The following is a 55,646-nucleotide window of genomic DNA, read 5'->3' on the forward strand; positions in this document are numbered from 1 at the left end:
CGCCAACAACGACCCCTGCTCCACACCCGCCTCCAGCAACAACCGATCAGCCGCACACCGCAGCCATGGCTCCTCGCGGACACCATGTTCGAATCCGGCGACAACTGATGAGTCGACTTGTGCTGATCGGCGGGACCGCCGGTACCGGGAAGTCGACCGCCGCGCGAGCCGTGGCTGGTCGGCTGGGTGCTGCATGGTTGCAGCTCGACACTCTGTGGATCGCGACGCGCGACGCCGCCCCTGCGGGCAGCGACGAACGGCTCCGGCTCGACATCGACAGCCGGATCCGGTCCCGGACTGATCCACTGGACGAACTGGTCCAGCACCACATCGCCGCGTCCGCGGCCGTCTGTGCCGCCCTCCCCCATGCGCTGGCGTTCGAGCTGCAGACCCATCCGGTGGTCGTGGCCGCGATCGGTCGCGGCCTCAGTGTCCGACCTCCTCGTCCGGGCCGACGAGGCGATCGCGCACTTCGGCTGGCTCGGCGGATTCTTCGGGATGGACGTCACAGCCTCCAGCGACCAGACCCGCCGACTGCTCGGCTGGGCGCCGACCGGCCCCACTCTGCTCGAAGACCTGGACGCGGGCGCCTACTTTCGCGGCTGACCGGCCTCGACGTCCGCGGCATCGGCGGCGGTCGGTGCGGGCGGAGCGGCGACGGCAGTCCGGGACAGCTTTCGCCACAGCCAGCTTGAGGGCAGGTGCTGGTCGAAGAGCACGTAGGCGGCGGTCGAGTCGACCACCAGGGTGCTCTCCAGCTCACGCCGCTCCGAGCTCTGGCCGGCGAACAGCAGCTCGTCCTCAGGCGCCAGCACCGTGTCGCCGTCGGGAAGCAGGTGCGCCTCCCCCTTCCGCAGCAACAGCAGCGGCACCGCCTTCAGGCGTCGCTCCCGGTCCTCCGGACTCCGCAGCAGGTCCCCCAGCCCGACAGCGCCACCGCTGAGCCAGTCGCCCAGCGCCGGCGCCTGCTTGGCGTCGAGCTGCACCCTCCACAAGGCGGGCAGCTCGCGGCCGCAACTGTGCCGTAGTCGTCCGATCAGCTCCGCGGCCCAGGCGTCGCCGCGGGCCGGCATCTCCTGCAGGAAGCGCCACAGCAACGGCGTGCTGACCAGGGCGTACACCTCGTGCGCCACCACCTCGGTCGGTACCAGCAGAGCGTCCACCGCCATCGCCTTGAACAGCGCGGCGCTGGTCGGCCGGTTCTGCCGCGCGGCGAGGAACAGGTCCGGGTTCATCCGGCGGGCGGTGGCCAGCATCGAGATGTTGGTGGTGTCGTTATCGGTACCCGCCACCAGACCGGCCGCGCTGCCGAGGTCAGCCTTGGCCAGCGTGTCGGGATCGGAGGCGTCACCGACGATCACGCCCGGCTCCGGCTCGCCGGCGACGTCGCGCCGGGCGTCCGCGGACTCGATGATGGTGACCTTCAGCCCCGCCGCCCGCAGGTCCGAGGTGACCTCGCGGCCGAAGCGGCCGTACCCGCAGATCACCCAGCGGCCGTCGGTCGGCGGGTCGCCGCGCTCGGGCAGCTCAGCGCCTGGACCCGCCTCGAGCCAGGTGAGCAGCTGGTAGGAGGCCGGCGCATGCAGCGCGAGCCCGAGGTGCTCCCCGAACCGGTCGAACGGGTTGACCACCCGCGGCGTACCGAACGCGTGCATCCGCTCCGCGACCGGGGCTGAGACGGTCCTCGACACCACCGGCAGGTCCGGTCGCAGCAGCGCCGCCGCCATCGTCACCGCGAGGTTGGTTTCGTCGTCGTTGGTGAGCGCCAGCACGCCGGCGCAGAACGGGTGGTCGAGGCCAGCGGCGCTCAGGTGGTGCGGGTTGGCGGCGTCGGCGACCAGGCCGGGGATGTCGGCGTGGAAGGAGCCCAGCTCGAGGGCATCGATCCGGTCCGACGACTCGTCGATCACCACGAGCTGCTGGCCCAGGCTGTCGAAGTCCTCGGCCAGCAGCTCACCGGCCCGCCCGTAGCCGGCCAACAGCAGGAACGGCTCACGCAGTCGCCTGACCTTGCGGGTGAACCGCTGCAGCGCGAGTGCCTGCCGGAACGACCGGTCCTGGATCAGGGTGAGCAGCGAACCGATCGCGTAGGCCCAGCCAATCACCGACAGGTAGATCGTGAACGTCACCCAGAGCCGCTGCTCGGCCGTGAACGGCCACGGCAGCTCCCCGAAACCGATGGTCGTCGCGGTGTAGCTCATGAAGTAGAAGGCGTCGAAGAGGCTGACCCGGGCGACCCGGCCGTCCGGATCGATCCCCGGGATCACGCTGAGCCCGACGACGCTGATGGAGAAGATGACGATCAAGATGATCAGCGGCGCCCGCATCCGACGCATCACCAAGAAGATCGTCGAGGACGCCTGACCTGAGGTCTCGAGGTGGATCCGCTTCGCGACCGGCGGCTGCGGCTCCCGTCGGCCGAACAGCTGGGTGACCAGCACCAGCAGCGTGCTCACGGGCGCCCCTCCTAACCGCGGTGAAAGGTGACGGTCTCGATCACCAGCAGCACGACCGAGACCAGGTTGGCCAGCAGCGCTCCGCCCGAGAGCGAAACCACGCTGGCCGTCGAGACCGCCGTGACGCCGGCCGAGGAGATCTCCTCCGACCAGACGAAGACGACGCTCGCCACAATGAGCTGGAGGTCGGCGACCAGGCTGGTGGCCAGGTGGACAGCACCGATCTGGGTCCGGTCCCCAAACTTCAGCACGGTCGCGATCAGGCTCACCGCGAGGGCCGCGAACAGCTCGTAGATGTTGTGCAGGTCGTGGTTCGCGATGTCACCGAGGAAGAACCCGAAGTTGAGGGTGGCGGCGAGCAGCACGAAAAAGCCGAAGATGACCTTCTCGAGATTCATGTCTCCCCTTCCGGAGCCGTGGCCGGAGCTGAGCCCGCCCCTACCGGCCGCCGACGGCTCGGCGTGGTCTGACTGTCTCACGGCCGTCGAGGTGCATCGGGACCCGCTCAGGTCAGGTGGAGCTGCAGGTGCCGGACCGCCGCGCCGACACCGTCCTCGGCACGGATGCGGACGCCGAGGTCAGCGGCACGCCGGCGTAGGGCGGGGTCCTCGACCTCCCGCAGCGCGGCGGCGAGTCTTGGTGCCGTCAGCGCCTTGCGGGGGATGGGCGTAGGACCGGTCCCGAGAGCCGCGACCCGGGACCCCCAGAACGGCTGGTCCACGGCAAAGGGCACGACGACGGCCGGGACGCCCGCCCGGAACGTGGCGCCCGTGTTCCCAGCGCAACCGTGGTGCACCACCGCGGCCACCTGCGGATAGAGCCATTCGTGCGGCACCTCCTCGACTGTGATCAGGTCGTCAGCGGCTGAGCCGGCCAGACCACCCCAACCTGAGAGCAGGACCGCGCGGACGCCGGCTCGGCGTACGGCGTCGACCACCAGCGCGGTGAGCGCCTCCGGATCGCGGCTGGCCATGCTGCCGAAGCCGATGGCGACCGGAGCCGGACCAGCGGCGATGAAGTCGAGGAGATCGTTCGGTGGCACCCAGTCCGCCCGCTGCGGCAGCGTCCAGTAGCCAGTGACCTTTCGGCCGGCGCACCACTCCGTCGGCTGCGGAACGACAAGCGGGCTGAAGCCGTAGAGCGCCGGCAGGTCGCGCGGCTCCCGACGCGGCCGGCGAGGAAGGCCGAGGTGCGCCCGCACCTGGCGCCGTGGTTCGCCGAACATCACGTGGAGGGCGGCGTTGGTGGCTCGGTGGCTGGCTCGCCGACCGACAGCACCGGCCCAGCTGGGCAGCCGTGCGGTGAGCACACCGGGAAAGGCTGCGGTCGGCGGTCCCAGCGGTTGGAGGTGTGCGTCCAGCCAGCGGATCCCGAGGTGCTCGGCCACGGGGCGGCCCGTGATGGAACCGCCGACCCCGCCGATGAGCAGGTCCGCGTCCGCTGCGGCAGCCTCGACGGCATCGGTTGTCGGGCCGAGACTGCGCCCAGCTGTTCCCGCATCAGACGGTTACGGTCCCGTCGGCTCTTCTCGGCCAGGCCAACGGCCTGCCGGGTGCCGGCTTCGGTGTCACCCGGGACGGTGCGTGCCGGACGCCACGTCCGGCGACCAGGTCCGCGAAGTCGTCGGTGGTGACCATGGTGACGTCGTGACCGGCGTGGGCGAGACCCTCCGCCACGGCGACGTAGGGCTGGACGCCACCTCGGGTGTCGAAGGCGAGAACGCAGACACGCACCGTGTGTCCTCTCGTGAGCGTGAGCAGGCAGGTCAGGCGGCGAAGGACGGTGCCATGACGGCCAGCGCCTCCTCGAGGTGCGGGCGGACCGGGCCGGCGTGGTCGGTCGCGACCCAGCGGTTGAGCGCGACCCGGACCGCTGTGATGCCGCATCCGACCATCAGCGCACCGCGCAGCTGAGCGTCGAGGTCGTCGCCGAGACGGGTGGTGACAGCGGTCGACAGCCGGGCCTCGAATCGGGCGAAGACGGCGAGCTGCCGACCGGCCAGGGCGGCGTTCGCGTGCTGGAGCTGGAGATAGCGAGGGACGTCGGCGCCCTCCTCAGCCGCCACGTCGGCGTCGTCGAGGAAGACCCTGCTGAGGTCGGACCAGGTCTCGGCGGCAGCACCGCCGACGAACGCGGTCAGCTCCTCCTCGGTGACGGTGAACAGCTGCAGCAGGGCGGCGTCCTCCTTGGTGTCGAAGTAGTTGAAGAAGGTCCGGGTCGAGACGCCGGCGCGCTCGGCGATCTGGTCGACCGACACCGAGGCGAGACCGTGCTCGAGTCCTAGGTCCAGCACGGCCCGACGCAGAGCACGCCGTGTCAACCGTTTACGCCGTTCACGGCCGTGCTCGCGTGCTGCTGGCGCTGTCGGATTCACCAGCACGACGATTGCATTGCCTGCAAGTTGCGTCAAGTGCAAATCTGCCCTGCTCGGCGCCGAGCGCGCCCTCAGGTTCATCTCTGCCATTTACCCCCAGGGGGTATGCTCTCGACATCGAAGTCGCCCCTGAGGAGGGACGTTGATGGACGCGAGCACCAGCCCGCACGGCTACATCCACCGCAAGGACGACTACCTCGTCCGGCTGCGTCGGATCGAGGGACAGGCGCGGGGACTGCAACGGATGGTCGAGGAAGAGCAGTACTGCATCGACATCCTGACCCAGGTCGCGGCGATGACGAAGGCGCTGCAGTCGGTCTCGCTCGGCCTGCTCGATGAGCACCTGAGCCACTGCGTCGCCGACGCGGTCGCGGCCGGCGGCGACGAGGCCGACGCCAAGCTCAAGGAAGCATCGGCCGCCATCGCCCGGCTCGTCCGCTCCTGACCCGCTGACCCTCCCAGACCGACACCACCTCCAGACCCACCGAAGGGGCACCACGATGACCACCACCACCACGTACACCGTCACCGGGATGACCTGCGCCCACTGTGTCCGCGCGGTCACCGAGGAGGTCAGTCGGATTCCCGGCGTGGTCGACGTCCGGGTCGACCTGGTCACCGGCCTGGTCGCCGTCGCCAGCGACCAGGCCCTGGCGTTGCCCGTCGTCCGGGCGGCCGTCGACGAGGCCGGCTACGAGCTCCGGTGAGCTCCCCGGGTAGCGGCCAGGTCGAGCTCGCGATCGGCGGGATGACCTGCGCCTCGTGTGCCGCCCGGATCGAGAAGCGGCTCAACCGGCTCGGCGGGGTCACGGCGACGGTCAACTACGCCACCGAGAAGGCGCGCGTCGACTTCCCGGCGACGGTCAGCGCTGAGGACCTCGTCGCCGCCGTCGAGCAGGCCGGCTACACCGCCGCACTGCCGCCGCCCTCGCCGGTCGATGACGCCGTTACGACGGCCGAGCCGACCGAGGACCCGCTCCGGCTGCTCCAGCAGCGGTTGCTGATCTGCGCTGTGCTGACCGTCCCGGTGCTGGCGACCGCCATGGTGCCCGCTCTCCAGTTCCCGAACTGGCAATGGCTATCACTGATGCTCGCTGCGCCGGTCGTGGTGTGGGGCGCGTGGCCGTTCCACCGCGCGGCCTGGACCAACCTGCGGCACGGCGCCACCACGATGGACACCCTGATCAGCCTGGGGACGCTGGCCGCGTTCGGCTGGTCGCTGTACGCCCTGTTCTTCGGCACCGCCGGCATGACCGGGATGCGGCACCCCTTCGCCTGGACGCTGACCCGCGGCGACGGTGCGGGCAACATCTATCTCGAGGCCGCGACCGGCGTGACCACCTTCCTGCTCGCCGGCCGGTACGTCGAGGCGCGCTCCAAACGTCGCGCCGGGGCTGCTCTTCGAGCGCTGCTCGAGCTCGGCGCCCGCGAGGTGTCCGTGCTCGAGGCCGGCCGCGAACGCCGGATCCCCACGGCCCAGCTGCAGGTCGGGATGTCCTTCGTCGTCCGTCCCGGGGAGCAGGTCGCCACCGACGGGGTCGTGACCGACGGCTCCTCGGCGGTGGACGCAGCGCTGTTGACCGGGGAGTCGGTGCCGGTCGAGGTCGGCCCGGGGGACGCGGTCGTGGGGGCGTGCGTCAACGTCGGCGGCCGGCTCGTGGTGCGAGCCACCCGGGTCGGCGCGGACACCCAGCTGGCCCAGATGTCGCGGCTCGTGGCGGACGCTCAGAACGGCAAGGCCCAGGTCCAACGGCTCGCCGACCGCATCTCGGGGATCTTCGTCCCGGTGGTCCTCGTCCTCGCCGCGCTGACCCTGGTCGGTTGGCTGGTCGCGGGTGGCGGCCCCGCGGCGGCGGTCACCGCAGCCGTCGCGGTGTTGATCATCGCCTGCCCGTGCGCGCTCGGGCTGGCCACGCCGACGGCGCTGATGGTCGGGACCGGCCGGGGCGCCCAGCTCGGCATCGTGATCAAGGGCCCGGAGGTGCTCGAGTCCACCCAGCGGGTCGACACGATCGTGCTCGACAAGACCGGCACGGTCACGACCGGCCAGATGACCCTGCTCGACGTCGTCGCCACGGCCGGTGAGGACCCCGACCAGGTCGTCCGGCTGGCCGGCGCCGTCGAGGACGCCTCGGAGCACCCGGTCGGGCGGGCCGTCGCTCGCGGAGCCCGGGAACGCGTCGGCGAGCTGCCGGTCGTGCAGGAGTTCGCCAACCTGGCCGGCCGCGGCGTCCGGGGCCGCGTCGAGGGGTACGCCGTGCAGGTCGGCCGTCGCGACCTCCGTGGCCAGCACGGCACGGCCCTGCCCGCCGACCTCGAGCAGGCGATGACCGCCGCCGAGGACCAGGGCCGGACGGCAGTCGCGGTCAGCTGGGACGGCGAAGTCCGCGGGGTGCTGGTGGTCGCGGACGCCGTCCGCCCGACCTCAGCCGAGGCGGTCGCGCAGCTGCGGCGGCTCGGGCTCACCCCGATCCTGCTCACCGGCGACCACGCGGCGTCGGCCCGAGCCGTGGCCGCGCAGGTCGGTATCGCGGCCGACCAGGTGATCGCCGAGGTGAGGCCGCAGGACAAGGTGGCGGTGGTCGCCCGGCTGCAGCGTGACGGTCATGTCGTGGCCATGGTCGGCGACGGGGTCAACGACGCCGCCGCGCTCGCCCAGGCCGACCTCGGCCTCGCCGTGGGCACCGGGACGGACGTCGCGATCGAGGCCAGCGACCTCACCCTGGTCCGCGGCGACCTCCGCACCGCCGCCGACGCCATCCGGCTCGCCCGCCGGACCCTCGGCACCATCAAGGGCAACCTGTTCTGGGCCTTTGCCTACAACCTCGCCGCGCTCCCCCTCGCCGCCGCCGGGCTGCTCAACCCGATGCTCGCCGGAGCCGCGATGGCCCTGTCCTCGGTCTTCGTGGTCACCAACAGCCTGCGGCTGCGCCGGTTCCAGCCGTGGACGAGGCCGCGCTGAGCCGAACGCCTAGCTGATGCCTGGCTGTTCAGGCTCCGGAATTGCCCGTCTAGCGCGCGGGCGGAGCTTCCGCCGCGACGGTGGTGTTCGGCACGCCAGATCGAGGCCGGGCCGCGGAGGCGGACTCGGCGTTCGCGATCTTCGTCACTGCAGACGAGACGAAGCGACCGGTCCTGGCGCTTCGCGTCACCAAAGCCTTCGCTGCCTGCTTCTGAGCCGACTTCACGTACACAGTCTTAGTCTTCACGGTCCGCCACCTCACCTTCGTCGCGATCTGCAGCCAATAGTAGGGCTGATGCTGACCCGGGGGTGAGCCCCGTCGGGTCATTGACGTCCGCCACAACTTCCGCGGCCTGACCGGCCGCCTCGATCGCGTCGATCTCCTCCTGAGGCTCGCGGATGACGCTGGCCAGCGCAGCATCGACGAAGACCTGGTCCCCGGCGTCGAGCAGGTCGGACTCGCCGAGGGCCGTCAGCTGAGCAACTCCGAGCTCGCTCTTGTCCTCATCCTTCGAGACCGCAAGCTCGGCCGCCCACCGCAGGTTGCGCATGAGCTCCTCGCGTTTCGCTCGGCTTCCGAGTTCCTTGGCTGTCCGGCGCGTAAGCCACTGGCTGAGCAGGACCCCTCCGAGCGCCGACAGCGGCGTTCCGAACGCCACCAGGCACACGGCCCAGAGCGGAAGCTCGGTCATCAGCGACCCGACCGCATGAACGGTCGAGACGACCTTGCCCATGCGTCAACCGATGGGAGCGCGTCGGAGCGATCACCGACTGACCGACGAGTGTCCGGTCCGATCCTGACGCAGCTCGCTCCTGTGCCCAACCTCATGAGTTCATGCTGTCCGACACCTCTGACACTTTGAGGACGACGTTTGCGGAGGGACAGCCTCAAAGCGCCTGTCACGATCAGGCCGCGCGGTCCTGGGCGTGCAGGTGCACCAGCGTCCCGACGCTCGCAATGAGCTCGGCGACCCGCGGACTGTCGGAGAAGAAGTAGTCGGCCATCTTGTTGTGGCTGCCCTGGTTGTCGGCCACGGCCGTCTGAACGGCGTCGTCGAGGTCCGGGCTCTCCAGGAACTGCTTCGTGGAGTTGGCCGCTGCCTGGGTCACGAGCTGCTCGTTCTCGAGCAGCGTGCGCAGCAGCGCCTCGAGGAACGACTCCTTCTGACCGGTCGTGAAGTCCTCGTCGCCGAACAGGTCGTTCAACCGTTCGATGACCTCGGCGAACGCCACCATCTTGGGGTCCTTCTTCGCCCCGCTTCCGGCCTGGGTCGCTCCCGACAGCCCGGTCCGCTCGCCCAGACCGATGTCGTGCCGCCCGATGTCGACCTGCTTGACCCCGACCAGGGCCACCTCGGAAAGGTCGATCTCGGCGCTGAAGTTGTCGGCGCGGATGAGCCGCTCCAGCAGCCGCAGAAAAATCGAGCGCTTTTCCAGGTCGACGTCGCCGTAGTCGACGATCTGGCTCATGAAGTCGTAGAGCCGGACGAAGGTGGAGACGTCGTGACGGAACAGGTCGAGCTCGTCGATCGCGGCTTGGTCCCCGTGCCCCGCGTTCGCCGACAGTGCCCCCTGGTAGCGGGTCTTGAAGCGCTGCTTGGCCGGGGACAGAGCAGCCGCCAGCGCGTTGTTGCCGAGCCCCTTGATGGTCGCGTCGGCGGCCTGATCGACTTCGGCGTCGGTGAAGATTCCGAGCTGGTCCAGCTTGGCGGACACGTCGTGGACCAGGTTCGGGTCCGTGGCGGTCTCGAGGAACGCGTCGGTGTAGTAGGGCTCGAAGGACCCGCGAATCTCCTCCGGGTCGTTGACGAAGTCCAGTACCAGCGGCTGGCCCTTCTTTTCTCCGTCCGGGGTCCGATAGGTCCGGTTGAGGCGCGAGAGGGTTTGGACGGCCGTGACGCCGGAGAGCCGCTTGTCCACGTACATCGCGCACAGCAGCGGCTGGTCAAACCCGGTCTGGAACTGGTTGGCGACGAGCATGACCTTGTAGTCATCGGTCGCGAACGCCGCGCGTAGGTCGCGCGCGCCCAGGTCAGGGTTCATCGACCCTTCGGTGAACGGGTCCGGCCCGGTGTCGAGGTCGTCAACAGAACCCGAGAAAGCGACCAGCGTCCCCAGCCCCGGGTACCCCCGCTTGGTGATGTAGGCGTCGATGGCAAGCTTGTAGCGCACGGCCGCCTTGCGGGAATCCGTCACCACCATGGCTTTGGCGTGACCGCCCAGCACCCCCTCGACGTTCGAGCGGAAGTGCTCGACGATGATCTGCACCTTTTGGCCGATGTTGGTCGGGTGCAGCTTGACCCACCGCATCAGCCCCTTCACTGCTGCGGACTCGTCCACCAGCACGCCGTCGTCCTTGGGCTCCTGGCCCAGTGAGCCGAAGCCGAACAGCGGCTCGACGTGCTTGGACACCGGGTCCTTCGGCAGCCGGGTCTTTTTGTACTGCTCGACCGCCTCGGACACCGACTGCGTGAAGTCGGTCTTCAGCTCGAGAGTCGCCACTGGCAATCCGTTGACGAAGAGCACCAGGTCGACCGAGCGCGAATTCGCCGTCGATTAGTACACCTGCCGCATCACACGCACCCGCACCGCGTCGTACCGCTCCAGCGTGGTCGGGTTGAGCCCGCTCTCAGGCTTGAACTGGCACATGTCGAAGCGGGCCGCCACTTGCTTGAAGCCCCCGCGGAGCAGGTTGAGGGTGCCGCCCCCGGAGTCGGTCGAGGTGTCGAGCACCTTCACGATCCGAACTGCTGGCGTACCCTCGCGGCCAGGACGTTCGGGTTGGCGTTCACGGCCGCCAGCGCACGCACCTCGTCGCGACGGTCGGCCAGCATGCAGTCGAGGCGGCGCAGAATCGTCATCGGCAGGATGACCGACCCGTACCGGTGCGGCTTGTAGACGCCGCGCAGCTGGTCGGCGATGCCCCAGACGAATGTGCTCAAACTGCTCACGCTGGTGGTCCCTGTGCTCTCTTCGAAGGTGACGTGGGGTCTCATCTTGCCTCGCGACACCCGGAACAAGGGTCTGAACGCCTACAACCCGTCACCACGGCGTGCCGGCCCGCCGTGCACGTCCCGAGGTTTAGGGGCGCAGCCATCCAGCGCCTGGCCTGACTTTAGGGTGGTCCCAGGCTGGATATAGCGCGAGCGCAACCGACGAGGTGAGAAGTGATGGCGGCAGACTCAGAGACGGGCGCGGACGCCGGCGCGGCTCAGGGCCTCGACCGGGCAGCGATCATCCAGGCCGCCTTGGACTTCCTCGACGACAACGGCGCGGAAGCTCTATCGATCCGCGCGCTCGCGCAGCACCTGGACGTGAGCACGATCGACCTCTACCGCTACGTCAGCGGCCGGGAGGACCTGCTTGAAGCCGTGGTGGCGGTGCTGCTCGAGGGCGTCCGCGATGACCTCGACATCGAGCTCGCGAGCACCTGGCAGGGCTACCTGCAGACCCTGGCCCACGCGGTCCGACGGATCGCTGTGGAGCACGCGGCCGCGTTCCCGCTGGTCGCGACCCGGCATCCGGCGGCTCCGTGGTTACGGCCCCCACTGCGCAGCCTGGACCTGGTCGAGGACTTCCTGCAGACGCTCGGTCGGCACGGGTTCAGCGACCAGCAGACGGTCGCCACCTACCGTGCGTTCAGCGGCTTCCTGCTCGGTCAGCTCCTGCTCGAGTCGGCGACCCGCGGAGCGAAGACCTCTCCCGTCGAGCTGCCGTTGGACGAGGGGGACGCCCAGCTGCCCAACCGGGACGGCCAGCTCGACCTGAGCGCCTTGCCCGCCACGGCGCGGCTGCGGCCGCTGCTCAGCGAGGACCACAGCGACGCCGAGTTCGAGATCTCGTTGGAGGTCCTGCTCGATCGGCTGGAGCTCGACCTCACGCAGTGAGGCGGCGACAACCCAGACGCTCGCCGAGGTGATGCTCCCCGGTCGCGCGGCTCAGCGATGCGGTACCGAGATGTGACGACCGGCCAGGGACAGCAGCGCGACCTGGACGTACTCCCCCGACCGCGGCTGGTCGACCATCACCACTGTCCACCCCCACCTGGCGTCCAGGTCGACCCGGTCGACCTGGAACAGGACGAGCTGGTGGGCGGTCATCGCCTGGACCGCAGCGACAGGCACGGGACCGAGGACCGCGGAGGTGTTTCCGATCTCGTAGTCGATGACCGCGGCCGTCGTCCCCTCCGTCCCGCGGAAGGACAGCTGGCCCGTACCCGTGGGGCCCAGCAGCTGCAGGCACTGCCGGTGACTGAGCGGCCGAAGCTCGGCGTCGGGGCCGGAGACACGCCACCACACCGGCGTGCTGGGTGGTCGGTCGTTACTCGGCGAGGTGAGGGGTGAGGCAACCGCAGACAGCATGATGGACCCGTCGGCCAGCGAACCAGGAAGATCAGTGACAACGGTCGTGCGGCTCGGGCGGCATCGACGGATCACCAGCGGCTGCGTGGTTACAGCAAGGGATACGTTAGCGGGTCGGGGGTGGCGGTCTGCTGGCGGGGGGCTTGTTCGTAGGGCACATCACCGAACCCAGCGGTGCCGGCGTCGGCGGCAGGGCGCGACCGAGGCCCTTGACAGCCTCGGGCCGGGCGCGCTTCACTCGGAGTGCTGACAGCCTCAGCCCGCCCGGAATGCGCGTACTGCCGCTCACCAGAGCCGCACCGTGTAGGGGACCGGAACTGATCTGTTGTCCTGCGCGACTGACGACATCGGTGTCGAGACGCCGGGCGCAGCCGATTCAGCGCCGGCCACCCTCGTGTCCACGAGGCGGACCGCAATGTGGTCGTCATTTCGACGGCCAAGCGTCGACGACGACACGCAGGACGACATCTGTGCAGTGCGCTCGTGACTGCGCCCCGGGACTGGCGGTCGCCGAACACTGATCCCCCAATCGGCGACCGCCGCCTCTTCCGCTTTGCCGGACCGGCGAGAGTCCGGCCGCGGTCAGCCGGTCAAGCCGCTCACGATGGCGGGACCCCACAGCTCGACGGTGAAGAAGTACGTGCCGAGCACCAGGAAGCCGGTCGCGCCGAGCACGACCCCGGTCGCGCCGCGCCGAGCGGCGGCCGACGCGGCTGCCGTGCGCCCCCGTAGGACCGCCTCGACCACCAGCAGGTTGGGGACGTAGAAGAAGAAGGCCATCACCTCGTCGAACGGACCGGTGAAGGTCTCGGTGTGGCCGACCGGGCCCATCAGCAGCAGCCAGAACCCGTAGTCCATCCGGTAGAGCCAGGAGCCGATCGCGAGCGCGAACAGCCGCAGCGCCCACGCGCGGTGCACCTCGATCCGGCGCGCCCGGGCGTGGCGGTAGGTCTGGGCGGCGCAGACGATCATCAGCACGCCGTAGAGGCCGAAGCCGACGTCCATCACCGCGCCGCCGACCGTGCCCTTGACGAGGATGAAGCCGAGACCGCCGACCCCGGCCAGCAGCGAGGCGGTGACGTAGACCCGGCCGAGGACCCGGTGCACCGCCGGGTAGCGCTGCCGGACCCGGGTGATCAGCTGGACGCAACCGAGCACCAGGATGACTCCGCCGGCGAAGAAGTGCAGCCCGATCGCGATCGTGGCCGCCGGGGTCGTGGGCTCGTAGAGCCGCGGTAGCACCGCGTTCCACGCCGGCAGGTCGCGGTGGGCGATCGCACCCGCGTAGTAGGCCAGGATGTAGGCACCGAACAGGGTCACGCTCACCCAGACCGTGACCACCAGCGCGACCGACGCCCGCCGCAGTCCCAGGGAGCCAGGTTCTGGGGCCGCCACGAGGCGTGGTCGGAGGGCGGTCTGGTCCGACGTCATCTGATCACCTCGGTGAAGGTCGATGCTCCTCCGCCACAGCGTAGCCAGCGGCGCGACGACCGGTGACCAGCCGGCCTTCGTCCGCCCCCGGGTCGACGACAGCAGTGCCGTGAGCGACGAGATGAACGGTGACGTCGTGGTCTTCGGGACGCAGCCCGTGGCCGCGAACGTCCACGGCTGGTCGTGGGCGGCCTGGTTGCCCCGGCTGCGCCTCACTCGTCAGCTACACGTCAGGGGTGCCCGTCTGGTGGGAGAAAGCCGGGTCCTGCGTCCGGTCCTGACTGGCCGCCAGGTGCTGCCGCCGACGCTCGCTGCGTCGCTCGACCAGGGAGTAGAGCACCGGGACGAGCAGCAGCGTCAGGACTGTTGACGTCACCAGCCCGCCGATCACCACCACCGCGAGCGGCTGCCCGATGAACGCCCCACCGCCGGTGAGCCCGAGGCCCATCGGGATCAGCGCGCAGATGGTCGCGGTCGCGGTCATGATGATCGGCCTCAGCCGTAGCCGGGCGCCGTGCACGATCGCGGCCTGCAGCTCTTCCCCCTCCTCCCGCCGCTGGTTGATCAGGTCGATCAGCACGATCGCGTTGGTGACCACGATGCCGATCAGCATCAGCAGCCCGACCATCGCCGGCACCCCCAGCGCGGTGTCGGTGACCAGCAGGCCCAGCACCGCGCCGGTGGCGGCGAACGGGATCGAGGTGAGCAGGATCAGCGGCTGCCACAGGCTGCGGAAGGTCGCCACCATGATCAGGAACACGATCACGATCGCCAGCAGCATCGCCAGCCCGAGCTGACGGAACGCCTGCGCCTGGTCGTCGCTCGAGCCGCCCACGCTGATCCTCACCCCCGCCGGCACGTCCGTCAGTCCGTCGATCCGCTGCTGCACCTGGGTGGTCAGCGCGCCCAGGTCGTCGGTCTGCGGGGTGGCGGTCAAGGTCACGGCGCGGGTCCCGTCGATCTGGGTGACCGCACTGGGCGCGGGCTGCTCCTTCACCGTCGCGATGTCGGACACCCGGATGGGTCGGGCCCGCACGTCAGCGAGGTCGGCCTGGTCGTCGGCGAGGTCGGCCTGGCGGTCGGTCAGCGCGGTCTGCTGGTCGGCCAGCTTTTTCTGCTGCTCGGTGAGCTGGTCCTGCTCCCGGCTGAACTCGTCGGTCTGGGCCTGCTGGTCGGCCGACTCCGCCGCCTGGTCGGCGCTGGCGTCCACCTGCTCGTTGAGCTGCTTGAGCTGAGCCTCGGCCTGGTCGATGCCGGCCTCGAGCTGGGCCTCCTGCTGCTTGTACTGCGCGTAGCGCTGCTGACCCTGGGTCACCGGCGCCTGAGCGGGATCGGTGACCGTCGGCTGACCCGGAGCCGGCGGTGCCGGCGGCGTCGGCGCGGGCGGGGCGTTCCTGCGCAGCGCGCGCAGGCCGGACCGGCCCTCAGCCAGCGCCTTCGCCGCCTTGTCGCGGGACGTCCGCAGGTCGGCTCGCTGGTCGGCGGCCGCCTTGGTCGCCTTGTCCTGCTGGACCTCAGCGGCCGCCTGCTGCCGGTCGGCCAGCGACTCCTGCCGGTCGGTGAGGTCGTCACCGGCCTCCTTCAGGTCGTCGCCGCCGGCCTCGAGCGCGTCCTGGCGTTTCTTCAGCCGGTCGGTGGCGCGGTCGACCGCCTGTTGCTGCTGCAGCTGGCTGACGGGCAGCTCGAGCTGGGCGATCTGCTGGGGGCTGGCCTCGCGAGAGTCCTGCGGCCGGACGACGATGTCGCGGGTCTCCCCCTGCAGCTCGACCGAGCCGACCTTGGTCCCGGTCAGGTCGTTCGCGATCAGCTGGCCGACCTGGGAGGAGGTGAAGCCGAGGTCGGCGGCCTTGGTCCGGTCCACCTGGACCTGCAGCAGCGGGCGCTGGTCGGTGAGGTCGCTGCTCACGTCCACCAGCCCCGGGGTGCTGCTGAGCAGCTCCTCGACCCGGGTGGCCGTGGCGCGCAGGTCGCCGGCGTCGTCACCGGTGACGGTGAAGCTGAGGTCGTTGTTGGTGCCGGTGTTGATCGAGCCGAGCTTGACCGTGCCCACGTCCGCCAGCTCGGCGAAGCCCGACTCGAGCTCGGCCTTGGTCGCTTCGTACGCGTCCTCGCTGGTCAGGCTGACGAACATCGACGCCCGGTTGCTGCCGCCCTGGCCGACCGTGGTCAGGTACTCCTTGACGCCCGGGCTGGCCGACAGGACCTGCTCGACCTTCTCCGCCGCGACGCTGGTGGCGCTCAGCCGGGTCCCGACGGGCAGCTCCTGGTCGACCTGCAGGGTCGTCTTGTCGGCGAACGAGGCGAGGAAGTCGGTCTTCAGCAGGGTCGCCGAGGCCATCGTGGCGGCGAACACCAGGACGGCGGCAAGCACCGTCACCAGGGGCCGGCGCAGGGCACCGCGCAACAGCGGGAGGTAGCCGCGCTGCAGCCGGGTGATCCGGTCCTCGTCCTCGGCTGCGCGGCCGGCGGTGGCGTTGCGGCGACCGCCCCGCATGAACCAGTACGCCAGCACCGGCACGATCGTCATCGAGACCAGCAGCGAGGCGGCCAGGGCGATCGCCACGGTGATCGAGAACGGCCGGAACAGCTCGCCGGTGATGCCGGAGACGAGCGCGACCGGCAGGAACACCGCGACCGTGGTCAGGGTGGACGCCGTGACGGCGCCCGCCACCTGGCGTACCGAGGCGACGATGTCCTCAGGCGTCAGCACGTCGGTGGCCAGGGCGCGCCGCTTGATGTTCTCGATCACCACGATCGAGTCGTCGACCACGCGGCCGACGGCCACGGTGAGGGCCGCGAGGGTGAAGATGTTGAGCGAGTAGTCACCGAGCTTGAGCCCGATCAGCGCCACCAGCAGCGACAGCGGGATCGAGAGGGCGGTGATCACCGTCGAGCGGATCGACAGCAGGAAGACCAGGATGATGAGCACCGCGAAGACCAGGCCGAGGCCGCCCTCGATGGCCAGGTCGTGGATCGACTGCTCGATCGAGGGTGCCTGGTCGAAGACGATGCTCGCGCTGGCCGCGGTCCCCAGGGTGGGCGTGAGCGCGGGCAGCTGGTCGCGGATCGTGTGCGAGACGTCGACCGCGTCGGCGTCGCTCTCCTTCAAGACGTTCAGGCTGAGGGCGGGCCGGCCGTCGGACCGGGCGAGGCTGGTGGCCTCGACCGACTCGACCTTGACGGTCGCGAGGGTGCCGAGCGTGACGGCGCCGTCCGGCGCCGGGATCGGCCACGCGGCGACCTGCTTGGCTGTGGTCGGCGTGGAGCCGACCTGGATGGCCAGCTCGGAGCTGCCGCGATAGCTGTTGCCGGCCGGCACGACCAACGCCTGCGCCTGGACGGCCTGGGTGACCGCGGCGGCAGTCACGTCGTACCGGCGCAGCTGCTGCGGACGCAGCGTGACCACCAGCTGCGTGGTGTCCTGCCCGGCCACCTGGACGTCACGGACGCCCTCGACGCCCGACAGCTGCGGCACGGCGATGTCGTTGACCTTGCGGACGAGGCTGACCAGCGAGTCGTCGGACGCGACCGCCAGCACCAGGACGGGGATGTCGTCGGTGCTGCCCGCGACGACGGTGACGTCCACGTCGGCGGGCAGCTCGGTGCCGAGCCCGTCCGCGGCGCTCCGCAGGTCGGCGGTGACCTTGTCGTTGTCGAGCCCGTACGTCCACTCGACGGTGAGCAGGGCCAGGCCGTTCGTCGACACCGAGCTGACCTTGGTCACACCGGACACCCCGCTGATCGCCTGCTCCAACGGCTTGGCGACCTCCTCGGCCACCAGCTCCGGGGCGGTCCCGGGGTAGACCGCGGTCACGGTGGCCGTCGGCACCTGGGTCGAAGGCAGCAGCTCCTGGCGCAGTGACGTGGTGGACAGCACGCCGAAGACCAGGATGGCCAGCGCGATCAAGCCGACGATCAGGCGGTTGGCCAAGCTCAGTCGGGTCAACGAAGTCACCGCAACAGGATGCCGGACACCACCCAACGCCAGAACCGGCCAACCCCGAGCGAGTAGCGTCACGGCCGTGACCGTCCTTGAGACCCGACCCGTGCGCTCCGACGACCTGGACGGACTGGCGCGTCTCTTCGCCACGCAGCGCAGCACCCGCCACTGCTGGTGCATCGCCTTCTGCGTGCCGCGGACCCAGTTCAGTCTCGGCTGGCTGACGGGCGCGAACCGGCGGACCTTCGCTGGCCTCGCGGCGAGGAGCGAACACCCGATGGGGGTCCTGGCGACGGCGGAGGGGCAGCCGGTCGGCTGGGCCGCGGCCGGCCCACGGTCGCGGTACGCCGTCGCCGCCGGTGCGACCAACAGCCCGTTGCGCCATCGAGACCGAGCCGAGGACGAGGCGGTGTGGCTCGTGCCGTGCGTCTTCGTCCGCGCCGGCCACCGCGGTCAGGGCGTCAGCCACGCGCTGGTTCGAGCGGCCGTCGCGCTGGCCGGCGGGGAAGGTGCCGCCGCCATCGAGGGCTGGCCGTTGGTCTCGGCCGCCCGGCGCCCGGCAGAGGCCTTCCTCGGCCGCGAAGAGGTGTTCACAGCGGCGGGTTTTCGACGCGCCGGACCGGCGACGGGCGACCGGGTGCTGATGCGGTTCGCGCTCTCCTAGACTTCCCGCCAGACCGGGGGCCCGACCGCGAGAAAGGCATGACGTGATCAGGATCCGAGCTCTGGTGGCCGCCGGGGTCGCCGCTGCGGTGGTCGGTGGCGCCTGGCTGCTGGTCGTCCCGCAGTCCCCGGACGCGCCGCGGGCCGCCGCACCCGCGTCCGTACCCGGACCGGGAGCAACCACGACCCCGACCAGTCCGGCTCCGGTTTCGGCTCGGCGGGACGGACCTCCGGCCGGCACGGTGGCGATCGCCTCCCGCTACCTCAAGCACTACGACGCCACCCGCGTCGACTGGGACGACGTCCTGGCCCGGGGCCACGCGCTGCCCAAGGCCGACAAGGCGTGCGTCCGCAGCTGGAAGGCGTCCGGCCTCGACCCGCGGATCAACCCCCGACGGGCCGACTACTGGTGCTGGGACGGGCTGGGGGGCCGGGCCTACAAGCCGCAAGGCATCGCTGGTTCGGGCACCACCGAGGGCTACCGGATCCGCAGCCGCTGGGCGTCCAACCGGAACATCATCCTCACCAGCTGGTACTCGAAGGCGGCCGAACCGGGCCTCTTCGCCACCAACACCAAGGGTGAGAGCGTCACCCGGCTGGTGGTGATCGACCTGGACAAGCGCCGGTACAACACGATCGAGCTCGTCCGACCCGACGGGCGGGACCGGCTGCGCCGGCTCAACTCCCACGGCAGCGGCCTCGCCTGGGCGGGTCAGTACCTGTACTCCTCGAGCAAGTCGTGGGTGTGGCTGTACAACGCTGACGACCTGCTCACGATCGACGGCCACTTCGTGCTGCCGGCCGTCGCGCGCTGGTCGGTGTCGGGCAGCGGCGGCGCGTCCAGCATCTCCCTGCACCGCCGGGCCGGCCAGGACCGGCTGACGACGATCACCTACACCAAGACCGGGCCGACCCGGGTGCACGCGTTCGCCCTCGACCGGCACGGTCTGCTCACCGCCGGGCCGACGACCGCCAACCAGCCGCTCGTGCTGACCACCGGCTTCGGGGAGAAGCGTCGCGTCATCCGCAGCATGGGGGCGACCACCCTGGACGGCACGAACTTCCAGGGCGTCGGGACGTGGGGGCGCTACCGCTTCGCAAACTCCTCCGCCCTCCGGCTGGCCGGGCCCAGCAGCCCCCGGGTGGACGCGACCGTCGTCCTGCGCAGCGGCAAGGTCCTGCACCGGTTCCGGCTGCCGGGCGGCAACGTCGAGTCGGTCTACGTCGACCCACGCCGCAAGACCTACGCCAGCGTGACCGAGGACGGCAGCCAGTTCCTCTTCGTGCTGCCGCTGTCGGAGCTGACCAGCCGATGACCCCCGAGCCCTTGACCGAGCTGGGCGTCCTGGGCACCGAGACCGCGCACCCGCGGACCGCGCTGCTGGACACCATGTCGACGGCGGAGCTGCTCGCGGTGATGAACGAGGAGGACCGAGGGGTCCCGCTCGCGGTGGAGCGAGCGCTGCCCGACATCGCGCGGGCCGTCGACGTGATCGTCGCCGCGCGCCGCCGCGACGGTCGGCTGATCTACCTCGGGGCGGGGACCAGTGGCCGGATCGGCCTGCTCGACGCCGTCGAGTGCCCGCCGACCTTCGGCACCGAGCCGGAGGAGGTGATCGGGCTGATCGCCGGCGGTCAGCGCGCGTTCGCGGACGCGGTCGAAGGTGCCGAGGACGACGCCGACCAGGGGGCAGCCGACCTGGCCGCGATCGGGCTGTCTACGCGGGACGTCGTCGTCGGCATCGCCGCGAGCGGTCGGACCCCGTACGTGCTCGGTGGGCTCGCGTACGCCCGCCGGCTCGGGGCGGCCACCGTCTCGCTCGCCAGCAATCCTGCGGCGCCGATCAGCCGGGAGGCCGACGTGGCCATCGAGGTCGTGACCGGGCCGGAGATCCTGACCGGCTCGACCCGGCTCAAGGCCGGCACCGCCCAGAAGCTCGTCTGCAACATGCTGTCCACGGCGAGCATGGTGCAGACCGGCAAGGTCTACGGCAACCTGATGGTCGACCTGCACCCGACCAACGCCAAGCTCGTCGACCGCACCCAGCGGATCGTGGCCGAGGCCACCCGCGCGGACGGCGACGCCGTCCAGGAGGCGGTGCGGGCCGCGGGTGGCCACGCGAAGACCGCGATCGTGATGCTGCTCCGCCGCTGCACGGCCGACGACGCCCGCCGTCGCCTGGCCGAGCGGCACGACAGCGTCCGAGCCGCGGTCGCGCCCTGATCGCGCCGTGAGCTTGGTCGTTTGCCGGCGTTTGACCCACCCTCCTCGACGTTCGGGCGCGTCGGTCGGTGGTTCACTGGACCACCGTTCCCACCGAGACACTGCAACGGCAGCTCTGGGAACGGTTCACCGGCGGCGACATCGCCTACGCACCCCTACTCATCCGGATCGAACAGACCAGCCCCGACTACCAGACGTTCCGGCGCCAGCACGGCATTGGGGAGTCCGACCTATTCCACGTCGCCCACACCTACCTCCGGCGGGCGACCGACACCGAAGGGCCACTCACCTGGCGCCCAGGACTGCTACCAGACCTGACCGCGGTCGGAGCCTCCCCGGACGGCGAGCGACCACCACCTCACGCCGGATCTGGCTGAGCACCACTGCCTTGCCCCGAGAGACGGCCTCGAGCCCCGCCCTCAGGTATTACCGTCCGTCAATGGGTAGGCGGAATTACCTCATCGAAGGTGTCTCTGGCGCTGGTAAGACCTCGGTCTGTGACGAGCTCCGGCGTCGCGGCTTTCAGGCCATTCACGGTGATCGCGAACTCGCATACCAGGGCGATCCTGCAACCGGGGCTCCGGTGGAGGGCCGTACCCACGAGCACCATATGTGGCGGGTGAAGAAGGTCAGAGCCCTGGTCGCGGACCACGCCGAGGCCACGACGTTTTTCTGTGGCGGCTCGCGGAACTTCGCGGACTTCATCAACCTGTTTGATGCCGTCTTCGTTCTGCAGGTCGATCTAGCCACCTTGGGGCGACGGCTCGAACAGCGACAGAAGAACGAGTTCGGCGGACTGCCGTCGGAGCGCCTGCTCATTGAGCGGCTGCACGAGTCGAGAGAGGACACCCCGAACGGCATCAGTATCGACGCCACCGGGCGCTCGCGCACGTTGTCGACGAGATCCTGGACTTGGCAGTCGTGAGCCGGAGCGCACCTGACTAGTCCCGCTCTCGCGTGCGGGCGGACGATCCCGAGGCCCGGAAGGGTGGCCGTTTCGAGTGCGGGGGGCTGAGTGGTCGTGGCGCGCTGTTGTTCCGAACGGTCCCCGGCGAATACTGTTAGAATCCTGCCGCCCTTACCGACGCGCCGATGATTGTCGTTACCCGGCCCCACGGAAGCCGATGAACCATGCGGGTAGTCTCCGATCGCTCCCACGAAGCGTCGAAGGCATCTCGCTGGGGGCACAATTTTACCCTGTCTGCTATGTGTCGTTGAGGCGGTTCTACGTCGGTGCGCGGAGATCGAGCGGTGAAGACACCCTTTTCGATGATCGACACGGTGGCGCGATCGGTGTGCGGCCACGGTGTCGTGCGGACCACCTCGCTGGCGGGCGGCGGGATGAACGAGACCTATCGCGCGGAACTCGCGTCCGGACGCGTCGTCGTGGTCCGGATCGCGCACCAGGATGCGCCGTGGTTCGGAGACGAGGCGCACCTGATGACGCAAGCGCGTGCGGCGGGCGTGCCGACGCCGGAGGTCTTCGGTCTCGAACACCGCGAGTACGGCGACGACGTGTTGTCCTTCTCGGTACAGGAGTTGCTTCCCGGCCGATCGCTGGATGAAATTCTTCCGCTGCTGTCGGACCACGACGTCGAACAGCTGCTCCTAGACGCGGGCGAGAAGATGGCGCGCGTGCACAGCGTGGTCCCCGACGGGGAGCATGGCATCCCGCACCCATTGCGCCATCCCGAGAGCCACACCGTCGCGGCTGTGTCACGAAGCCTTGGAGAGACGTTCGGACCGGCCGCGGCTGCCACGGTCGAACGCGGCGCCGACTTCTTGTGCGAGGCGATCGCAGTCGGCGTGCCCTCGCTCTCCGCGCTGGGTCAAGGAGACTTCCTCCCCAAGAACCTGCTGGTGGACGAGGGGGCCATCGTCGGGGTGCTCGACTGGGAGTTCGCAGGGCCTGCTTCGCCCGCGTTCGATCTCGCCCGTTGGGAGGTAACTGCCGGCGAGCCGCTAGACGACCAGATCGATGTGCTCCGTCGCGGGTACGAACGAATCACGAGTCCCAAGGAGGCGGCCGACGACTGGACAGCGGCTTTCGCGATCGACTGGTCGCTCGAGCTGCTCGCGTGGAAGAACCCGGCCTCGCAGGCGCAGATCCGACGCTGCATTGAGGTCATCGACCGTTTCGCCAGACGCTGAGACCACTCGAGCGGGCGTACCGGCCCGGCGAGCGGCGCCGTCTGCTCCAGCTGGTGAGCACTCGCCGACTGGCGTCTCTCTAAGGATGATCCTGGCATCGGGGCCGCTGCTCGTACGGCCGGACCGGTCGTACGGCCGCAGCCTTGGCTGCAGCGCGGCGGCGGGTTCGCCTCGGCGCACGTAAGTCGTCGTTCACGACCGACGGGAGGCTGATGAAGACACTGCTGACCATGGACGACCCAGGACCGGGCGTGTGCGGCAGCGAGGTGTACGCGGTGAAGCTGGCACAGGCTCTCGCGGGGGCTGGTCTCCCGGTCGACCTGCTGGTCGACTGTCTGAACAACAGCCTGGGCCCAGTCGCCGGCAAATCCAAGCGACCAGAACGACCTGTGGAGGAGGTCTTTCGCAGCCTTCCGGGCTTCGTCAAGCCCCTAGGCCGGTCGCGGGAGCAGGTCACCGTCGTCCACCGCGCCTCGTTGCCCGATTACCGGGTTATCAACGTGCACGGCACCGGACAGCAGGCATTCTTGGCCGTGGCGAGCGGGCGCCCCACGGTCGTGACCGTCCACGGGTACGACCGGCGTCGGCTCGATCATCCGGTCTTGAGATCGCAGGCGACGCTCGTCGCCGTGGGGCGAGAACAGGCGACAGAACTCGAACGCGACGGCTTCCGCGTCCGCGCCATCATCCCTCCGGGTGTTGATCTCACTCGGTTCTGTCCCGGTCCCGCCGACGAGTCGGCGCTCGACATCCCGCCAGGCGCCAAAGTCATCCTCCATGTCGGGCAGCTGATACCCCGGAAGAACGTCAAGCTGCTCCTTCGCGCCGCGCGGCGGGTCCGGCGCAGTGTCGAGCTGGTCGTCGTTGTGATCGGGGACGGCCCGCTGCTTCCGGCTCTTCGAGCGCTGGCGGAACAACTCGAGATCGGTCCCCAGATCCGTTTCGTCCCGCACGTCCCCCACGACGCACTCGTCTCCTACTACCGTCGCGCCGACGCGACCGTCGTCCCCTCTCTGGCCGAAAGCTTTTCGCTCGTCAGCCTTGAGGCCATGTCCTGCGGCAGCCCGCTGATCGTGTCCCATGCCGTCGGTGAGATTGTCCGCGAGTTCAGCGGGATCGGGGTCTTCGACCCCCGCTCCGAGTCACAGCTCGCTGACGCCATCGTCTCGGTCCTCGACCACGAGCCTGACGGCGTTGATCCGGCCCGTCTCGCTGAATTCGACTGGACGAAGGTTGCCCTTCGGTACGCAGCCCTGTTCGCGACTCTGGACGGTTAGGCCGCCCATCAGGTGGCCATCATCCGACCCCGGGATCGCGACCCCCGGACGCCCCTGTGCTAGATGGTATGAGCGAGGCCTAAGCCAGGCCTAAGCCTGGCCTAAGCCCGCCCTACCGTCTAGGCGAGATCGACTTCGGACACTGAGAGCGCGGTGTTCGTCGTGTCCGACTGCACGCCGAGCTCCTCGCCCGGGGCGGCCAGCTGGTCGGAGCCGTCCGTACGGCTCCGACCTACCGGCTCTGGGCGCTGCCGACGGTGCCGGCCAAGCCCGGGCTGATCCGGGTGGCCGCCGACGGCTCGGCCGTGGTCGGGGAACGGTGGCGGCTGCCGGCGGCCGGCTTCGGCTGCTTCGTGGCCGGGCTGCCGGCCCCGATGACCATCGGCTCGGTCGAGCTCGCCGACGGCAGCCGACGACCCGGCTTCCTGGTGGAGCCCTACGCCACCGCCGGTGCCCGGGACATCACCGCGTACGGCGGCTGGCGCGCCTACCTGGCCGCCAACGGCGCGTACGCCGACCTGGGTCAGCCCAGCGTCGAGGTGTCGATGACGAACCGGTAGCGGACGTCGCTGGCGACGACGCGCTCCCAGGCCTCGTTGATCTGGTCGGCCGCGATGACCTCGATCTCAGCGCCCAGGCCGTGCTCGGCGCAGAAGTCGAGCATCTGCTGGGTCTCGGGGATGCCGCCGATGCTGGAGCCGGCGAGGCTCCGGCGCCCGGGCAGCAGCGAGAACGCCTTGAGCGACATCGGGTGCTCGGGGGCGCCGACCTCGACCAGCGTGCCGTCCACGGCCAGCAGACCCATGTAGGCGTCCAGGTCCAGGTTGGCCGAGACGGTGTTGACGATCAGGTCGAACTGGCCCTTGAGCTGCTCGAAGGTGTCGGGGTCGCTGGTGGCGTAGTAGGCGTCGGCGCCGAGCCGTAGCCCGTCCTCCTGCTTCTTCAGCGACTGGCTGAGCACGGTGACCTCGGCGCCCATGGCGTGGGCGATCTTGACGCCCATGTGGCCGAGCCCGCCGAGACCGACGATGGCCACCTTCTTGCCCGGGCCGGCGTTCCAGTGGTTCAGCGGCGAGAAGAGGGTGATTCCGGCGCAGAGCAGCGGGGCCGCGGCGTCCAGCTCGATGCCCTCGGGGATCTTGAGGGCGAAGTCCTGGTCGACGACGATGTGGGTGGAGTAGCCGCCGGCGGTGGGGAGGCCGTCGCGGCCGGTGCTGCCGTAGGTGCCGATGTTGCCGTTCAGGCAGTACTGCTCGAGGCCCTTGAGGCAGCTGTCGCACTCACGGCAGGAGTCGACCAGACAGCCGACCCCGACCCGGTCCCCGACGGTGTGCTTGTCTACCTCCGAGCCGACCTCGGCGACGAGGCCGGCGATCTCGTGGCCGACGACGATGGGCCAGCCCGCGTCCCCCCACTCACCGCGCGCGGTGTGGATGTCGGAGTGGCAGATGCCGGCGAACTTGATGTCGATCAGGATCTCGCGCGGACCGACGTCGCGGCGCTCGATGGTGGTGGGCTCGAGCGGCGCGGTGGCGCTCGGGGCGGCGTAGGCGTGGACGGTTCTCATGGGTGTCTCCTTGATCGGGGTGGACGTGGCGGCTCGGCCGGCACTCATCCGGTGGACGGGTGGTTCTCGTGAGCGTTGGCGAGGGGACGGTCAGCCCGTGTCGACACCCTTGGGTGAGGGGCGCCAGCGCCTCGCGACGTCTTCGGCCGCCGCGTCAGCTCTCTCTACCGCGGCCTGCCTGTGCTCCCGACTCTACCCGGGCTCACGAGGGTGCCGCGCGGGTCTCGGCCCGGGTGCTGGTCCACGAGTCCAGCAGGTCGAGCGCATGGGCGGTCGCCGAGGCGGGTTCGGCGGCGTACAGGGTGAGGGTCAGGCCGGGCTCGGAGACCATGTCGACGCTCTCGTAGGCGAGGTCGAGGTCCCCGACGACCGCGTGGTGGAAGCGTTTGCTCCCGGCGCCGTGCAGGCGGACGTCGTGGATGCCCCAGCGGCGGCGGAAGTCGTCGCTGCGGGTGGACAGCTCCCCGACCAGGTCCTGCAGGTCCCGGTCGTAGGCGTCGCGGCCGGCTTCGGTGTGCAGGATCGCGACGCAGATGTCAGCCGCCTGGTCCCAGTCGGGGTAGAAGTCGTGGGCGGCGTCCAGGTGCAGGAACGTGAACCGGGCGAAGTTCGGCACTGCGCCGACGGCGGCCTCGTAGAGGCTGTCGTGCAGGGCGCGGCCGAGGTGGTTGACGGCGAGCAGGTCCATCCGGCCGTTGCGGACGATCGCCGGGGCGGTGAACCGGTCGAGGACCCACTGCAGGGTCGGCCGTGGCGTCCAGCGGGGACTGGGTCGTCGACGGGGCCGCATGCCGGCGCTGGTGCCGTCGGCGGCGTGCACGAGGTGGAAGAGGTGGGCCCGCTCGGAGTCGTCGAGCGCCAAGGCGCGGGCGATGGCGTCGAGGACCGACACCGACACCCCGGCGAGGTTGCCGCGCTCGAGCCGGGAGTAGTACTCGATGCTGACCCCGGCCAGCGCCGCGACCTCACCGCGGCGCAGACCGGGTACGCGGCGGAGCCCGCTCGTCGGCAGCCCCAGCTGCTCCGGGGTGATCTTGGCTCGGCGCGAGATGAGGAACTCGCGGACCTCGGCTCGGTTGTCCACGGGCTCGACGCTACGGCGCCGCGCGAGCGGCTGGGAGGCCCTGTCAGTACACCTCGCGGCAGGGCCTCCCACGCGCGCGTGGTTAGCGGTTGACTGGTCCCGTGCCTCACGAGACGACGACCACCCCGCACCTGGGGTACAACCCGGAGTGCGAGTACCTGGGCGACGGACCAGCCCCGGCCGCCGACCCGGACCAGCGGCGGGCCCGGGTCACGTCCGGCCTGGTGGCGACGGTGGTGTTCCTGACCGCCATCGCCCCGCTGGCGACCGACATGTACGTGCCGGCCTTCCCGCGGGTCGCCCGCGACCTGTCCTCGTCGGCGACCCAGGTGCAGCTGACCCTGACGACCTTCTTCGTCGGGATGGCCCTCGGTCAGCTGGTCGGCGGCCCGGTCTCGGACCAGCGGGGTCGGCGGCGGCCGCTGCTGGCCGCCGTCGTGGTGATGACGCTGGCCTCGGTCGTCTGCGCGCTGGCCCCGACGATCTGGGTGATGATGGCGGCCCGGCTGGTGCAGGGCTTTGCCGGCGGTTGGGCGATGGTGATCGGCCGAGCCGTGATCGTCGACCTGGCCACGGGCGCGCAGCTGGTCCGGGTGCTGAACGTGATCGCCGCCGTCGGCGGGATCGCCCCCGTCGTCGGGCCACTGCTCGGCGCGGTGATCCTGCAGCTGTCCCACTGGCGGGTCTCGTTCTGGGTCGTGGGCGCGCTCGGGCTGGCGATGGTCGTGGCCGTGCTGGTCGCGGTGCCGGAGACGCTGCCGCCCGAGCGTCGGCACGCCGGCGGGCTCCGGGCCTTCGGCGGCGCCGCCCGACAGCTGCTGCGAAACCGACACTACGTCGGGTATCTCGTGGTCAGCGGGTCCGCGATGGGGGCGCTGTTCGCCTACGTCGCTACCTCGGCGTTCGTGCTGCAGTCGATGAACGGGCTGACCCCGATCGCCTACTCGGTCGACTTCGCCGCCAACGCGGGCGGGATGACCCTGGCTGCCCTCGCCGCCGCCCGACTGGCCGGTCGGGTCGCCACCCGGACGTTGATCCTCGGCGGCCAGGTCGCCGCCCTCGCCGCCGGGCTGGCGATGCTGGTCGGTGCGCTCTGGTTCGACACGCCGCTCGTGGTGGCCCTGGTCAGCTTCTTCGTGCTGATGACCGCGCAGGGGCTGATCGGGCCGAACGGCGGCGCGCTCGCCTCGGCGGAGGTACCTGAGCACCCGGGCACCGGCTCGGCGCTGCTCGGCTTCGTCCAGTGGGTCGCGGCCGGCACGATCGCCCCGATCGCGGGCTTGGGTGGCGAGGACACGGCGGTCCCGATGGCCGTCCTGATGGTGGCCGGAGCGGCGGCCTCCATGGTCGGCCTGCTGGTCCTGGCCCGTCCCCGACCCCGCCTCGACCGGTGAGCTCAGGCCGAGGAGCTCAGGCCGCCAGCACCGCGGCCGGCTGAGCGACCAGGAGCTCGGCCGGTCCGCGGATCACCGTCCCGTTGCGTCGCCGCAACCGGCCCGCCCGTTGCAGCCGGGGGAACCGTTCGACCAGCCGCTGGACCGCGACGACGGCCTCGAGCCGGGCGAGCGGCGCACCCAGGCAGTAGTGGATGCCGGCGGAGAAGCCGAGGTGCTCGGCCCCGCCGGTCCGGGCAGAGTCGAAGCGGGTCAGGTCGAAGGTGTCCGGGTCGTCGAAGGCCGCCGGGTCGCGGTTGGCCCCGGCGAGGAACAGCATCACCATCGCGCCCTTCGGGACCGCGACGCCGGCCAGCTCCACGTCGGTCGTCGGTGCCCGGAAGGTGCGCTGGACGGGCGCGTCCCAGCGCAGCGTCTCCTCGACGGCGGCCGCGGCCAGCGACGGGTCCTCGACCACGGCCTGCCACTGGTCGGGGCGGTCGAGCAGCGCGAGCACCGTGTTGCCGATCAGGTTGACGGTCGTCTCGAAGCCCGCGAGCAGCAGCAGCATGCACAGCGGGGCGAGCTCGGCAGGATCGAGCTGGTCGCCCTCGCTGGCCAGCAGCCGGCTGACCAGGTCGTCGCCGGGTTCGCGCCGCCGGTGCTCGAACACCTGCGTCATCACCCGCGTCAGCTGACGGTTGGCCTCGATCAGCCGCACCACGTGGGCGACGGACTGAGGACCCGACAGCGCGCTGCCGATGGTCGCGCCGTACCGGGCGAAGGCCGCGCTGTTGGCCGCCGGTACGCCCAGCAGGTCGGTGATCACCGCGATCGGCAGCGGCGACGCGAGCCCGGACACCAGGTCGAACGGCCCCTCGCGCGGCGCGGCGTCCAGCAGCCCGTCCACCACCGCCTCGATCCGGCTCCGGGTGCCCGCCAGCGCGCGGGGCGTGAAGGCCGGGGCGGCGAGCCGGCGGAGCCGGGTGTGGTCGGGCGGGTCGAGCTCCAGCAGCGACATCTGCCCGTCGCCGCGGTTCAGCGCGCCCTCGGCCTGCACCCCGAACCGTCGGTCGCGCAGCACCTCGCGGCAGACGCGATGACTCGCGGTCTGGAAGCCGATCATCGGGCTGGGGATCACCTCACCCCGGGCGCGGACCTCGGCGTACAGGGCGTACGGGTCCCGGTGGCCCTCGGCGAGCTGCAGCCGGGCGAACGGGTCCCGGCCCACGTATCCGTGCCAGGCCGTCGCCGACCGCACCACCACGAGCTCCCGCACCAGCGACACGACGACGTTCATCGACCCTCCCGACTCGGCGCAGCCCGGTCGTGCGCCCCTCCCGCCCCAGTGTGCTCCCGCTCGCGCAGGTCCCGTGTCCGTTGGTCTCGCCGGGACCAACGTCCCGCCCAACGATGGACGTTCGACCCTACGAGCGCGGTCCTCAGGCGGGCAGAGTGAGGAGTGGGCCAGGTCGGCCGGGTGCGCACCGCGAGCGCGCGTCCCGGGCAGCAGCAGGGGGTGGCCTCACCCGTGCCCCTCTCTTTCCCGGAGAACCCATGACGCCGCGCCCCTACTCGATCGCCTGGACGGCGACCGCCGTCACCGTTCTCGGGCTCGGGACCTTCATCAGCCTGTTGGTACTGCCGGCGGGCAACGTGCTGAGCATGACGGTCGGGGTGCTCGCCCTGACCTACCTCGGCGAGCGGCTGACCGGATCCGGCTTGACCCCGGAGCAGCTCGAGCGCCTGCTCCTGCGGCTGGTCATCGGACTCGGCGCCTGCCTCGGCATTGTCGGCCTGGTGCACCTGCTGGGACCGGGAGCCGTGCCGCCGCTGGTGCTGCTGGCGGCGGTCTCCCCCCAGGTCATCGCGATGGCCGCTCGGTACGGCCGGGTCGCCCGGTCCCGGATCACGGGTTCCGCAGCGACCGCGCCGACAGCCGCGTCTCTGGCCCGCGTTGGCCTCCGGGTGCCGGACGCCGTCCGTACGGTCGATCCGTCGTGGACCGACGCTGAGCTCTGCCAGGCCTGGCGGCTCAGCTTCCTGGCTCTGGAACGCTGCGACGACCTCGACCGGGTCACCCAGCTGGTCGAGGCACGCCAGGGCTATCTCGACGAGCTGGAACGCCGGCACCCGGTCGGCTTTGCGCGCTGGCTCTACGTCGGCGCCCGCCCCGCCAGCGACCCCAGCCGCTACCTCACCGACACGAAGGCGACCTCCGTTCCGAACACGTGAGGGTGTCCATCGGCTTCTGGTCGTCTGGGTGGAGCCACCCACGGGAGTAGCCAACCGTCCTTGAGCGTCAAACGCCTGCTGCGACAGACGTCAGGCGGTGTCCTTTCACCACCGCAGGGTTCGGGAACGCTTCGTGGCGCTCGATGTCGGTCAGCCACACTTCGTTCGGCGCGCCGGCGGTGAACTCGTGGGTGACGCGGCCGTGTTCGTCGACGACGCCCAGCAGGTCGTCGTGGACCGGCGGGCCCGGCTTGCCACCCTTGCCCGGCGCCGGTGCTGGGAGGCGAACACCCCTGCGGTCGAGCAGAGCCGCCACTCCCGGTTCTCCGAGGCGGTGATGTCGACGTCGCGGAGCTCGTCGGTGAGGAACCGGTAGCCCAGTGTCGGGTCGTCTTCGTGGAGGTCGAGCAATGCGTCAATGACGTGCGCGTCGTCCCTGTCGCGCTGGCTGACCGGGTCGGCCAGCCACTTGTCGTACCCCTGCCTCGACAGGCCCAGCACCCTGCACGCCACCGCGACCGGCACCCTGATCGGGGCGCCGGTCGCGGCCATCTCACGGGCAAGCGGGAAGACTATCCTCGACGTCGGCCGTCTTCATCCAGTTCCACGGGCAGCCTTCGGAGATCCCGAAGTCCTTCGCGATCTGCTTCAACGGAGCGGAGCCCTTGCGGGCCACGGCCACGACGACCTCGCGGAACTCCTGGGGTACAGAGCCCAGCTGTGGCAGATCGAGACGTGAGCCTCCCAGCCCGTCTCGACTCGGTATCGTCAGCGTCATGACCCCGCCTGGTCCAGTCAAGGTGAGCGTGGTGATGGCCACCTACAACAGCGGCACCCGGCTGGCCAAGACGGTGCGCTCCTTGCTCCGGCAAAGTCTTCACGAGGACGAGTACGAGCTGGTGTTCGTCGACGATGGCTCCACCGACACCACCGTCGCGTACTGCCGCAGCCTGGCCGAGCGCCACCACAACGTCCAGGTGCACAGCATTGAACGGAGCGGTTGGCCCGGTCGACCCCGAAATGTGGGCGTCAAGCACGCCCGCGGCGAGTACGTGTTGTTCGTCGACCATGACGACTATCTCTTTCCCGAGGCGCTCGAGCGGATGTACACGTACGCGAAGCAGAACCGCTCGGATGTGCTCCTGGGGAAGGAAGTCGTCAAGGGCGGTGCGACCGCCGGCTGGACGACGTGGAAGGCCAACCAGCCCGTGGTCGAACAGCTCAACCAGTCGCTCTTGCAGCTCCTCACCCCACACAAGCTCTACCGTCGGCAGTTCCTCCTCGACCACGACGTGAGCTTCCCCGAGGGCCGGGTCCGGCTGGAGGACTACGCGTTCAACGCTCAGGTCTTCGCCCGAGCCGCGCGGATCAGCGTCCTCGCGGACTATCCCTGCTACCAGTGGGTCATTCATCCGGGTAACGCGCACAGTCAGGGTCTGCACAAGGACGCGTACTGGAACTCCTTCCGCACCTCGCTGCAGCCGGCGCTGGAGCTTCCTGGCCCGGCGCGTGACCAGCTGCTGCTGCGCTGGTACCGAGGACGCGTCCTCCGCCGGGTCGGCACCAGCTTTGCGTCAGCGTCACCGAGGCGGCGAGCAGCCTTGATGGCGGACTTGGGCGGGGTGCTCGACCTGTTTCCGGAGTCGTTGGACGCCAAGCTCGCGGCGGCGGACCAGACCAGGTCGGCGCTGCTGCGCGCCGGCGCCCAGGAGACCCTGGTGACGCTGGCCCACCTGGACCGCGGGATGACACTCCGGCTCGACGACATCCGCTACCGACGAGGAGTCCGAGGGCTGGCCGTACGCGCCGAGGCCACCGTCTGCGATGCCGCCGGCCATCCGGTGCCGTTCGAGAGCGGCCCGGTCGGGCTGCGGCGCTCGCTGCCCGAGGATCTCAACCAACACCTGGTACGCCACCTCGACCTGTCGTCGGAGCTGGCGAGCTCGGTGGTGGAGGTGTCGGTCCGAGGCCGGCGCTCCGGAGTCGAGTGGGCCGTTCCCGGGCACGGTCGAGCCCGTTTCGTCCCACACGGGGCTCAGAGCCACCTGGTCGTCTCGGTGGCGGCGGTGATCCAACCGAGCCGCGTCGCCTTCGGTCAACGGTTGGCCCCTGACACCTGGCGGATATGGCTGCGGGCCGACCTGCTCGGATTCCAGCTGCGGACCCGGATACGCAGACCTGACCGGTCCAAGCCCGCCACCATGCTGGCCCGCGGCGACTTCACGGTCGCCCGACCTGGCCGGCCGGGTGCCACGATCCTGCGAGCAACTCGGAGGCTGGCTCGGCGGCTACGCCACCGCGGTCGCACCTGAGCCGATTCAGCTGGCGGCCGAGACCATCCGCATCCGTTCGACGTATCCCGGTACGGATCCCACGCCGTCCGTGATGTGCTGACGGCATGCTCACCGTCATCGTCCTCGACGCCGGGACGACGACGCGTTCGCCACCTGGTACGCCGCGCTGAGCGCCGGCGCCGCCCACGGACGGTACGCGCCGCTCGTGGTGTCGCCGACCGCCCTGCGCCGCCAGCTCACCGACCAGAGCCGGGCCGTCCGCACCGCGTTCGGGGTCTTCGACGGTGCCGTCTGTCTCGGGACGGCCGTGCTCGAGCGCGACACGGAGCAGAACACCCACCTCGGCGAGGTGGACGTCAACGTCGTCCCCGAGCAGCGCCGGCTAGGGCTGGGCAGCCGGCTGTTGACCGCGGCCCTCGAGCAGGCCGACGCGGCGGGACTGACCACGCTGACCGGTGAGGTCAACGCCGCCGACCCGACGTCGCCAGGACTGGGGTTCGCGGCCGCGCAGGGCTTCGGAACCGTCCACACCGAGCTCCGGCTCGTGCTCGACCTGCCCGTACACGACGACCGGTTGGACAAGCTCAGCCGCAGCACCCGTGCTGCTGAGCACGGCTATCGAGTCACCAGCTGGTGCGGTCCCACCCCGAAGGAGCACCTGGAGACGCTGGCGGCGTTACGGACCGGGATGAACGCCGACGTTCCCGCGGGCGAGCTCGATGCCGATCCGGAGGTGGTGACGGCCGCCTCACTGGCCGCACGCGACGAGCGGCTGGCTGCTCGCGGCTATCTCTCGGTCGTCGGACTGGCGACGGCGCCCGACGGCCGCGCGGCGGGCTACAGCCAGGTGCTCGTCCACGGCGACGACCCGACCAACGCCGTCCAGGACGACACCTACGTCCTGGCCGCCCACCGTGGCCGGCGGATCGGCACGCTGCTCAAAGCGACAGTGCTAGCCGTGCTTCAGCACCGGGCACCGCAGGTGCGGCACCTGCACACCTGGACCGACGAGCTCAACAGTCCGATGCAGGTGATCAACGCCGCGTTCGGGTTCCGACCGGTCGAGGTGATGCACCAGGTCCAGCGCGGGGGCCGCGGCTAGCCTGATCGTCTGCCCGACCGGGCTCAACTCGAGGAGCACCCATGCGTCTGTCCACCCGTAACCAGCTGAAGGGCACCGTCGCCGCCATCGAGGTGGGCTCGGTGATGACCATCGTCAAGATCGACCTGGACGGCGGCCAGCAGGTGACCGCATCGGTGACCCGCGACGGCGTCGAGGAGCTCGGGCTGACCGTCGGCGCCCCGGTTACCGCGCTGATCAAGGCCACCGAGGTCATGCTGGGCGTCGAGGACTAAGCCTCACGCTCGATGGACCGACAGAGTGTGAGTTTGTGTCCCGACATCAGGACACACACTTACACTCTGTGCCTCAGGCGGGGTCGGGCACGCTGCCGACGCCCCAGATGTGGTGGGCGTGCAGCCGGTGGCTGAGCTCGCGCAGCGCGTGGGTGTGCAGCAGCACCGTCCGGGCCCCGGTGCCGGAACCGAAAGCGCCGTGGATGTAGGGGTACGCCGGCGAGCCGTCCCAGCGCAGCTCGACCAGGACAGCCGTCGCCGACAGCGGGCTGGTCGGGGCCGGCGCGGTCGCCGCACCGGCGAGGTCCAGGTCGGCGGCGGTGATGGTGTCGGGCCGGTACTGACGTAAGAGCTCGTTCAGCTCGGCGATCTGGTCCATCTCGACGGTGTGGGTGGTCGGGTCTACGCGGTGCATGACTTGAGCCTGACGGGCGGCTGCGGCCGCACCAGGGACCAACGTCCCGACCTGAGCGACCTTCGGGCACTGGGCGGCCGAACCTCCTCAGCGTTGGCTGGAGTACGACCGTCTTCACTCGTCGCACGAAGGGGAACCCTGTGACCATCCCGATGCCGACCACCACCCGAGCGGCGTCCTCGGACGAGCTGGAGCTGATCGACCGTTACTGGCGGGCCGCCAACTACCTGTCCGTCGGCCAGATCTACCTGTTGGACAACCCACTGCTCCGCGAGCCGCTCGCAGCTGAGCACGTCAAGCCGCGACTGCTCGGGCACTGGGGCACCACGCCGGGGCTCAACCTGGTCTACGCGCACCTCAACCGGGTGATCAAGAGCCGGGACCTGAACGCCCTCTACGTCACGGGTCCGGGCCACGGCGGGCCGGGCCTGGTGGCCAACGCGTACCTGGAGGGCACCTACTCCGAGGTGTACGCGCCGATCAGCCGGGACGAGGACGGGATGCGGGCCCTGTTCCGCCAGTTCTCCTTCCCTGGCGGCATTCCCAGCCACGTGGCGCCGGAGACCCCCGGGTCGATCCACGAGGGCGGCGAGCTCGGCTACGCACTGGTGCACGCGTTCGGAGCGGCGTTCGACAACCCCGACCTGGTCGTGGCCTGTGTCATCGGCGACGGCGAGGCCGAGACCGGCCCGCTCGCGGCGAGCTGGCACTCGAACAAGTTCCTCAACCCGGTCACCGACGGCGCCGTGCTGCCGATCCTGCACCTCAACGGCTACAAGATCGCCAACCCCACCGTGCTCGCGCGGATCCCCGAGGACGAGCTGAACGCCTTGATGCGGGGTTACGGCTACGAGCCGTTCCTGGTCAGTGGTTCCGATCCCGCGGCGGTGCACGAAGAGCTGGCGGCGACCCTGGACACCGTGCTGGACCGGATCGCCGCGATCCAGGAGGAGTTCCGGGACGCCCCGTACGCACTGGGCGTCGGCTCCAGCGCTCCCGCACGACCACGCTGGCCGATGATCATCCTGCGGACGCCGAAGGGCTGGACCGGGCCCGCCGTGGTCGACGGACTGCCCGTGGAGGGCACGTTCCGCTCCCACCAGGTGCCGCTCGCCGCCACCCGGACCAACCCGGAGCACCGCGCCCAGCTCGAGACCTGGCTGCGCAGCTATCGCCCCGAGGAGCTGTTCGACGCCACCGGCCGGCTGGTGCCTGAGCTGGCCGCGCTCGCCCCCGTCGGCGACCGGCGGATGAGCGCCAACCCGCACGCCAACGGCGGTCGGCTGCTGCGCGACCTCTCGATGCCCGACTTCCGCGACTACGCCGTCGCCGTCGAGCACCCGGCGACGACCGAGAGCGAGGCGACCAAGGAGATGGGCGCCTTCCTCCGCGACATCATCACCCGCAACCCCGACCAGTTCCGGGTGATGGGACCGGACGAGACCGCCTCCAACCGGCTGCAGCTGGTGTTCGAGGCGACCGACCGGGCCTGGGACGCCGAGACGCTGCCCGGGGACGTCCACCTCAGCCCCGACGGCCGGGTGATGGAGGTGCTGTCGGAGCACCTGTGCCAGGGCTGGCTCGAGGGCTATCTGCTCACCGGCCGGCACGGGCTGTTCAACTGCTACGAGGCGTTCATCCACATCGTCGACTCGATGTTCAACCAGCACGCCAAGTGGCTGAAGACGACCCGGCACATCCCGTGGCGGGCGCCGATCGCCTCCCTCAACTACCTGCTGTCCTCCCACGTCTGGCGCCAGGACCACAACGGCCTGTCCCACCAGGATCCCGGCTTCATCGACCACGTGGTCAACAAGAAGTCCGAGATCGTCCGGGTCTACCTGCCGCCGGACACCAACACGCTGCTCTCGGTCACCGACCACTGCCTGCGCAGCCGGCACTACGTCAACGTGATCGTGGCCGGCAAGCAGTCTGCCCTGACCTACCTGGCGATGCCCGAGGCGATCGCCCACTGCACCCGCGGGCTGGGCATCTGGCCCTGGGCGGGCACCTCCGACGGCGAGCCGGACGTCGTCCTCGCCTGCGCCGGGGACACCCCGACCCTGGAGACCGTGGCCGCGGCCGCGCTGCTGCGTGAGCACCTGCCTGAGCTGGCCGTCCGGGTGGTCAACGTGGTCGACCTGATGCGGCTGGAACCAGAGACCGAGCACCCGCACGGGCTGTCCGACCGCGACTTCGACGCGCTGTTCACCACCGACAAGCCGGTGATCTTCGCCTACCACGGCTATCCATCGCTGATCCACCGGCTGACCTACCGCCGGCACGGGCACGCCAACATCCACGTCCGCGGGTACCAGGAGGAAGGCACCACGACGACCCCGTTCGACATGGTGATGATGAACGACCTCGACCGCTTCACCCTGGTGATGGACGTGATCGACCGAGTGCCCTCCCTCGGCAGCCGGGCCGCCACGCTGCGCCAGCAGATGGCCGACGCCCGGCTCGCCGCTCGCGCCTACACCCGCGAGCACGGCGAGGACGACCCGGCCATCACCGGCTGGACCTGGCCGCAGGCCTGATAGCGAGCCCTCGACAGCCGCGAACGGAAGACGTTGCGACATGGTGCCCCGAGTACGCGGCACCATGTCGCACGATCTTCGAGGCTGTCCGCTGATCCTGTCGAAGGGCTGGCGGTCAGGCCCCAGCCTCCGCCGACAGAGCGTATGAGAAGACCACCCGCGCGGGCACCTGACCGGCCAGCACCTCCGTGATCGCCTGGTTGACCTCTTCCAGCGGCCGGGTCTGCGCGATCACCCGGGTCTTGCCCGCCGCGTGCAGGGCGAAGACCTCGGCCAGGTCCTGCCGCGTCCCGACGATCGAGCCCAGGACCGACAGTCCCTTGACCACGGTCTCGAAGATCGGCACGCTCATCGCCGCACCGTCGGCCGGCATCGCCACGCAGACCAGCCGCCCGCCCCGGCGTAGCGAGGCGAAGGCCTGCTCGAAGACGCGGGTCGAGGCGGCCAGCACGAGGGCGACATCGAGACCGCCCAGGTCGGCCAGCGCCGCCACCGGGTCGGTCGTCCCGGCGTTGACCAGGTGGTCGGCGCCGAGCTCGGCGGCGAGGTCGAGCTTGGGCTGCTCGATGTCGATCGCGACCACCGACGCGCCCATGATCCGGGCGTACTGGACGGCCAGGTGGCCGAGGCCGCCGATGCCGAAGATGCCGACCCGCTCGGTCGGGCTGACCTGGGCCACCTTGAGCGCCTTGTAAGTGGTCACCCCCGCGCAGCTCAACGGCGCCGCGTCGGTCGGGCTGACCCCGTCCGGAACCGGGACGACGTAGCGGGCGCTCGCCACCGCGTACTCGGCAAAGGCCCCGTCCACGGAGTAACCGCTGTTCTCCTGCTGCTCGCAGAGCGTCTCACGCCCGTCGACGCAGTAGCGGCAGTCGCCGCACGCCTCCCCCAGCCAGGCGATGGCGACCCGTTCACCGAGCGTCCGGGACGTGACCCCGTCGCCGAGCTGCTCGACGATGCCGACCCCCTCGTGGCCGGGGACGAAGGGCAGGGTGGGCGTCACCGGCCAGTCGCCGCCGGCCGCGTGGATGTCGGTGTGGCAGAGCCCGCAGCACTCGAGCCGGACCAGCACCTGCCCCGCGGCCGGCTTCGGGATCTCGCGCTGCACGACCTCGAGCGGACGGGCGAACTCGGTGACGACTGCTGCCTTCATGGTGGACCTCTCATCGGTCAGCCGCCGGCTGCAGCCCGGTCGGGTCGACCGGGCGTCCCAAGCGGGCTGTTCTGTCCCGAGCGTGGTCGGTCGAGCGGTGGCGGGTGAGGGCCAAAGGTCCCGACCGGGCGGACGGGTGGCCCGGCGACGGCTGGGGTCGGGGCAATGCACCGGGGACCCAGTGGCGCCAGGGACCAAGGGCCCGATGTGGGCGACCTTCGGCCATGGGGACCACCACCTGGTCGGCGTTCGATGGACGTCGTGCGCGACCCCTCTCACTCTCGAAAGGTCTCCGTGACGAACCCGATGCCCACCGCCGTGCGAACGGCCCCTTCTCGCACGCTCGACCCGCGGCCAGCGGTGGTTCCCGCGGTCGTCGTGGCCGTGGACGATGCCGAACCGACCCCGTCAGCCGACCTCCGCATCGCTGTCGCCGAGGCCCGGCGGCGCGGCGCCAGCATCCGCGTGGTGCACGGCTGCGCCACCACCTCCCCCGCCGGCATCATCGGCGCCTCCGTCACCGACGAACGCCTCCGCTACGGCCAGTACGTGCTCACCCAGGCGGTGCGGATCCTGCGCGAGCTCTCCGGTTTCAAGGTCGACATCGCGACGGTGAACTCGAGGGACCTCGGGACCGAGCTGCTCCTCGCCGAGTCCCAGAGCGCCTCACTCGTGGTGGTGCTGCACACCCGGACCTCGCTCGTACGGTCGATGGCGGGCTCGACCGCCGCCGTGGTGGCCGCTCGCGCGCGCTGCCCCGTCCTGGTCGTGCACCCCGGCGACACCGCCGAGATCGGCACCGGGGTCGTCGTGGCCGCCGAGGACCCGGGCGCCAGTACGGCCCTGCTCCGGCTCGCGGCGGCTGAGTCCGTCGGGCGCGGAGCGTCGCTGACGGTCGTACGCCCCTGGCCCGTACCGGACGACCGGTGGGCGGCCGCTCGGGAGCTGAGCCGAGGAGTCAGCTCGGCCGTCGCCGAAGACGTTGCTCACGAAGAGCTCGCCAGGGCCGTTCAGGACCTGGCGGCCGACTTTCCCACCCTGACCGTCCTTAAGCAGCTCGTGTGCGGATCTCCGGTCGAGGTCCTCGTCGCCGCTTCCGCCGACGCCAGCATCCTGGTGCTGGGTCGACCCGAGGACCCCAGCCCCCAGGGCGAGCTCCCCGAGATGGCGGCAGCCTTGCTGTCCCGCGCCCACTGCCCCGTGCTGGTGGTCCAGCCGACCCTGGTCGGCTCGCGGCCGGACACCACGTCCAGCCCGTTCGGCAGCACCCACCCGACTCCTGAACCTCGCTAGCGGCTGAGGGAGGGGAGGACATGCAGCGTCACGCAGACCACGACACGGTCGTCGTCGGCGTCGACGGCTCCCCCGAGGCCGCCGAGGCCCTGCGGTACGCCGCCGCCGCGGCCCGGTCCCGCGGCCTCTGGCTGCTGGTGGTGCACGCCTACGAGCTGCCGCGCCACCCCGGCACCATGTCGACGGCGCTGGTTCTGGCGGCGGCGGCATCGGCGGCTGACCGGGTGGCTGCCGATGCCCTGTCCGGGGTCCGGATCCCCGCAGGCGTACCCGTCCAGACCCTCGTGGAGCGCACCGCGCCGGTGCTGATGCTGCGCCGGCTGAGTGAGCGGGTCGCGCTCCTGGTCCTCGGCCAGCACAGCGCTGACCCGTCGGACCCCCGCTCCTCAGGCCGGTGAGCGCGTGCCTGGCTACGGCCTCGTCGTGTCCGGTGGTGATCGTGCCGGTGCGCCCGAGCAGACCAGCGCCGTCATCGTGGCCGGTCGTGGTCGGACTGGACGGGCGGCCAGGAGCGGCGACCGTCCTCGGCTACGCCTTGACCGAGGCCGAGCGTCGTCGTTCACCACTCGTCGCCCTGCACGCCCTCGCGCCGGGGGCCACCTCCCAGCAACGAGCGACGGAGGCCGAGGGTCTGGACACGGTCCTCACCGACCGCCGCCGAGACCACCCCGGGGTGTCGACGTCGACCCTGGTGGTCGAGGGCGACCTGACCCAGGTCGCCCTCGAGGCGTCCGCGCAGGCTCGGCTGCTCGTGATCGGCCGACCTGTCCGGCACCGCCCGCCGGGAGCCTGTCACGACCCGGCCGCCGAGGAAGTCATCACCCGGCTGTCCTGTCCCCTCATCCCTGTCCCCTCATCGTGGTGCCGCAGGACCGCGCCGACCCCACCGTCAAGCCTGACCGGTCGTGACGGGGCGTGGTCGAAACCGACCCGGGATCGTGAGCGGACCGGGTCCTACGCGGCTTCGGGATGGTCCCGGATGACGAGCACGGGGGAGGACGCGTGCGCGATGACGTACTCGCTGACCGAGCCGAGCAGCATCCCGGCGAAGCCGCCGTGCCCGCGCGAGCCCACCACCAGCAGCTGCGCGCCGTCCGAGGCCTTCACCAGCACGTGCGCGGCATGGCCTTCCAGGACCAGGGGTACGACGTCGACCGGAGCGCCGTCGCCGGCCTCCTTGACGGCGGTCGTCAGGGTGGTCCGGGCGACGTCGGCCCAGTCCACGTCGACGGCGAAGTAGCCGCCGTAGCCGCCGTAGGCGGACTGACCGGGCACCTGCCAGCTCGTCACGGCCTGCACCGCGGCGCCGGTCAGCTCGGCCTGGGCCACCGCCCAGCGCAGGGCGGCGACCGAAGCCGGCGAGCCGTCCACAGCGACGACGATCTGCGGCGTGGAAGTGTGTGGGGACAGGGATGTGTGTGGACAGGGATGTGGGTGTGGTCATGTCAGTCCTCCAGCTCGGGCGGGCGCCGTCGACGCTGGGCGGAGCTGCCCCGCCTCGATGACGCCCGGTACCACCGACGCTAGGAGGCCCACGACTCCAGACCCAGGGACCTACGTCCTGACCGTGCCGTACGGGCTCAGCCCTGCTCCCGCCGACGTCGGACCTCGGACCCGAAGACGGCGGCCTGGGTGCGGCGTTCCATCCCGAGCTTCATCAGGATCGAGGTCACGTAGTTCTTCACGGTCTTCTCGGCCAGGAACATCTCCTCACCGATCTGACGGTTGGTGCAGCCGTCCGCGATCAGGTCGATGATCTCCAGCTCGCGCGGCGTGAGGCCCTTGACGAGCGGGTCCGTGCGGGCCGGTGCCCGTAGCCGGTCCAGCAGCTTCTGGGTGACGGCCGGGTCGAGCAGCGACCGGCCCCGCGCCACCTGGCGGATGTCCTCGAGCAGGGTGGTGCCGACCATCTCCTTCAGCAGATAGCCCGAGGCGCCCGCCATCACCGCGGCGTACAACGCCTCGTCGTCGTCGAAGGAGGTGAGGATCAGGCAGCGGACCTCCGGCAGGCTGGAGCGGATGTCGCGGCAGACGCTGATGCCGCTGCCGTCCGGCAGCCGCTCGTCCAACAGGGCGATGTCGGGTCGGACCGCAGGGATCCGGCGCAGCGCGACCTCGGCCGTCGCCGCCTCGCCGACGACCACCAGGTCCGGGGTGCCGGCGAACAGCCCGACGAGTCCGCGTCGGACGAGCTCGTGGTCGTCGAGGATGAAGACCCGGGTCGGGTCCGCCGTCACAGGGTGATCGGGATGGTCCATGTCAGTCGAAGCCCTCCTTCAGGTGCGGTGTCGATCGTCAGCGAGCCACCGTGCTGGTCGGCGCGCGCGCTGAGGTTGGCCAAGCCACTCCGGCGGGTGGCGGCGCCGGCCCCGCGGCCGTTGTCGCTGACCGTCACGACGAGCAGTCGGCTGTCGACCTGGAGCGTCACCGAGGCTGCCGAGGCGCCCGCGTGCCGGCTGATGTTGGTCATCGCCTCGCGCAGCACCGCCTCCACGTCTCCCAGCACGGCCTCCCCCACGAGCGTGTCGAGCGGGCCGGCCAGGTGCACGTCGGGCCGGAACCCCAGCACCGGGGTGAGCTGGGCGACGAGCTGGCTGACGAGGCGGCGGACCGACGGCACCTGGGACGAAGACTCGCGCAACGCGAAGATCGTGCCGCGGATCTGTCGGATGGTAGCCGTCAGCTCGACGATGATCTGGTTCAGACCGTCGCGGACTGCCGGCTCGTGGCTCTTGTCGACCAGGCTCTGCGCCCCGAGACCGGAGGCGAAGAGCCGCTGGATGACGTGGTCGTGCAGGTCCCGGCCGATCCGGTCGCGGTCCTCGAGCGCGCTGAGGCGCTGCTGGTCGGCGCGCGCCTCGGCCAGCTCGAGGGCGAGCGCCGCCTGCTCGGCGAAGCCGCCGGCCATGTCCACGTCGGCCTGGTCGAAGTCGGCGCGGACGGAGGTGCGGCCCACGACGACCGCGCCGCGCGAGCTCAGGTCCCCGGTCAACGGCAGCGCCATCACCGGACCGCGAGGGACGACGGAGTCGAGGTGGCGGGTCCGCGGATAGTCCTCCGCCACCTTGATCAGGACGCCCTGGCCCTCCTCCATCACCTGCAGGGCCAGGCTGTTCTCGGCCAGGAACCTCGATCCGGTCAGCGACTCCGCACCCAAGCCGGTCGCCACCACGATCTGCAAGAAGTCCGCGTCGTCCTCGCAGGGCAGCACGAGCGTCACCACGTCCGCAGCAGCCAGGCCCTGCACGCTGGCCGCGATGTGGTGGAGGACGTCGAGGCGGTCTCCGGCTCCTGACAACAACTGCCTGGTGATGGTGCTCGACGCCTGTAGCCACTGCTGGCGACGGCCCGACTCCTCGTAGAGCCGGGCGTTCTCGATAGCGATGCCGGCCGTGGCGGCCAATGCGCCGACGAGCCCGACGTCCTCGTCAGTGAAGGCTTGGCCGTCCGTACGGTCGGTCAGGTAGAGGTTGCCGTAGACCACGTCACGGACCCGGACGGGGACGCCGAGAAAACGGCTCATCGGCGGGTGGCCGGGCGGAAACCCGGAGGACCGCGGGTCCTCGGTGATGGCGTCGAGCCGGATCGGGTCTGGGTGGGCGATCACCGCACCCAGGACTCCTCGGCCCTCGGGGAGGTGCCCGATGGCGGTGACCGCGTCCTCGTCCATGCCCGTGTGCACGAACTGCTCGAGCAGACCGTCGGGTCCCAGCACGCCCAGGGCCGCGTAGCGGGCGCCCGCCACCGTGGCGGCTGACTCGACGAGCCGGCGGAGCACCACCGGCAGCGAGAGCTCGCCGACGATGGACTGGTTGGCGACCATCAGGCCGGCGACGCGTCGCTGGGTCGCCTCGGCGATGGCGATGTCCACCAGCTCCGGGGTAGGCCCCTCGCGCGGGTCGACTGGGAGAGCGGGAACGACCGGGGGTCTCGGGCCGAAGTTCGTCATCTGTCCACCACGCTACCCCCGCGTACGCCCCGGTCCGGTCGTCGTCCCTATCCACGGGTCGCCATCGGAACGAGCTGCTCGACGGTCGGATCAGCGCCCAACCGGCGTTGGCAAGGGACCAAGGTCCCGGCCCCACGGACGAACGGTCCTGCTGACCTGACCGCCCGCACCTCAGTCTGGAAGGCAGAGGTCGACGGGCGGCGCCCGAGCACGAGGCGCCAGCCTCGACGGCCCACGAGGACAGGACCGAGCATGGACACCCCGCGAGCCAGCACTGCCTCTACTGCGCGTGCCCCGGTGGTCCACACCCTCAGACCCGAGCAGTGCCGGGAGCGGCTGAGAACGGCCACGGTGGGCCGTGTCGGCTTCGTGACTGCGCTGGGACTCCAGATCATCCCGCTGAACTACCGGCTGGTCGGGGGTGAGATCCTCCTGAGCACCACCCGGAACGGCTCGCTGTCCCAGCTGGCCGAGATCGGAGCGGCTCTCACCTTCGAGGTCGACGAGCACGACAGCGACACGGGCCTGGTCTGGTCCGTCATGGTCCAGGGCTCGGTGGCCAAGGTGCCTCGCGGCACTGCCGGGGGGCGGGCGGCTACCGACCTCGTCGAGTCCTGGCCCGGATCCCAGTTCGCCGAGGCGCTCCGCTTCACCCCCCGCACCTACAGCGGCCGGCTGCTGGAGCACCCGACCCCCTGACGTCGGGCTCGGCTCAGCGACTGACGAGCCCGTCCAGACCCGCGCGCCACAACGTCGCCAACGAATTGTCCGCAGAATATCTGTTCAGTTTGACTTTGCCGCCCGGCCAGCATCTACTCACAAGGGCTGGCACACAGTTGGCTCGAAAGATGACGTAGCCGTTCACGTACGCCGCGGTCATCGGGAGAATTCGTTTCTCCCCCATTCGGGAGCTCATTCCGCTCGGGCGGTGCACCACAGATTGCCGTCCGCCTCGGCCTGTGAACGGCGCCGCACTGCGAAACTCATCGTGCGACGCACGCGTGTTCGACATTCCCCCAATTCCGCTGGCCTCGGCTGAGCGTCATGGACCCTTTTCGGGGAAATCGGGACCGTCTGAGGATGCCGTGGCGACGAGGCCACGGCATTCTCCTACGGTCCGCGGCACGTCCTCTGTCCACGCAGTCCAGCAACGTCAGGCGCCTCTTGTGAGCATTCCCCTCCAGACCGACGTCCACGTCATCGACATCGGCGCACCCGGCTGGTGCTGGTCACGACTCGGGACCACGGGGGAAGGCATCCTCTCCTACGACGGGCCGCGGGGCCGTCAGTCCCTCGCGGTCCCGTACACCGTCACCGGCCGGCAGATCGCCATCCCCTTGGCCTCGTTCAACGACGCCGGCTGGTTGGCCGCCGGGAACGAGACCCGGCTCGAGGTCTCGAGCAGGCCCGGGACCCAGCGGTGGGTCGTCCGCGCCACCGGGATGGCCGAGCGGGACCCCGCCGAACCCGACCGGCTCGCCTACTCGCGCTACGTGCATCCCGCCAACAATCCGGGCAGCAACTCCGCTGCGCTTTCTCGCCGGCTCGTCCTGGTCGCTCCTCGCGTCCGCGGCTTCTACGAGACGACCGTGACGGAGGCGGGATCATGAGCACCGACATCCCCGTCAGGCCTAGCGCCGGCCGGTCCAGCGAGCTCCTGCTCGACCCGCGGGTGCACGGCCGCAGCCGCGTGCCGGGGCCGAAGACGACCGGGTTCCACCTCGGCACCTTCGCGGCTGCCCTGGAGGATCGAGACATCGGCTATCAGTCGTCGCGGTACGCCCTCGACGCCGACGTGCGCATCGTCGATCCCGACAACCCACCGTCGGCGCCCCAGACCGTGCACGGCAGACCCGCGATCCACGCCTGGCTGTTGCACGCCCGCACCCGGGACCTCGACCTGCACGTCACGCGACTGATCGACGGCGGCAACCGCGTCGCCTTCACCGAGCTGTGGCACCACCGCGACGGCACCGCCGTCGTGGCCACCAGTACGGCGGAGATCGAAGCAGGGCTGATCATCAGGCGTCACACGGTGCTCGTCTGGGATCACGACCCGCGCTGAGGCGGAGCGACACGACATGGATCCCGACAGTCACGACGCTGACCTGCGCCGCAGTGTGGCCTCCCTCGGCACCCTGGCCAGCAGCGAGCTCGGCCTCGAGCAGCTGCTCACCCTGGTCGCCCAGTACGCCGTCCAGGCCATCCCTGGTGCGGACGGTTCCGGCCTGACCCTGATCGAGCCGGGCCGGCCGAACACCGTCGTGGCCACCGCTCCCTTCGTGCGCGCCGTCGACGACATCCAGTACGGGCTGATGCAGGGCCCGTGCGTCAGCGCCGCCGCTGACGCCACGACCGTCATCTCAGGATCTCTCGGCGGCGACCAACGCTGGCCCCAGTTCGGCTCGAAGGCTGCTCGGCTCGGCGTGCACAGCGCCATCTCGATCCCGCTGTTGACCAGGGACGGTGTCGTCGCGGCGATGAACGTCTACGCGGCCCCCAAGCATGCGTTCGACGGGCGCGCCGCAGCCCTGGGCGAGGCCTTCGCCGAGCCCGCAGCCGTCGCCGTCCAGAACGCCGCGATCCTGGCGCAGACGCGCCGGCTCGCCGAGCGGCTGCAAGCCGCCCAGGTCAGCCGCGGCATCACCGACCGCGCCGTCGGCATCTTGATGAGCCGGTCGGGCGGCACCGCGCACGAAAGCCTCGAGCTGCTGCGCGCCATCAGCCAGACCGAGCACCGCAAGCTCGACGACGTGGCCCAGCAGTTCATCGACGAGGCCGTCCGCCGCGCACGCCGGCACAAGGACAGGTCCTGAGGGTGGCCTGTCTGCTCCTTCCCCGGTCGACGTCGTGTCAGCTCGTGGGGCGGGTCAGGCGGGATAGAGAGTGACGGCGGTGGCCTTCAGCACGTACCAGGCCTGCTGGCCGGGGTAGAGGTCCAGCTCGCCGACGACGGGGGCGGTCACGTCGGCGAGCAGGACCAGGCCGCTCGCGGTGTGCGCGCGGACCCGGACCTGGTCGTCGCGGGGTTCGAGCTCGGTGACGGTGACGTCGAAGGTGTTGCGGGGACTGCCGTGCGGCGGGCCGGCGTAGACGGCGACGCTGCTGGGGCTGAAGACGGCGATGGCCGGCTCTCCCGGATCGATCGCTCCTGCCCCGCCGTCGGCCCGCACGGTGCCGCAGACGAGCTCGCCACCGGCACTGCGGACCCCGGCCACCTCGGCCGTCCCGGTGACCATGTTCAGTCCGGCGATCCGGGCGGTGAAGGGCGTCCGCGGGTGGCGGATGACGTCGGCGGTCGGCCCGGACTCCACGACCCGGCCGTGGTCCAGCACGATCACCCGATGGGCGAGCAGCAGCGCGTCGAGCAGGTCGTGGGTGACGATCACGGCGGCTCGGTCGGCCAGCACCCGGCGTAGCGTCCGGCGCAGCAAGGGCGCCGCACCGACGTCGAGGGCCGCCATCGGCTCATCGAGCAGCAGCAGCCGTGGCTCAGCGGCCAGAGCGCGGGCGATCGCCACCCGTTGCGCCTGGCCGCCGGAGAGCTGCGCCGGTCGCCGGTCGGCGAACTCGGCCGCCCCGACCTCCTCCAGCCAGCGCATCGCCGCTGCTCGGGCGCGACGGCGGGACTGGCCGGCGGCCCGCGGCCCGAACGCGACGTTGCCGAGCACGCTGAGGTGGGGGAACAGCAACGGGTCCTGGGCGAGCAGGGCGATCCCACGGGCGTGCGGGGGCACCCAGCGCTGGCGACCGGGCGACCGGTCGAACAGCACCTGTCCGTCGAGCTCGGCGCGGCCGGAGTCCGGACGCAGGATCCCCGCCAGCAGACCCAGCAGGGTGGACTTGCCGGCGCCGTTGGGTCCGAGGACGGCCACCCGTTCGCCCGGCTCGAGCCGTAGGTCGACGTCGACGTCGCGAGCGGTCAGCGCGGCGTTCAGCTGCAGGGTCACGGTCGGCGCCTCATCGTCGCGCTCGCGGGCCCGCGGCCAGCCCCACGACGAGGACGGCGATCACCACGAGCACCAGCGACAACGCGACCGCGGCCTCGGCGTCGGACTCGCGCTGCAGGTAGATCTCCAGCGGCAGCGTCCGGGTGACCCCCTGCAGGCTCCCGGCGAAGGTCAGCGTCGCGCCGAACTCCCCCAACGACCGGGCGAAGGAGAGCACGGCCCCCGACAGCAGACCGGGCAGTACCAGCGGCAGGCTCACCCGCAGCAGCACCGCGGTCGGCCGGGCGCCGAGCGTCGCCGCCACGACCTCGTAGCGCTGACCGACGGCCCGCAGGGTGCCTTCGAGACTGACCACCAGGAACGGCAGCGCGACGAACGCCTGCGCGAGCACCACCGCGGTCGTGGAGAAGGCGATCTGGATGCCCAGCACCTCCAGCGTGTGGCCCAGCAGCCCGCGCCGACCGAACGTGTAGAGCAGAGCGATCCCCGCCACCACGGGCGGCAGCACGAGCGGCAGCAGCATCAGCGACCGGACGATCCGCTGCCCCGGGAAGGAGGTCCGGGCCAGCACCAGCGCCATCGGTACCCCCAGCACGAGGCACAGCAGCGTCGAGACGGTCGAGGTCTGCAGGCTCAGCTGCAACGCCGCCCGCGAGGACTCCGACGTGATGAGGGAGAAGAAGCGCGTCCACTCCACCCGCGACGCCATGGCCGCCAGCGGCAGCACGACGAAGGCGGCTCCGAGCGCGGCCGGCACGTAGACCCAGCGCGGGACTCCCGAGTAGACGCCGATGCGCGGACCGCCCGTCAGGGCTTGGCGAACCCGGCGTCGGCGAGCACCTGCTGCCCCTCCGTACCGGTGACCAGCTCGGTGAACTCACGTGCCAGGTCGGCGTTCCTGCTCGCCGTCAGCGAGGCTATCGGGTAGGTGTTGACCGCCTCCTTGGACTCGGGGAAGGTCACCCCGAGCACCTTGTCGCCAGCGCCCTTGACGTCGGTGACGTAGACCAGGCCGGCGTCGGCCTCACCCGTCTGCACCTTGTTCAGCACGTCGGTGACCGCGGACTCCTCGCTGACCGGCTTCAGGGTGGTCTTCGTGGCGGTCTCGATCTTTTCCGCGGCCGCGCCGCACGGGACCTGCGGCGCGCAGACCACGAGCTTGACCCCCGGCTTGGTCAGGTCGGCGAAGGAGCTGATCGTGGCGGGGTTGTCGGGCGGGACGGCGATCTCGAGCGTGTTCGTCGCAAAGTTGACCGGGCTGCCGGCCACGAGGTTGTCGGCGGTCGCGAGGTCCATGTTCTTGGTGTCGGCGGAGGCGAAGACGTCGGCCGGCGCACCCTGCTGCAGCTGGGTCACCAGGTCGGCGGACCCGGCGAAGTTGAAGGTGACTGTGGTGCCCGGGTGGGCCGCCTCGAACTGGGTGCCCAGCGTGGTGAAGGTGTTCTTCAGCGACGCCGCAGCGAAAACGGTCAGGGTCGACGACGAGGCGGCGGCCGACGTGCTGCTGCCGCTTGACGGGGTGGCCGAGGGGGTGGTGTCGGCGCCGCAGCCGGCGAGCCCGGTGAGCAGGGCGGTCGTCGCGGCGAGGGCGGCGAGGGGGCGGTTCATGAATCTCCTGACGGGGACTCGATGATGACGTTCGTCGACTTGATCACGGCGACGGCGACCGAGCCGAGCTCCAGCCCGAGGTCGGTGACGGCTTCGCTCGACAGCAGCGAGACCACCCGGTACGGCCCGCACTGCAGCTCGACCTGGGCCATCACCTTGTCGACGGTGATCTTGGTGACGAGACCGACGAAGCGGTTGCGGGCCGAAGAATCCACCCGCGACGGGTCGGTCATCGGGTTGGCCTGGGCTTGGGCGAAGGTGGCCAGGGCAAACCCGTCGATCACCTTGCGGTTGTGCTCGTCGGTCTCGGCCGGCAGCATGCCGACGTCGATCCATCGGCGGACGGTGTCGTCACTGACGCTGAGGTAGGCCGCCGCATCGCGAATCCGTATTTTCGGCACGGGTGGCACCTTAGCGCACGCATCCACGGTGGTCTCACGGAGACGAACCCTGATTCGTCGGCCCTCCTGCGGACAGCCCGCAGCACGGCTGCAGCGGCCTCAGCAGGACCGACCTCGAGCTGCACCCTTGCTGTACGTCACCGTGATGGTGGCGTCGGCCGGCGCGCCACCCTGGACGAGCGGGTAGAGCCTGGGGGTGCCGGGACCTTGACGACGGTGTCCGGCTTCGCGCCGACCAGCAACGTCGGTGACGACCTTCCGCAGCCCACCGAGGTCCAGCGGTCGGTTGCGCCGGAGGTGGTTGACATCGGTCTGGATGTGCCGGATGGTGGCACTGTCGATGAAGATAATCGGCGCACGTTCAGCTCGGGGACCCGTACCGCCAGTGACGCACTGACAGGCCACTGACCACATCGCGACGGCTGCCGTCGTGGGAGCACACGAGGTCCCTTTGTGAGCTGGTTCCGCCGGCCCTCGCTCGCGTCTGACTCGGCTGCGCCGCGCCGTTTCCGGCAGTGGTGGTGGGCGCTGCTGATCCCGGTGTGCGCGGTGGCTCCCTGGTTCGTGAGCTGGCACGGTCCGGTCGCCAACCCGTCCGCGGATCCGTCCGCGATCATCAAGCAGGCGGTGGCTGCCCAGCCGCGCGCTCAGCGCAAGGCGCCCGTCCCGTCGCCGGCCGCGGTCGCCGCGCTGAGCAAGGAGCTGGCCGACCCGGCTGGGCAGGGCTACGACACCCCCGTGTCGGCCAAGGCGGCCGCCGCGGTGAGGACCACGCCGGGCAAGTACCAGAAGGTGGGCCGCATCCGGATCCCTCGGATCGGGCTAAACGTCAGCTACGGCGAAGGCGTCTACGCCAAGGCGCTCGACCATGGGCCGGGGCACTGGCCGGGTACCCCACTGCCCGGTGAGGCCGGCACCTCCGTGTTGTCCGGTCACCGCAACACTCACACCCAGCCGTTCAAGTACCTCAACCTGCTGGAACCCGGGGACAAGATCGTGGTCTCGGTCGGCCAGCACCGCGCCGTGACGTTCCGCGTCCGCGACACCACGATCGTCCGCGAGGCGAAGTACCCGGCGTTCGTCCTCAAGCCGGGCAAAGACCCCGACGCACGGCTGTTGACACTCTTCGCGTGCCATCCCGAGGGCAACCCCGTCTACCGGATCGTGGTCCGAGCGAGCGCAGGCGATGCGCACGCGAAAGGAAAGGGATAGCCCTTCGGCTACTTGCGACAGGCCTGCGCTCGGGGGAGCCGGCAGACGACGGCACGACCAGCACGTTCTGACCCCGATCGAGAGAGGCTTCATGACGCACAGCAACGAGACCCCCGGTACCGACAGAGGGGGAGCCACCAGCTCAGACGAGTCGCCCACCACGTCCGCCCCTTCCGCAGCGGACACTCCCCTCCTGTTCGACGGAGCGCCGGTGATGACCTTCTCCGACGAACACCAGCGCCGCCGCTTCCTCCGCGCTGCTGTCCTGGTCGGGGTGGGGTCCACCCTGGTGGCCGCCTCCCGACACGACGGGCTCGCGCTCGCCGACGCGAAGGCCGACGACCTGGAGATCTTGAACTACGCCTTGACCCTGGAGTACCTGGAGGCCGACTTCTACACCCGCGGGGTCAAGGGCGGCGCTCTGACCGGTCGTGCGCTCGAGCTCGTCAAGCCGATCCGGGACCACGAGCAGAACCACGTCGAGGTGCTGACCAGCACGGTGAAGTCCCTCGGGGGCAAGCCTGCCGCGAAACCGTCCTTCAAGTATCCCGACGGCACCTTCACCAGCAAGAAGAAGTTCCTCACCACCGCCTCCGTCTTCGAGGAGCTGGGCGTGACGGCCTACCACGGGCAGGTGGCGCGGGTGAACGACGGCGACATCCTCGCCGCGGCGGCCTCCATCGCCGGCGTGGAGTCCCGGCACGCCGCGGTCGTCGCCGACCTGCTCGGCGGCAACCCGTTCCCGGCGTCGTTCGAGAAGCACAACACCATGAAAACGGTCCTCAAGGCCGCCGGCCAGTTCATCAAGTCCTGACAGGAGACACCATGATCAACCGTAGAGACCTGATCAGAGGCACCGCCGCGGTCATCCCCGGCGCGATCGCGCTGCAGATGCTGGGCGCCAAGTGGGCGTTCGCCGCCGACGAGTTCAGCGGCGCCACCGACGTCCTCAACTACGCGCTCACCCTCGAGTACCTGGAGGCCGAGTTCTACCGGCAGGGCAACAACGCCGGCCTGCTCAGCGGCAAGTCCAAGGACTATCTGGAAGCCATCCAGAAGGACGAGGAGGCGCACGTGGTGGCGCTGAAGGACACCATCAGCAGTCTCGGCTCCACGCCTGTGGCCGCGCCCGAGGTGGACTTCGGAGCGGCCTTCAAGACGAAGAGCAGCTATCTCGAGACCGCGTACACCTTCGAGAACCTCGGCGTGCAGGCCTACCTGGGTGCGGCGCCGAGCCTGCTGAAGGAGAAGGCGCTGCTCACCGCGGCCGCCAGCATCTTCGGCGTCGAGGCTCGGCACGCCGCCATCCTCGGGATCCTCGGCAAGAAGGCGGCCGAGGGCGGGGTCTACCAGGGCGCCTTCGAGAAGCCGGCGACGCGAGCCAGCGTGCTCAAGGCCGCCAGCCCGTTCATCGTGAAGGCGCAGACTCTCTGACCCTGAGCCTGGCACCCACTAACGTCGTGCCGTGACTGTCGACGAGGCTTCCCGGACCGCCGCCCTGACCTCGGCGCAGGACCACGCCCTCGAGCTGTTCGAGGAGGTGGTCAGCCGCGGCTGGGTACGGCCCGGGCGCGGCGAGCGCGAGCTGAGCGACCAGATCCGCGAGCTGGCGAACGAGCTCTTCGGGGTCCGCCGCTTCTGGCACAAGCGGATCGTCCGCTCGGGGGTCAACACGCTGCAGCCGTACCGGGAGAACCCGCCGGACCGGGTGCTGAGCGCCGACGACATCGTCTTCTTCGACTTCGGGCCGATCTTCGACCAGTTCGAGGCCGACGTCGGCCGGACGTACGTGCTCGGCGACGACCCGGTCAAGCACCGGGTCGCCGCTGACCTGCCGCGGCTGTGGGAGCAGGGCCGCCGACACTTCGTCGACCACCCTGACATCACCGGCGAGGAGCTGTTCGCGCACGTCCTCGGCCTGATCGCCGACGCCGGCTGGGGCCATGGCGCGAGCCACGCCGGGCACCTGGTCGGGGAGTTCCCGCACGAGCGGATCATCGGCGACGAGGTCGACTGCTACATCACCACCGGCAGCCACGCACCGATGCGACGCCTCGACCCCACCGGCCGGCCGTGCCACTGGATCCTCGAGATCCACCTCGTCGACCGCGACCGCGGGTTCGGCGGATTCTTCGAGCAGCTCCTCGACCTCTGAGGTCCGAACGCCCTGCCCGTGGTCGAATGTGTCCCATGGATCCCTGGGAGCGTCAACGGTCACTGGCCCGGACGACGACAGGTTGGGCTGTCGCGAGCCTCGCCGTCGGTGGGATCCTGTCGAGCCGCCGCGACCCCTGGTGGCGCGCGTTCGGTCAGCAGCACCTCGGCTGGGGTGCGGCGGATCTCGGGATCGTCGCCGTCGCGCACCTGCTCCAGGGGCGGCGGATGCGCCGGCTGGCCAACGCGTACGCGCCCGCCGCCCTGGACCGCGAACGGCGCCAGCTGCGGAGGATCCTCCGGGTGAGCGTGGTCGCCGATGCGGCCTACGTCGTGGGCGGAGCGGCCCTCTGGCAGCTCCGCCGGCCCGACCCGCGCGCCGCCGGGGCGGGCGTGGCGATCATGCTGCAGGGCGCCTTCCTGCTGCTCGACGACGGCCTGCACGTCCGCGACCTCTGACCCGCTCGGCCCTCGACAGGCTCGGGACGCGTGCGCTAGATGCTGGCGTAGGTGTCGATCCGGCTGCGTGCGCGGAAGGTGGCGACGACCACCAGGGCGCCGGCGAGTGTGATGGGTAGCCAGCCGATCTCGATGCTCACGGCGACGTCGACGGCGTGCAGCTGGGCGAGCCCGACGAAGAGCGGGATGGGCGCGAGCGCGAGCAGCCAGCCGCTGAGGTGCAGCGGCCACCAGAAGAACTTGTTGATCTCGTCCTGGAACAGCGATGCACCGAACAGCACCGCGACCACCGCCCCGATCTGTTGCAGGCTGGGCCCGAGGTTGAACAACGCCAGGGCGAGCTGGATCTGCGCGGTCGTCGGTCCGGGTTCGTAGCCGGGCAGCCACAGCGGGTCGACGCCCCGGATGAAGGTGGCGGCGGGGAAGAGGGTGGCGTTCTCCTGCGCGAGCTCGGCCGCGTAGCTGATGTAGGGCATCGACAGGTACGGCAGCAGGCTGCCGAGCACGATCAAGGCGGCGACGGTGCCGACGACCGGCAGGATCCGGGCGCGGCTGAAGGTGAAGCCGGTGAACCGGGACGTCCGCCGGCTCGGCGCCGACCCCAGCAGGGGCGGCGGGGTGTCGTCCGCCTGGGGGCGCGTCGGGTCGGCAGTCACTGCGCCCCGGTTTGCGTGTCGTCGCCGGACGGGCTGGTCCCGCGGCCGGGCGGCAGCCCCAGGCTGGGCAGGATCACCGCGTCGACCAGCGACACCATGAACGCGCAGTCGACGGGCTGCTGCAAGATCAACAGCCGGTACGCCGCCATCGACGGGCCGACCAGGGAGATCGTCTCGAGGTCGCAGTCGGCGGAGATCTCGCCCCGGTCCACGGCCCGGCCCATCAGGATCCGCATCGCGGCCGCCCGCGGCTCGACGATCATCGCGTTGGTGACCTCGGCCAGCTCGGGGTTTCGGCTGAGCATCGACATCAGGCCGGCCATGATGCGCAGCTTGCGTTCGCCCTCGGCCAGGGAGTGGGAGCGGATCGAGGCGATCAGGTCACCGCGGAGCCTGCCCGTGTCCGGCAGCTGGTCCTCGCCGCTCTTGAGGCAGGCCACCGCGTCGACGACGAGCTCGGCCTTGCCGGACCAGCGGCGATAGAGGGTGGCCTTGCCCGCCTTGGCGCGGGCCGCGACCAGGTCGAGGGTCATGCCCTCGTAGCCGGTCTCAGCGAGCACGTCCAGGGCGGCCGCCAGGATCTCCGGATCCCGGCTGTGGTCACGCTTGCGGCCAGGTCGGAGGGCCGGGGGCGCCGGCTCAGCGACAGTGCGCTCGATCATGGTCCGGGCCCTCCCGATCACGCAGGTAACTACAGCGTTAATTCGAGACTAACAAGTTTCGATACGACGTGGTACCTCCTAAAGTGTCACCATGTCCTCGGTCTCGGCAACCCCTCGTCGCGCGGCAAACGGCCCGAACGGGCCGTCCGGCCGGTGGTGGACCCTCACCACGGTCGCTCTGGCGCAGCTGATGATCGTCCTCGACTCGACGGTCGTGAACATCGCTCTGCCTTCGGCGCAGACTGACCTCGGCTTCTCCAACGCCGACCGGCAGTGGATCGTCACGGCCTACTCCCTCGCCTTCGGCAGCCTGCTGCTGCTCGGCGGCCGGCTCTCGGACCTGATCGGGCGCAAGATCACCTTCGTCGTCGGCCTGGTCGGCTTTGCCGTGGCGTCGGCGCTGGGCGGTGCAGCGGACAGCTTCGGCACCCTCGTGGGAGCCCGCGCGCTGCAGGGCGCGTTCGGGGCCCTGCTCGCGCCGACCGCGCTGGCCGTCCTGACCACCACTTTCGTCATCCCCAGGGAGCGGGCCCGCGCGTTCGGCGTCTTCGGCGCCATCGCCGGCGCCGGTGGCGCGGTCGGGCTGCTGCTCGGCGGCGTCCTGACCGAGAACTTCAGCTGGCGCTGGACCCTCTACATCAACGTCGCGATCGCGGTCGTGGCCGTGCTCGGCGCCCTGATCTTCGTCACCCCGGGCGACCGCACCGGCCCGCGGCCCAAGCTCGACGTCCCGGGGACGCTGCTCGTCTCCGGCGCCCTCTTCTCCCTCGTCTACGGCTTCTCCAACGCCGAGACCGACGGCTGGGGCGCCACGCTCACCTGGGGGCTGCTGGCGGCCGCCGGCGTCCTGCTCGTCGCGTTCGTGCTCTGGCAGCGCCGGGCGTCACACCCGCTGCTGCCGCTGACCATCGTGCTGGACCGCAACCGCGGTGCGGCGTACAGCTCGGTGCTGATCGCCGGCGCGGGGATGTTCGGCATCTTCTTGTTCGTCACCTACTTCCTGCAGTCGTCGCTGGGCTACACCCCGATCAGGACCGGGATCGCCTTCCTGCCGATGATCGCGATGCTGGTGCTCGCCGCCCAGCTGTCGACCAACCTGCTCGCGCCCCGGCTCGGGCCGAAGATCATGGTCCCGTTCGGCATGGTCCTGGGCTGCGCCGGGATGCTCTACCTCACCCGGCTCGACCTGGACAGCACCTACGCGGCGAACGTGCTGCCGCCGCTGATGATCCTGGGCTTCGCGATGGGGTCGATCATGCCTGCGTCGATGCAGACCGCCACCCTGGGCGTGGAGCGGCAGTTCGCCGGCGTCGCGTCAGCCATGGTCAACACCAGCCAGCAGGTCGGCGGCTCGATCGGCACCGCCCTGCTCAACACGCTCGCGGCCAGCGCGACCATGACCTACCTCGCCGAACACCGGCCGACGACCCCCGCCGTCGCGGCTGA

At 70.6% G+C, this 55,646-nt stretch carries 61 protein-coding genes and 2 pseudogenes (1 of these 63 running past the window's edge); 33 read left to right on the forward strand and 30 right to left on the reverse strand.

Annotation, left to right across the window (positions count from 1 at the left end):
• On the reverse strand, positions 1–395 hold a 395-nt coding region (locus ACFE76_RS11055), incomplete at its 3' end, for a hypothetical protein (RefSeq protein WP_375431810.1).
• Positions 396–429: 34 nt separating this feature from the next.
• Here ACFE76_RS11055 and ACFE76_RS11060 point away from each other — a divergent pair.
• Positions 430–606 carry a hypothetical protein gene (locus ACFE76_RS11060; RefSeq protein WP_375431811.1) on the forward strand — a complete coding sequence of 59 codons (177 nt, stop codon included), beginning with the start codon at positions 430–432 and terminating at the stop codon, positions 604–606.
• Here ACFE76_RS11060 and ACFE76_RS11065 read toward each other — a convergent pair.
• From ACFE76_RS11065 to ACFE76_RS11085, 5 genes are all read right to left on the reverse strand, one after another.
• The gene (locus tag ACFE76_RS11065; RefSeq protein ID WP_375431812.1) at positions 591–2,456 is read right to left on the reverse strand and encodes a potassium channel family protein; all 1,866 of its coding nucleotides are present in this window, start codon (positions 2,454–2,456) and stop codon (positions 591–593) included. The genes ACFE76_RS11060 and ACFE76_RS11065 overlap by 16 nt on opposite strands.
• A gap of 11 nt (positions 2,457–2,467) precedes the next feature.
• Entirely contained in the window at positions 2,468–2,854 is a 387-nt protein-coding gene (locus ACFE76_RS11070) for a DUF6394 family protein (RefSeq protein WP_375431813.1), read from the reverse strand.
• 107 nt (positions 2,855–2,961) lie between these two features.
• Positions 2,962–3,843, reverse strand: coding sequence for a glycosyltransferase (locus ACFE76_RS11075; protein WP_375431814.1), 882 nt, complete (start codon positions 3,841–3,843; stop codon positions 2,962–2,964).
• A 112-nt stretch (positions 3,844–3,955) separates the two neighbouring features.
• Complete coding sequence (locus ACFE76_RS11080) at positions 3,956–4,189, reverse strand: glycosyltransferase (RefSeq protein WP_375431815.1); 234 nt, start codon at positions 4,187–4,189, stop codon at positions 3,956–3,958.
• A 32-nt stretch (positions 4,190–4,221) separates the two neighbouring features.
• A complete protein-coding gene (locus tag ACFE76_RS11085; protein WP_375431816.1) occupies positions 4,222–4,749 on the reverse strand; it encodes a TetR/AcrR family transcriptional regulator in 528 nt (175 codons plus the stop codon).
• Positions 4,750–4,975: 226 nt separating this feature from the next.
• Here ACFE76_RS11085 and ACFE76_RS11090 point away from each other — a divergent pair, with 226 nt between their 5' ends.
• Genes ACFE76_RS11090 through ACFE76_RS11100 form a run of 3 tightly spaced genes read left to right on the forward strand, consistent with a single transcriptional unit; the run spans position 4,976 to position 7,792 of the window.
• Positions 4,976–5,275: a metal-sensitive transcriptional regulator gene (locus ACFE76_RS11090; protein WP_375431817.1), complete on the forward strand. Its 300-nt coding sequence runs from the start codon at positions 4,976–4,978 to the stop codon at positions 5,273–5,275.
• A gap of 55 nt (positions 5,276–5,330) precedes the next feature.
• Positions 5,331–5,537 carry a heavy-metal-associated domain-containing protein gene (locus ACFE76_RS11095; RefSeq protein ID WP_375431818.1) on the forward strand — a complete coding sequence of 69 codons (207 nt, stop codon included), beginning with the start codon at positions 5,331–5,333 and terminating at the stop codon, positions 5,535–5,537.
• On the forward strand, positions 5,534–7,792 hold the full coding sequence (locus ACFE76_RS11100) for a heavy metal translocating P-type ATPase (RefSeq protein ID WP_375431819.1): 2,259 nt from the start codon (positions 5,534–5,536) through the stop codon (positions 7,790–7,792). The genes ACFE76_RS11095 and ACFE76_RS11100 overlap by 4 nt, the downstream gene beginning before the upstream one ends.
• A gap of 236 nt (positions 7,793–8,028) precedes the next feature.
• Here ACFE76_RS11100 and ACFE76_RS11105 read toward each other — a convergent pair whose 3' ends face one another.
• From ACFE76_RS11105 to ACFE76_RS11125, 5 genes and pseudogenes are all read right to left on the reverse strand, one after another.
• Entirely contained in the window at positions 8,029–8,526 is a 498-nt protein-coding gene (locus ACFE76_RS11105) for a hypothetical protein (protein ID WP_375431820.1), read from the reverse strand.
• Positions 8,527–8,698: 172 nt separating this feature from the next.
• A complete protein-coding gene (locus ACFE76_RS11110; protein ID WP_375431905.1) occupies positions 8,699–10,102 on the reverse strand; it encodes a hypothetical protein in 1,404 nt (467 codons plus the stop codon).
• A 78-nt stretch (positions 10,103–10,180) separates the two neighbouring features.
• Positions 10,181–10,327 (reverse strand): annotated as a pseudogene (locus tag ACFE76_RS11115) (type I restriction endonuclease); the annotation flags it as partial.
• 21 nt (positions 10,328–10,348) lie between these two features.
• Complete coding sequence (locus ACFE76_RS11120; protein ID WP_375431821.1) at positions 10,349–10,531, reverse strand: hypothetical protein; 183 nt, start codon at positions 10,529–10,531, stop codon at positions 10,349–10,351.
• On the reverse strand, positions 10,528–10,734 hold the full coding sequence (locus ACFE76_RS11125; RefSeq protein WP_375431822.1) for a type I restriction-modification system subunit M N-terminal domain-containing protein: 207 nt from the start codon (positions 10,732–10,734) through the stop codon (positions 10,528–10,530). The genes ACFE76_RS11120 and ACFE76_RS11125 overlap by 4 nt, the downstream gene beginning before the upstream one ends.
• A 228-nt stretch (positions 10,735–10,962) precedes the next feature.
• Here ACFE76_RS11125 and ACFE76_RS11130 point away from each other — a divergent pair, with 228 nt between their 5' ends.
• Positions 10,963–11,679 (forward strand): TetR/AcrR family transcriptional regulator C-terminal domain-containing protein, encoded by a 717-nt coding sequence (locus ACFE76_RS11130; protein WP_375431823.1) that lies wholly within the window; start codon positions 10,963–10,965, stop codon positions 11,677–11,679.
• 51 nt (positions 11,680–11,730) lie between these two features.
• Here ACFE76_RS11130 and ACFE76_RS11135 read toward each other — a convergent pair whose 3' ends face one another.
• The 3 genes from ACFE76_RS11135 to ACFE76_RS11145 all read right to left on the reverse strand — a co-directional run bounded on the left by ACFE76_RS11135 (position 11,731) and on the right by ACFE76_RS11145 (position 17,539).
• Positions 11,731–12,153 carry a hypothetical protein gene (locus tag ACFE76_RS11135; protein ID WP_375431824.1) on the reverse strand — a complete coding sequence of 141 codons (423 nt, stop codon included), beginning with the start codon at positions 12,151–12,153 and terminating at the stop codon, positions 11,731–11,733.
• 582 nt (positions 12,154–12,735) lie between these two features.
• Complete coding sequence (locus ACFE76_RS11140) at positions 12,736–13,584, reverse strand: DUF2306 domain-containing protein (protein ID WP_375431825.1); 849 nt, start codon at positions 13,582–13,584, stop codon at positions 12,736–12,738.
• A 223-nt stretch (positions 13,585–13,807) separates the two neighbouring features.
• Positions 13,808–17,539, reverse strand: coding sequence for an efflux RND transporter permease subunit (locus ACFE76_RS11145; RefSeq protein ID WP_375431826.1), 3,732 nt, complete (start codon positions 17,537–17,539; stop codon positions 13,808–13,810).
• A gap of 67 nt (positions 17,540–17,606) precedes the next feature.
• Between ACFE76_RS11145 and ACFE76_RS11150 the strand changes: the two genes are divergently transcribed.
• The 8 genes from ACFE76_RS11150 (at position 17,607) to ACFE76_RS11185 (ending at position 24,399) form a co-directional block, all read left to right on the forward strand.
• Positions 17,607–18,188, forward strand: a complete 582-nt coding sequence (locus ACFE76_RS11150; RefSeq protein WP_375431827.1) for a GNAT family N-acetyltransferase — start codon at positions 17,607–17,609, stop codon at positions 18,186–18,188.
• 43 nt (positions 18,189–18,231) lie between these two features.
• Entirely contained in the window at positions 18,232–19,503 is a 1,272-nt protein-coding gene (locus tag ACFE76_RS11155; protein WP_375431828.1) for a hypothetical protein, read from the forward strand.
• Positions 19,500–20,411 carry an N-acetylmuramic acid 6-phosphate etherase gene (murQ, locus tag ACFE76_RS11160; protein WP_375431829.1) on the forward strand — a complete coding sequence of 304 codons (912 nt, stop codon included), beginning with the start codon at positions 19,500–19,502 and terminating at the stop codon, positions 20,409–20,411. Before ACFE76_RS11155 ends, murQ begins: the two co-directional genes overlap by 4 nt.
• A gap of 68 nt (positions 20,412–20,479) precedes the next feature.
• Positions 20,480–20,788 carry a hypothetical protein gene (locus tag ACFE76_RS11165; protein ID WP_375431830.1) on the forward strand — a complete coding sequence of 103 codons (309 nt, stop codon included), beginning with the start codon at positions 20,480–20,482 and terminating at the stop codon, positions 20,786–20,788.
• A gap of 62 nt (positions 20,789–20,850) precedes the next feature.
• Positions 20,851–21,336, forward strand: a complete 486-nt coding sequence (locus ACFE76_RS11170) for an AAA family ATPase (protein ID WP_375431831.1) — start codon at positions 20,851–20,853, stop codon at positions 21,334–21,336.
• 326 nt (positions 21,337–21,662) lie between these two features.
• Entirely contained in the window at positions 21,663–22,562 is a 900-nt protein-coding gene (locus ACFE76_RS11175) for a phosphotransferase family protein (RefSeq protein WP_375431832.1), read from the forward strand.
• A 212-nt stretch (positions 22,563–22,774) separates the two neighbouring features.
• Entirely contained in the window at positions 22,775–23,839 is a 1,065-nt protein-coding gene (locus ACFE76_RS11180) for a glycosyltransferase (RefSeq protein WP_375431833.1), read from the forward strand.
• Between the two features lie 170 nt (positions 23,840–24,009).
• On the forward strand, positions 24,010–24,399 hold the full coding sequence (locus ACFE76_RS11185) for a hypothetical protein (RefSeq protein WP_375431906.1): 390 nt from the start codon (positions 24,010–24,012) through the stop codon (positions 24,397–24,399).
• Here ACFE76_RS11185 and ACFE76_RS11190 read toward each other — a convergent pair.
• Positions 24,363–25,406, reverse strand: a complete 1,044-nt coding sequence (locus ACFE76_RS11190; RefSeq protein WP_375431834.1) for an NAD(P)-dependent alcohol dehydrogenase — start codon at positions 25,404–25,406, stop codon at positions 24,363–24,365. The two genes, ACFE76_RS11185 and ACFE76_RS11190, sit on opposite strands and share 37 nt — an antisense overlap.
• A 202-nt stretch (positions 25,407–25,608) precedes the next feature.
• On the reverse strand, positions 25,609–26,490 hold the full coding sequence (locus ACFE76_RS11195) for a helix-turn-helix transcriptional regulator (RefSeq protein ID WP_375431835.1): 882 nt from the start codon (positions 26,488–26,490) through the stop codon (positions 25,609–25,611).
• A 101-nt stretch (positions 26,491–26,591) separates the two neighbouring features.
• Between ACFE76_RS11195 and ACFE76_RS11200 the strand changes: the two genes are divergently transcribed.
• A complete protein-coding gene (locus ACFE76_RS11200) occupies positions 26,592–27,884 on the forward strand; it encodes a multidrug effflux MFS transporter (RefSeq protein WP_375431836.1) in 1,293 nt (430 codons plus the stop codon).
• A 16-nt stretch (positions 27,885–27,900) separates the two neighbouring features.
• Here ACFE76_RS11200 and ACFE76_RS11205 read toward each other — a convergent pair whose 3' ends face one another.
• Positions 27,901–29,163, reverse strand: a complete 1,263-nt coding sequence (locus ACFE76_RS11205; RefSeq protein ID WP_375431837.1) for a cytochrome P450 — start codon at positions 29,161–29,163, stop codon at positions 27,901–27,903.
• Between the two features lie 257 nt (positions 29,164–29,420).
• On the opposite strand from ACFE76_RS11205, the gene ACFE76_RS11210 reads away from it, so the two are divergent.
• A complete protein-coding gene (locus tag ACFE76_RS11210; RefSeq protein WP_375431838.1) occupies positions 29,421–30,098 on the forward strand; it encodes a hypothetical protein in 678 nt (225 codons plus the stop codon).
• Positions 30,099–30,165: 67 nt separating this feature from the next.
• On the opposite strand, the gene ACFE76_RS11215 is transcribed toward ACFE76_RS11210, so the two are convergent.
• Positions 30,166–30,414, reverse strand: a complete 249-nt coding sequence (locus tag ACFE76_RS11215; RefSeq protein ID WP_375431839.1) for a hypothetical protein — start codon at positions 30,412–30,414, stop codon at positions 30,166–30,168.
• Positions 30,415–30,651: 237 nt separating this feature from the next.
• The gene (locus ACFE76_RS11220; protein ID WP_375431840.1) at positions 30,652–30,876 is read right to left on the reverse strand and encodes a hypothetical protein; all 225 of its coding nucleotides are present in this window, start codon (positions 30,874–30,876) and stop codon (positions 30,652–30,654) included.
• Here ACFE76_RS11220 and ACFE76_RS11225 point away from each other — a divergent pair.
• From ACFE76_RS11225 to ACFE76_RS11235, 3 genes are all read left to right on the forward strand, one after another.
• Positions 30,875–32,410 carry a glycosyltransferase family 2 protein gene (locus ACFE76_RS11225; RefSeq protein ID WP_375431841.1) on the forward strand — a complete coding sequence of 512 codons (1,536 nt, stop codon included), beginning with the start codon at positions 30,875–30,877 and terminating at the stop codon, positions 32,408–32,410. The genes ACFE76_RS11220 and ACFE76_RS11225 overlap by 2 nt on opposite strands.
• Before the next feature lie 187 nt (positions 32,411–32,597).
• Entirely contained in the window at positions 32,598–33,494 is an 897-nt protein-coding gene (locus ACFE76_RS11230) for a GNAT family N-acetyltransferase (RefSeq protein ID WP_375431842.1), read from the forward strand.
• A 41-nt stretch (positions 33,495–33,535) separates the two neighbouring features.
• Positions 33,536–33,748 (forward strand): molybdopterin-binding protein, encoded by a 213-nt coding sequence (locus ACFE76_RS11235; protein ID WP_375431843.1) that lies wholly within the window; start codon positions 33,536–33,538, stop codon positions 33,746–33,748.
• A gap of 73 nt (positions 33,749–33,821) precedes the next feature.
• Here ACFE76_RS11235 and ACFE76_RS11240 read toward each other — a convergent pair whose 3' ends face one another.
• The gene (locus tag ACFE76_RS11240) at positions 33,822–34,163 is read right to left on the reverse strand and encodes a hypothetical protein (RefSeq protein ID WP_375431844.1); all 342 of its coding nucleotides are present in this window, start codon (positions 34,161–34,163) and stop codon (positions 33,822–33,824) included.
• 140 nt (positions 34,164–34,303) lie between these two features.
• Between ACFE76_RS11240 and ACFE76_RS11245 the strand changes: the two genes are divergently transcribed.
• Positions 34,304–36,703: a phosphoketolase gene (locus ACFE76_RS11245; RefSeq protein WP_375431845.1), complete on the forward strand. Its 2,400-nt coding sequence runs from the start codon at positions 34,304–34,306 to the stop codon at positions 36,701–36,703.
• Positions 36,704–36,818: 115 nt separating this feature from the next.
• On the opposite strand, the gene adhP is transcribed toward ACFE76_RS11245, so the two are convergent.
• Positions 36,819–37,856 (reverse strand): alcohol dehydrogenase AdhP, encoded by a 1,038-nt coding sequence (adhP, locus tag ACFE76_RS11250; RefSeq protein WP_375431846.1) that lies wholly within the window; start codon positions 37,854–37,856, stop codon positions 36,819–36,821.
• A gap of 306 nt (positions 37,857–38,162) precedes the next feature.
• On the opposite strand from adhP, the gene ACFE76_RS11255 reads away from it, so the two are divergent.
• The 3 genes and pseudogenes from ACFE76_RS11255 to ACFE76_RS11265 form a co-directional block, all read left to right on the forward strand.
• Complete coding sequence (locus ACFE76_RS11255) at positions 38,163–39,149, forward strand: universal stress protein (protein WP_375431847.1); 987 nt, start codon at positions 38,163–38,165, stop codon at positions 39,147–39,149.
• 20 nt (positions 39,150–39,169) lie between these two features.
• Positions 39,170–39,547: a universal stress protein gene (locus tag ACFE76_RS11260; protein ID WP_375431848.1), complete on the forward strand. Its 378-nt coding sequence runs from the start codon at positions 39,170–39,172 to the stop codon at positions 39,545–39,547.
• A gap of 86 nt (positions 39,548–39,633) precedes the next feature.
• A pseudogene (locus tag ACFE76_RS11265) lies at positions 39,634–39,933 on the forward strand (universal stress protein); the annotation flags it as partial.
• A gap of 170 nt (positions 39,934–40,103) precedes the next feature.
• Here the strand turns inward: ACFE76_RS11265 and ACFE76_RS11270 are convergent.
• The 3 genes from ACFE76_RS11270 to ACFE76_RS11280 all read right to left on the reverse strand — a co-directional run bounded on the left by ACFE76_RS11270 (position 40,104) and on the right by ACFE76_RS11280 (position 43,020).
• Positions 40,104–40,559: a universal stress protein gene (locus ACFE76_RS11270; RefSeq protein ID WP_375431907.1), complete on the reverse strand. Its 456-nt coding sequence runs from the start codon at positions 40,557–40,559 to the stop codon at positions 40,104–40,106.
• 170 nt (positions 40,560–40,729) lie between these two features.
• Positions 40,730–41,386, reverse strand: a complete 657-nt coding sequence (locus tag ACFE76_RS11275) for a response regulator (RefSeq protein ID WP_375431849.1) — start codon at positions 41,384–41,386, stop codon at positions 40,730–40,732.
• A complete protein-coding gene (locus ACFE76_RS11280) occupies positions 41,383–43,020 on the reverse strand; it encodes a GAF domain-containing protein (protein WP_375431850.1) in 1,638 nt (545 codons plus the stop codon). Before ACFE76_RS11280 ends, ACFE76_RS11275 begins: the two co-directional genes overlap by 4 nt.
• A 330-nt stretch (positions 43,021–43,350) precedes the next feature.
• Between ACFE76_RS11280 and ACFE76_RS11285 the strand changes: the two genes are divergently transcribed.
• The 4 genes from ACFE76_RS11285 (at position 43,351) to ACFE76_RS11300 (ending at position 45,914) form a co-directional block, all read left to right on the forward strand.
• Entirely contained in the window at positions 43,351–43,797 is a 447-nt protein-coding gene (locus tag ACFE76_RS11285) for a pyridoxamine 5'-phosphate oxidase family protein (protein ID WP_375431851.1), read from the forward strand.
• 467 nt (positions 43,798–44,264) lie between these two features.
• On the forward strand, positions 44,265–44,708 hold the full coding sequence (locus ACFE76_RS11290; protein WP_375431852.1) for a hypothetical protein: 444 nt from the start codon (positions 44,265–44,267) through the stop codon (positions 44,706–44,708).
• On the forward strand, positions 44,705–45,163 hold the full coding sequence (locus tag ACFE76_RS11295) for a nuclear transport factor 2 family protein (protein WP_375431853.1): 459 nt from the start codon (positions 44,705–44,707) through the stop codon (positions 45,161–45,163). The genes ACFE76_RS11290 and ACFE76_RS11295 overlap by 4 nt, the downstream gene beginning before the upstream one ends.
• A 16-nt stretch (positions 45,164–45,179) precedes the next feature.
• Positions 45,180–45,914, forward strand: coding sequence for a GAF domain-containing protein (locus tag ACFE76_RS11300; protein ID WP_375431854.1), 735 nt, complete (start codon positions 45,180–45,182; stop codon positions 45,912–45,914).
• Between the two features lie 54 nt (positions 45,915–45,968).
• Here ACFE76_RS11300 and ACFE76_RS11305 read toward each other — a convergent pair whose 3' ends face one another.
• Genes ACFE76_RS11305 through ACFE76_RS11320 form a run of 4 tightly spaced genes read right to left on the reverse strand, consistent with a single transcriptional unit; the run spans position 45,969 to position 49,057 of the window.
• Entirely contained in the window at positions 45,969–47,048 is a 1,080-nt protein-coding gene (locus tag ACFE76_RS11305; protein WP_375431855.1) for a sulfate/molybdate ABC transporter ATP-binding protein, read from the reverse strand.
• A 10-nt stretch (positions 47,049–47,058) separates the two neighbouring features.
• A complete protein-coding gene (locus ACFE76_RS11310; protein WP_375431856.1) occupies positions 47,059–47,805 on the reverse strand; it encodes an ABC transporter permease in 747 nt (248 codons plus the stop codon).
• A 50-nt stretch (positions 47,806–47,855) separates the two neighbouring features.
• Entirely contained in the window at positions 47,856–48,656 is an 801-nt protein-coding gene (gene modA, locus ACFE76_RS11315; RefSeq protein ID WP_375431857.1) for a molybdate ABC transporter substrate-binding protein, read from the reverse strand.
• Positions 48,653–49,057 carry a molybdopterin-binding protein gene (locus tag ACFE76_RS11320; RefSeq protein WP_375431858.1) on the reverse strand — a complete coding sequence of 135 codons (405 nt, stop codon included), beginning with the start codon at positions 49,055–49,057 and terminating at the stop codon, positions 48,653–48,655. The genes modA and ACFE76_RS11320 overlap by 4 nt, the downstream gene beginning before the upstream one ends.
• 216 nt (positions 49,058–49,273) lie before the next feature.
• Between ACFE76_RS11320 and ACFE76_RS11325 the strand changes: the two genes are divergently transcribed.
• The 6 genes from ACFE76_RS11325 to ACFE76_RS11350 all read left to right on the forward strand — a co-directional run bounded on the left by ACFE76_RS11325 (position 49,274) and on the right by ACFE76_RS11350 (position 52,882).
• Positions 49,274–49,465 (forward strand): hypothetical protein, encoded by a 192-nt coding sequence (locus ACFE76_RS11325; RefSeq protein WP_375431859.1) that lies wholly within the window; start codon positions 49,274–49,276, stop codon positions 49,463–49,465.
• A gap of 45 nt (positions 49,466–49,510) precedes the next feature.
• Positions 49,511–50,269, forward strand: a complete 759-nt coding sequence (locus ACFE76_RS11330) for a class E sortase (protein ID WP_375431860.1) — start codon at positions 49,511–49,513, stop codon at positions 50,267–50,269.
• A 214-nt stretch (positions 50,270–50,483) separates the two neighbouring features.
• The gene (locus ACFE76_RS11335) at positions 50,484–51,083 is read left to right on the forward strand and encodes a ferritin-like domain-containing protein (protein ID WP_375431861.1); all 600 of its coding nucleotides are present in this window, start codon (positions 50,484–50,486) and stop codon (positions 51,081–51,083) included.
• A gap of 11 nt (positions 51,084–51,094) precedes the next feature.
• On the forward strand, positions 51,095–51,703 hold the full coding sequence (locus ACFE76_RS11340; protein ID WP_375431862.1) for a ferritin-like domain-containing protein: 609 nt from the start codon (positions 51,095–51,097) through the stop codon (positions 51,701–51,703).
• 31 nt (positions 51,704–51,734) lie between these two features.
• Positions 51,735–52,424 (forward strand): M24 family metallopeptidase, encoded by a 690-nt coding sequence (locus ACFE76_RS11345; protein ID WP_375431863.1) that lies wholly within the window; start codon positions 51,735–51,737, stop codon positions 52,422–52,424.
• Positions 52,425–52,459: 35 nt separating this feature from the next.
• Positions 52,460–52,882: a DUF6992 family protein gene (locus tag ACFE76_RS11350; protein ID WP_375431864.1), complete on the forward strand. Its 423-nt coding sequence runs from the start codon at positions 52,460–52,462 to the stop codon at positions 52,880–52,882.
• Positions 52,883–52,917: 35 nt separating this feature from the next.
• Here the strand turns inward: ACFE76_RS11350 and ACFE76_RS11355 are convergent, their stop codons facing one another.
• Positions 52,918–53,538, reverse strand: a complete 621-nt coding sequence (locus ACFE76_RS11355; RefSeq protein ID WP_375431865.1) for a hypothetical protein — start codon at positions 53,536–53,538, stop codon at positions 52,918–52,920.
• Positions 53,535–54,200 (reverse strand): TetR/AcrR family transcriptional regulator, encoded by a 666-nt coding sequence (locus ACFE76_RS11360; protein WP_375431866.1) that lies wholly within the window; start codon positions 54,198–54,200, stop codon positions 53,535–53,537. The genes ACFE76_RS11355 and ACFE76_RS11360 overlap by 4 nt, the downstream gene beginning before the upstream one ends.
• Positions 54,201–54,291: 91 nt before the next feature.
• Here ACFE76_RS11360 and ACFE76_RS11365 point away from each other — a divergent pair, with 91 nt between their 5' ends.
• Positions 54,292–55,646: the 5' portion of a DHA2 family efflux MFS transporter permease subunit gene (locus ACFE76_RS11365; RefSeq protein WP_375431867.1), read on the forward strand. Its footprint extends 178 nt past the window's final position; the window shows 1,355 of its 1,533 coding nt (coding positions 1–1,355); it begins with the start codon at positions 54,292–54,294; its stop codon lies off the right edge, out of view.

Origin of the sequence: uncultured Friedmanniella sp. (assembly GCF_964244005.1) — a bacterium.
Taxonomy (GTDB): domain Bacteria; phylum Actinomycetota; class Actinomycetes; order Propionibacteriales; family Propionibacteriaceae; genus Microlunatus.

Bases quoted from the DNA above. Each gene is read 5' to 3' on its own strand.
- ACFE76_RS11070 (WP_375431813.1), bottom strand. From the start codon at position 2,854: ATGAATCTCGAGAAGGTCATCTTCGGCTTTTTCGTGCTGCTCGCCGCC.
- ACFE76_RS11090 (WP_375431817.1), top strand. From the start codon at position 4,976: ATGGACGCGAGCACCAGCCCGCACGGCTACATCCACCGCAAGGACGAC.
- ACFE76_RS11095 (WP_375431818.1), top strand. From the start codon at position 5,331: ATGACCACCACCACCACGTACACCGTCACCGGGATGACCTGCGCCCAC.
- ACFE76_RS11105 (WP_375431820.1), bottom strand. From the start codon at position 8,526: ATGGGCAAGGTCGTCTCGACCGTTCATGCGGTCGGGTCGCTGATGACC.
- ACFE76_RS11110 (WP_375431905.1), bottom strand. From the start codon at position 10,102: ATGCGGTGGGTCAAGCTGCACCCGACCAACATCGGCCAAAAGGTGCAG.
- ACFE76_RS11130 (WP_375431823.1), top strand. From the start codon at position 10,963: ATGGCGGCAGACTCAGAGACGGGCGCGGACGCCGGCGCGGCTCAGGGC.
- ACFE76_RS11135 (WP_375431824.1), bottom strand. From the start codon at position 12,153: ATGCTGTCTGCGGTTGCCTCACCCCTCACCTCGCCGAGTAACGACCGA.
- ACFE76_RS11140 (WP_375431825.1), bottom strand. From the start codon at position 13,584: ATGACGTCGGACCAGACCGCCCTCCGACCACGCCTCGTGGCGGCCCCA.
- murQ (WP_375431829.1), top strand. From the start codon at position 19,500: ATGACCCCCGAGCCCTTGACCGAGCTGGGCGTCCTGGGCACCGAGACC.
- ACFE76_RS11170 (WP_375431831.1), top strand. From the start codon at position 20,851: ATGGGTAGGCGGAATTACCTCATCGAAGGTGTCTCTGGCGCTGGTAAG.
- ACFE76_RS11180 (WP_375431833.1), top strand. From the start codon at position 22,775: ATGAAGACACTGCTGACCATGGACGACCCAGGACCGGGCGTGTGCGGC.
- ACFE76_RS11190 (WP_375431834.1), bottom strand. From the start codon at position 25,406: ATGAGAACCGTCCACGCCTACGCCGCCCCGAGCGCCACCGCGCCGCTC.
- ACFE76_RS11205 (WP_375431837.1), bottom strand. From the start codon at position 29,163: ATGAACGTCGTCGTGTCGCTGGTGCGGGAGCTCGTGGTGGTGCGGTCG.
- ACFE76_RS11210 (WP_375431838.1), top strand. From the start codon at position 29,421: ATGACGCCGCGCCCCTACTCGATCGCCTGGACGGCGACCGCCGTCACC.
- ACFE76_RS11225 (WP_375431841.1), top strand. From the start codon at position 30,875: ATGACCCCGCCTGGTCCAGTCAAGGTGAGCGTGGTGATGGCCACCTAC.
- ACFE76_RS11220 (WP_375431840.1), bottom strand. From the start codon at position 30,876: ATGACGCTGACGATACCGAGTCGAGACGGGCTGGGAGGCTCACGTCTC.
- ACFE76_RS11235 (WP_375431843.1), top strand. From the start codon at position 33,536: ATGCGTCTGTCCACCCGTAACCAGCTGAAGGGCACCGTCGCCGCCATC.
- ACFE76_RS11240 (WP_375431844.1), bottom strand. From the start codon at position 34,163: ATGCACCGCGTAGACCCGACCACCCACACCGTCGAGATGGACCAGATC.
- adhP (WP_375431846.1), bottom strand. From the start codon at position 37,856: ATGAAGGCAGCAGTCGTCACCGAGTTCGCCCGTCCGCTCGAGGTCGTG.
- ACFE76_RS11255 (WP_375431847.1), top strand. From the start codon at position 38,163: ATGCCCACCGCCGTGCGAACGGCCCCTTCTCGCACGCTCGACCCGCGG.
- ACFE76_RS11260 (WP_375431848.1), top strand. From the start codon at position 39,170: ATGCAGCGTCACGCAGACCACGACACGGTCGTCGTCGGCGTCGACGGC.
- ACFE76_RS11285 (WP_375431851.1), top strand. From the start codon at position 43,351: ATGGACACCCCGCGAGCCAGCACTGCCTCTACTGCGCGTGCCCCGGTG.
- ACFE76_RS11295 (WP_375431853.1), top strand. From the start codon at position 44,705: ATGAGCACCGACATCCCCGTCAGGCCTAGCGCCGGCCGGTCCAGCGAG.
- ACFE76_RS11300 (WP_375431854.1), top strand. From the start codon at position 45,180: ATGGATCCCGACAGTCACGACGCTGACCTGCGCCGCAGTGTGGCCTCC.
- modA (WP_375431857.1), bottom strand. From the start codon at position 48,656: ATGAACCGCCCCCTCGCCGCCCTCGCCGCGACGACCGCCCTGCTCACC.
- ACFE76_RS11335 (WP_375431861.1), top strand. From the start codon at position 50,484: ATGACCTTCTCCGACGAACACCAGCGCCGCCGCTTCCTCCGCGCTGCT.
- ACFE76_RS11340 (WP_375431862.1), top strand. From the start codon at position 51,095: ATGATCAACCGTAGAGACCTGATCAGAGGCACCGCCGCGGTCATCCCC.
- ACFE76_RS11350 (WP_375431864.1), top strand. From the start codon at position 52,460: ATGGATCCCTGGGAGCGTCAACGGTCACTGGCCCGGACGACGACAGGT.
- ACFE76_RS11360 (WP_375431866.1), bottom strand. From the start codon at position 54,200: ATGATCGAGCGCACTGTCGCTGAGCCGGCGCCCCCGGCCCTCCGACCT.